At 67.2% G+C, this 55,466-nt stretch carries 61 protein-coding genes, 1 other RNA gene, 1 pseudogene and 1 riboswitch (2 of these 64 running past the window's edge); of the genes and pseudogenes, 29 read left to right on the top strand and 34 right to left on the bottom strand.

What is annotated here, in order from left to right:
• The 3 genes from BMX16_RS03930 to BMX16_RS03920 all read right to left on the bottom strand — a co-directional run.
• A protein-coding gene (locus BMX16_RS03930; protein ID WP_089898997.1) for an 8-oxoguanine deaminase crosses the window boundary here: on the bottom strand, positions 1–8 show its beginning. The gene continues 1,339 nt to the left of window position 1, outside the view; the window shows 8 of its 1,347 coding nt (coding positions 1–8); its start codon is at positions 6–8; its stop codon lies beyond the left edge, outside the window.
• Entirely contained in the window at positions 5–865 is an 861-nt protein-coding gene (locus BMX16_RS03925; protein WP_089898994.1) for an inositol monophosphatase family protein, read from the bottom strand. The genes BMX16_RS03930 and BMX16_RS03925 overlap by 4 nt, the downstream gene beginning before the upstream one ends.
• 197 nt (positions 866–1,062) lie before the next feature.
• A complete protein-coding gene (locus BMX16_RS03920; RefSeq protein ID WP_089898991.1) occupies positions 1,063–1,443 on the bottom strand; it encodes a helix-turn-helix domain-containing protein in 381 nt (126 codons plus the stop codon).
• A gap of 263 nt (positions 1,444–1,706) precedes the next feature.
• Here BMX16_RS03920 and BMX16_RS03915 point away from each other — a divergent pair, with 263 nt between their 5' ends.
• Both BMX16_RS03915 and BMX16_RS03910 read left to right on the top strand, forming a co-directional pair.
• A complete protein-coding gene (locus BMX16_RS03915; protein ID WP_089899227.1) occupies positions 1,707–2,678 on the top strand; it encodes an NADPH:quinone oxidoreductase family protein in 972 nt (323 codons plus the stop codon).
• Between the two features lie 162 nt (positions 2,679–2,840).
• Entirely contained in the window at positions 2,841–3,611 is a 771-nt protein-coding gene (locus tag BMX16_RS03910; protein WP_089898988.1) for a Bax inhibitor-1/YccA family protein, read from the top strand.
• A gap of 311 nt (positions 3,612–3,922) precedes the next feature.
• Here the strand turns inward: BMX16_RS03910 and rpmG are convergent, their stop codons facing one another.
• The 6 genes from rpmG to gatC form a co-directional block, all read right to left on the bottom strand.
• The gene (gene rpmG / locus BMX16_RS03905; protein WP_072857731.1) at positions 3,923–4,090 is read right to left on the bottom strand and encodes a 50S ribosomal protein L33; all 168 of its coding nucleotides are present in this window, start codon (positions 4,088–4,090) and stop codon (positions 3,923–3,925) included.
• Between the two features lie 130 nt (positions 4,091–4,220).
• Positions 4,221–4,646: RNase P RNA component class A (gene rnpB, locus BMX16_RS03900), an RNA gene on the bottom strand.
• A gap of 12 nt (positions 4,647–4,658) precedes the next feature.
• Entirely contained in the window at positions 4,659–5,258 is a 600-nt protein-coding gene (locus BMX16_RS03895) for an N-acetylmuramoyl-L-alanine amidase (protein WP_483869196.1), read from the bottom strand.
• An 83-nt stretch (positions 5,259–5,341) separates the two neighbouring features.
• Positions 5,342–6,037 (bottom strand): hypothetical protein, encoded by a 696-nt coding sequence (locus BMX16_RS03890; RefSeq protein ID WP_342707800.1) that lies wholly within the window; start codon positions 6,035–6,037, stop codon positions 5,342–5,344.
• Positions 6,038–6,083: 46 nt separating this feature from the next.
• A complete protein-coding gene (gatA, locus tag BMX16_RS03885) occupies positions 6,084–7,565 on the bottom strand; it encodes an Asp-tRNA(Asn)/Glu-tRNA(Gln) amidotransferase subunit GatA (protein WP_089899221.1) in 1,482 nt (493 codons plus the stop codon).
• On the bottom strand, positions 7,565–7,852 hold the full coding sequence (gene gatC, locus BMX16_RS03880) for an Asp-tRNA(Asn)/Glu-tRNA(Gln) amidotransferase subunit GatC (RefSeq protein ID WP_089898982.1): 288 nt from the start codon (positions 7,850–7,852) through the stop codon (positions 7,565–7,567). The genes gatA and gatC overlap by 1 nt, the downstream gene beginning before the upstream one ends.
• Positions 7,853–8,041: 189 nt before the next feature.
• Here gatC and lysM point away from each other — a divergent pair, with 189 nt between their 5' ends.
• Both lysM and BMX16_RS03870 read left to right on the top strand, forming a co-directional pair.
• Positions 8,042–8,482 carry a peptidoglycan-binding protein LysM gene (gene lysM, locus BMX16_RS03875; protein WP_089898978.1) on the top strand — a complete coding sequence of 147 codons (441 nt, stop codon included), beginning with the start codon at positions 8,042–8,044 and terminating at the stop codon, positions 8,480–8,482.
• A gap of 86 nt (positions 8,483–8,568) precedes the next feature.
• Entirely contained in the window at positions 8,569–9,252 is a 684-nt protein-coding gene (locus BMX16_RS03870) for a metal-dependent hydrolase (RefSeq protein WP_089898975.1), read from the top strand.
• Positions 9,253–9,256: 4 nt separating this feature from the next.
• On the opposite strand, the gene BMX16_RS03865 is transcribed toward BMX16_RS03870, so the two are convergent.
• Positions 9,257–9,703, bottom strand: a complete 447-nt coding sequence (locus tag BMX16_RS03865; RefSeq protein ID WP_089898973.1) for a nucleoside deaminase — start codon at positions 9,701–9,703, stop codon at positions 9,257–9,259.
• 79 nt (positions 9,704–9,782) lie between these two features.
• Between BMX16_RS03865 and BMX16_RS03860 the strand changes: the two genes are divergently transcribed.
• The 5 genes from BMX16_RS03860 (at position 9,783) to BMX16_RS03840 (ending at position 14,447) form a co-directional block, all read left to right on the top strand.
• Positions 9,783–11,075, top strand: a complete 1,293-nt coding sequence (locus BMX16_RS03860) for a pseudouridine synthase (protein WP_089898969.1) — start codon at positions 9,783–9,785, stop codon at positions 11,073–11,075.
• Between the two features lie 117 nt (positions 11,076–11,192).
• A complete protein-coding gene (locus BMX16_RS03855; protein ID WP_089898964.1) occupies positions 11,193–11,399 on the top strand; it encodes a hypothetical protein in 207 nt (68 codons plus the stop codon).
• Positions 11,399–12,286, top strand: coding sequence for a 5-bromo-4-chloroindolyl phosphate hydrolysis family protein (locus BMX16_RS03850; protein ID WP_089898960.1), 888 nt, complete (start codon positions 11,399–11,401; stop codon positions 12,284–12,286). The genes BMX16_RS03855 and BMX16_RS03850 overlap by 1 nt, the downstream gene beginning before the upstream one ends.
• A gap of 10 nt (positions 12,287–12,296) precedes the next feature.
• Entirely contained in the window at positions 12,297–13,478 is a 1,182-nt protein-coding gene (locus BMX16_RS03845; RefSeq protein ID WP_089898957.1) for a toxic anion resistance protein, read from the top strand.
• On the top strand, positions 13,479–14,447 hold the full coding sequence (locus BMX16_RS03840) for a DUF2927 domain-containing protein (protein ID WP_245731272.1): 969 nt from the start codon (positions 13,479–13,481) through the stop codon (positions 14,445–14,447).
• Here BMX16_RS03840 and BMX16_RS03835 read toward each other — a convergent pair.
• Entirely contained in the window at positions 14,444–15,604 is a 1,161-nt protein-coding gene (locus tag BMX16_RS03835) for an acyltransferase family protein (RefSeq protein ID WP_089898954.1), read from the bottom strand. The two genes, BMX16_RS03840 and BMX16_RS03835, sit on opposite strands and share 4 nt — an antisense overlap.
• Before the next feature lie 113 nt (positions 15,605–15,717).
• Here BMX16_RS03835 and BMX16_RS03830 point away from each other — a divergent pair, with 113 nt between their 5' ends.
• From BMX16_RS03830 to BMX16_RS03805, 6 genes are all read left to right on the top strand, one after another.
• Positions 15,718–16,863 (top strand): SPFH domain-containing protein, encoded by a 1,146-nt coding sequence (locus BMX16_RS03830; protein WP_089898952.1) that lies wholly within the window; start codon positions 15,718–15,720, stop codon positions 16,861–16,863.
• A 75-nt stretch (positions 16,864–16,938) separates the two neighbouring features.
• Positions 16,939–17,424 carry a cytochrome b gene (locus BMX16_RS03825; RefSeq protein ID WP_089898949.1) on the top strand — a complete coding sequence of 162 codons (486 nt, stop codon included), beginning with the start codon at positions 16,939–16,941 and terminating at the stop codon, positions 17,422–17,424.
• Positions 17,425–17,519: 95 nt separating this feature from the next.
• Positions 17,520–18,644, top strand: coding sequence for a TFIIB-type zinc ribbon-containing protein (locus BMX16_RS03820; protein ID WP_089899214.1), 1,125 nt, complete (start codon positions 17,520–17,522; stop codon positions 18,642–18,644).
• A 13-nt stretch (positions 18,645–18,657) separates the two neighbouring features.
• On the top strand, positions 18,658–19,566 hold the full coding sequence (locus BMX16_RS03815; protein ID WP_089898946.1) for a carbohydrate kinase family protein: 909 nt from the start codon (positions 18,658–18,660) through the stop codon (positions 19,564–19,566).
• Positions 19,567–19,636: 70 nt separating this feature from the next.
• The gene (locus BMX16_RS03810) at positions 19,637–20,800 is read left to right on the top strand and encodes an alpha-hydroxy acid oxidase (protein ID WP_089898944.1); all 1,164 of its coding nucleotides are present in this window, start codon (positions 19,637–19,639) and stop codon (positions 20,798–20,800) included.
• Between the two features lie 87 nt (positions 20,801–20,887).
• Positions 20,888–22,753, top strand: coding sequence for an alpha-amylase family glycosyl hydrolase (locus tag BMX16_RS03805; RefSeq protein WP_089898942.1), 1,866 nt, complete (start codon positions 20,888–20,890; stop codon positions 22,751–22,753).
• On the opposite strand, the gene BMX16_RS03800 is transcribed toward BMX16_RS03805, so the two are convergent.
• Positions 22,750–23,373, bottom strand: coding sequence for a YdeI/OmpD-associated family protein (locus BMX16_RS03800; RefSeq protein WP_245731270.1), 624 nt, complete (start codon positions 23,371–23,373; stop codon positions 22,750–22,752). The genes BMX16_RS03805 and BMX16_RS03800 overlap by 4 nt on opposite strands.
• Before the next feature lie 199 nt (positions 23,374–23,572).
• Here BMX16_RS03800 and BMX16_RS03795 point away from each other — a divergent pair, with 199 nt between their 5' ends.
• The 4 genes and pseudogenes from BMX16_RS03795 to BMX16_RS17895 form a co-directional block, all read left to right on the top strand.
• Positions 23,573–24,238 (top strand): 50S ribosomal protein L25/general stress protein Ctc, encoded by a 666-nt coding sequence (locus BMX16_RS03795; protein ID WP_089898939.1) that lies wholly within the window; start codon positions 23,573–23,575, stop codon positions 24,236–24,238.
• A gap of 99 nt (positions 24,239–24,337) precedes the next feature.
• Positions 24,338–25,018, top strand: coding sequence for an aminoacyl-tRNA hydrolase (pth, locus tag BMX16_RS03790; RefSeq protein ID WP_089898936.1), 681 nt, complete (start codon positions 24,338–24,340; stop codon positions 25,016–25,018).
• A gap of 64 nt (positions 25,019–25,082) precedes the next feature.
• Positions 25,083–25,457 carry a DUF2237 family protein gene (locus BMX16_RS03785; RefSeq protein WP_089898933.1) on the top strand — a complete coding sequence of 125 codons (375 nt, stop codon included), beginning with the start codon at positions 25,083–25,085 and terminating at the stop codon, positions 25,455–25,457.
• Positions 25,454–26,068 (top strand): annotated as a pseudogene (locus tag BMX16_RS17895) (DUF4893 domain-containing protein); the annotation flags it as partial. The gene BMX16_RS03785 and the pseudogene BMX16_RS17895, both read left to right, overlap by 4 nt.
• Before the next feature lie 50 nt (positions 26,069–26,118).
• Here BMX16_RS17895 and BMX16_RS03775 read toward each other — a convergent pair.
• The 21 genes from BMX16_RS03775 to miaB form a co-directional block, all read right to left on the bottom strand.
• On the bottom strand, positions 26,119–26,748 hold the full coding sequence (locus tag BMX16_RS03775; protein ID WP_218139814.1) for a helix-turn-helix transcriptional regulator: 630 nt from the start codon (positions 26,746–26,748) through the stop codon (positions 26,119–26,121).
• Complete coding sequence (locus BMX16_RS17545) at positions 26,748–27,356, bottom strand: hypothetical protein (protein ID WP_245731268.1); 609 nt, start codon at positions 27,354–27,356, stop codon at positions 26,748–26,750. The genes BMX16_RS03775 and BMX16_RS17545 overlap by 1 nt, the downstream gene beginning before the upstream one ends.
• Positions 27,304–27,843, bottom strand: a complete 540-nt coding sequence (locus BMX16_RS17540) for a PepSY domain-containing protein (protein WP_177174559.1) — start codon at positions 27,841–27,843, stop codon at positions 27,304–27,306. Before BMX16_RS17540 ends, BMX16_RS17545 begins: the two co-directional genes overlap by 53 nt.
• Positions 27,844–27,981: 138 nt before the next feature.
• Positions 27,982–29,208 carry a tryptophan synthase subunit beta gene (gene trpB / locus BMX16_RS03760; RefSeq protein WP_089898927.1) on the bottom strand — a complete coding sequence of 409 codons (1,227 nt, stop codon included), beginning with the start codon at positions 29,206–29,208 and terminating at the stop codon, positions 27,982–27,984.
• A gap of 97 nt (positions 29,209–29,305) precedes the next feature.
• Positions 29,306–29,947 carry a phosphoribosylanthranilate isomerase gene (locus tag BMX16_RS03755; RefSeq protein WP_089898923.1) on the bottom strand — a complete coding sequence of 214 codons (642 nt, stop codon included), beginning with the start codon at positions 29,945–29,947 and terminating at the stop codon, positions 29,306–29,308.
• Positions 29,948–29,950: 3 nt separating this feature from the next.
• Positions 29,951–30,319, bottom strand: coding sequence for a lipopolysaccharide assembly protein LapA domain-containing protein (locus BMX16_RS03750; protein ID WP_089898918.1), 369 nt, complete (start codon positions 30,317–30,319; stop codon positions 29,951–29,953).
• A 37-nt stretch (positions 30,320–30,356) separates the two neighbouring features.
• Positions 30,357–30,638: an integration host factor subunit beta gene (gene ihfB, locus BMX16_RS03745; protein ID WP_089898915.1), complete on the bottom strand. Its 282-nt coding sequence runs from the start codon at positions 30,636–30,638 to the stop codon at positions 30,357–30,359.
• Between the two features lie 247 nt (positions 30,639–30,885).
• Entirely contained in the window at positions 30,886–32,565 is a 1,680-nt protein-coding gene (gene rpsA / locus BMX16_RS03740) for a 30S ribosomal protein S1 (RefSeq protein WP_089898912.1), read from the bottom strand.
• A 222-nt stretch (positions 32,566–32,787) separates the two neighbouring features.
• Positions 32,788–33,420, bottom strand: a complete 633-nt coding sequence (locus BMX16_RS03735) for a nitroreductase family protein (RefSeq protein WP_089898909.1) — start codon at positions 33,418–33,420, stop codon at positions 32,788–32,790.
• A gap of 93 nt (positions 33,421–33,513) precedes the next feature.
• Positions 33,514–34,038: a glutathione peroxidase gene (locus tag BMX16_RS03730; protein ID WP_089898906.1), complete on the bottom strand. Its 525-nt coding sequence runs from the start codon at positions 34,036–34,038 to the stop codon at positions 33,514–33,516.
• Between the two features lie 177 nt (positions 34,039–34,215).
• Positions 34,216–34,827, bottom strand: a complete 612-nt coding sequence (locus BMX16_RS03725) for a (d)CMP kinase (RefSeq protein ID WP_089898904.1) — start codon at positions 34,825–34,827, stop codon at positions 34,216–34,218.
• Positions 34,824–36,176 carry a 3-phosphoshikimate 1-carboxyvinyltransferase gene (aroA, locus tag BMX16_RS03720; RefSeq protein ID WP_089898901.1) on the bottom strand — a complete coding sequence of 451 codons (1,353 nt, stop codon included), beginning with the start codon at positions 36,174–36,176 and terminating at the stop codon, positions 34,824–34,826. Before aroA ends, BMX16_RS03725 begins: the two co-directional genes overlap by 4 nt.
• Positions 36,177–36,308: 132 nt before the next feature.
• Positions 36,309–37,052 carry a tRNA (guanine(46)-N(7))-methyltransferase TrmB gene (gene trmB, locus BMX16_RS03715; RefSeq protein ID WP_089898897.1) on the bottom strand — a complete coding sequence of 248 codons (744 nt, stop codon included), beginning with the start codon at positions 37,050–37,052 and terminating at the stop codon, positions 36,309–36,311.
• A gap of 130 nt (positions 37,053–37,182) precedes the next feature.
• Positions 37,183–37,947, bottom strand: a complete 765-nt coding sequence (locus BMX16_RS03710; RefSeq protein WP_218139813.1) for a dienelactone hydrolase family protein — start codon at positions 37,945–37,947, stop codon at positions 37,183–37,185.
• 139 nt (positions 37,948–38,086) lie between these two features.
• Positions 38,087–39,268, bottom strand: a complete 1,182-nt coding sequence (gene metK, locus BMX16_RS03705; RefSeq protein WP_089898889.1) for a methionine adenosyltransferase — start codon at positions 39,266–39,268, stop codon at positions 38,087–38,089.
• Between the two features lie 7 nt (positions 39,269–39,275).
• A riboswitch (SAM-SAH riboswitch) is annotated at positions 39,276–39,325 on the bottom strand.
• A 39-nt stretch (positions 39,326–39,364) separates the two neighbouring features.
• Positions 39,365–40,897: an apolipoprotein N-acyltransferase gene (gene lnt, locus BMX16_RS03700; protein ID WP_089898886.1), complete on the bottom strand. Its 1,533-nt coding sequence runs from the start codon at positions 40,895–40,897 to the stop codon at positions 39,365–39,367.
• A 40-nt stretch (positions 40,898–40,937) separates the two neighbouring features.
• Positions 40,938–41,429: an rRNA maturation RNase YbeY gene (gene ybeY, locus BMX16_RS03695; RefSeq protein WP_089898884.1), complete on the bottom strand. Its 492-nt coding sequence runs from the start codon at positions 41,427–41,429 to the stop codon at positions 40,938–40,940.
• 4 nt (positions 41,430–41,433) lie between these two features.
• Positions 41,434–42,447, bottom strand: a complete 1,014-nt coding sequence (locus BMX16_RS03690; RefSeq protein ID WP_089899205.1) for a PhoH family protein — start codon at positions 42,445–42,447, stop codon at positions 41,434–41,436.
• A 182-nt stretch (positions 42,448–42,629) separates the two neighbouring features.
• Complete coding sequence (locus tag BMX16_RS03685; RefSeq protein WP_245731264.1) at positions 42,630–42,953, bottom strand: hypothetical protein; 324 nt, start codon at positions 42,951–42,953, stop codon at positions 42,630–42,632.
• A 10-nt stretch (positions 42,954–42,963) separates the two neighbouring features.
• Entirely contained in the window at positions 42,964–43,533 is a 570-nt protein-coding gene (locus BMX16_RS03680) for an OmpA family protein (protein WP_425434000.1), read from the bottom strand.
• A 178-nt stretch (positions 43,534–43,711) separates the two neighbouring features.
• Positions 43,712–45,037 carry a tRNA (N6-isopentenyl adenosine(37)-C2)-methylthiotransferase MiaB gene (miaB, locus tag BMX16_RS03675; RefSeq protein ID WP_089898873.1) on the bottom strand — a complete coding sequence of 442 codons (1,326 nt, stop codon included), beginning with the start codon at positions 45,035–45,037 and terminating at the stop codon, positions 43,712–43,714.
• A gap of 118 nt (positions 45,038–45,155) precedes the next feature.
• On the opposite strand from miaB, the gene BMX16_RS03670 reads away from it, so the two are divergent.
• A complete protein-coding gene (locus BMX16_RS03670; protein ID WP_089898871.1) occupies positions 45,156–46,019 on the top strand; it encodes a hypothetical protein in 864 nt (287 codons plus the stop codon).
• Positions 46,020–46,035: 16 nt separating this feature from the next.
• Here BMX16_RS03670 and irrA read toward each other — a convergent pair whose 3' ends face one another.
• Positions 46,036–46,470 (bottom strand): iron response transcriptional regulator IrrA, encoded by a 435-nt coding sequence (gene irrA, locus BMX16_RS03665; protein WP_089899202.1) that lies wholly within the window; start codon positions 46,468–46,470, stop codon positions 46,036–46,038.
• 201 nt (positions 46,471–46,671) lie between these two features.
• Between irrA and fabA the strand changes: the two genes are divergently transcribed.
• The 9 genes from fabA to BMX16_RS03620 all read left to right on the top strand — a co-directional run.
• Positions 46,672–47,181 (top strand): bifunctional 3-hydroxydecanoyl-ACP dehydratase/trans-2-decenoyl-ACP isomerase, encoded by a 510-nt coding sequence (gene fabA / locus BMX16_RS03660; RefSeq protein ID WP_089898868.1) that lies wholly within the window; start codon positions 46,672–46,674, stop codon positions 47,179–47,181.
• Between the two features lie 283 nt (positions 47,182–47,464).
• Positions 47,465–48,694: a beta-ketoacyl synthase N-terminal-like domain-containing protein gene (locus BMX16_RS03655; protein ID WP_089898865.1), complete on the top strand. Its 1,230-nt coding sequence runs from the start codon at positions 47,465–47,467 to the stop codon at positions 48,692–48,694.
• 6 nt (positions 48,695–48,700) lie between these two features.
• Positions 48,701–49,486 (top strand): enoyl-ACP reductase FabI, encoded by a 786-nt coding sequence (locus BMX16_RS03650; RefSeq protein ID WP_089898862.1) that lies wholly within the window; start codon positions 48,701–48,703, stop codon positions 49,484–49,486.
• A gap of 389 nt (positions 49,487–49,875) precedes the next feature.
• Positions 49,876–50,553, top strand: coding sequence for a haloacid dehalogenase type II (locus BMX16_RS03645; protein ID WP_089898859.1), 678 nt, complete (start codon positions 49,876–49,878; stop codon positions 50,551–50,553).
• Positions 50,553–51,368, top strand: coding sequence for an alpha/beta fold hydrolase (locus BMX16_RS03640; RefSeq protein WP_089898856.1), 816 nt, complete (start codon positions 50,553–50,555; stop codon positions 51,366–51,368). The genes BMX16_RS03645 and BMX16_RS03640 overlap by 1 nt, the downstream gene beginning before the upstream one ends.
• Positions 51,365–52,342 carry a threonine ammonia-lyase gene (locus BMX16_RS03635; protein ID WP_089898853.1) on the top strand — a complete coding sequence of 326 codons (978 nt, stop codon included), beginning with the start codon at positions 51,365–51,367 and terminating at the stop codon, positions 52,340–52,342. Before BMX16_RS03640 ends, BMX16_RS03635 begins: the two co-directional genes overlap by 4 nt.
• A 59-nt stretch (positions 52,343–52,401) precedes the next feature.
• A complete protein-coding gene (gene pcaD / locus BMX16_RS03630; RefSeq protein ID WP_089898852.1) occupies positions 52,402–53,223 on the top strand; it encodes a 3-oxoadipate enol-lactonase in 822 nt (273 codons plus the stop codon).
• Between the two features lie 2 nt (positions 53,224–53,225).
• On the top strand, positions 53,226–54,425 hold the full coding sequence (locus BMX16_RS03625) for a TCR/Tet family MFS transporter (protein ID WP_089898849.1): 1,200 nt from the start codon (positions 53,226–53,228) through the stop codon (positions 54,423–54,425).
• A 56-nt stretch (positions 54,426–54,481) separates the two neighbouring features.
• Positions 54,482–55,466, top strand: partial view of an alcohol dehydrogenase catalytic domain-containing protein gene (locus tag BMX16_RS03620; protein ID WP_089898846.1) — the 5' portion only. 101 nt of this gene lie beyond the right edge of the window; 985 of the gene's 1,086 nt are visible here — the first part of the coding sequence; its start codon is at positions 54,482–54,484; the stop codon falls past the right edge of the window.

Below are 55,466 nucleotides of genomic sequence, written 5' to 3'. Positions count from 1 at the left end.
TCGGTCACGCCAGCGACGCCTGCAACAGCGCCAGTGCGGCGGCGTGGATGCGTGGGTTGGCGGCGGCGATGACGCGGCCACCCCCATGCGCGGGGCCGCCCTGCCAGTCGGTGACGATGCCGCCCGCCGCCTGCACGACGCAGATCGGCGCGTGCACGTCGTAGGGTTGCAGACCCGCCTCGATCACCAGATCCACCTGCCCTGCCGCCAGCAGCGCATAGGCATAGCAATCCATGCCATAGCGGGTCAGCTGCGCCGCCTGCGACACGGCGCGAAAGGCGCGGCCCTCGGCTTCGGTCCCGACCTCCGGGAAGGTGGTCAGCACGATGGCATCCGACAGGTGGCGCGCGGGCCGTGTCGCGAGTGGGTGCGTGCCGTGCGGTCCGTCGACGCTGGCCTGCCCAAAGCCGCCGACGAATCGCTCACCGATGAAGGGCTGGTCGATCACGCCGAACAGCGGACCGCTCGCATCCGCGACGCTGACCAGCACCCCCCACGTGGGCGTCCCGCACAGATAGCCGCGCGTGCCGTCGATCGGGTCGAGCACCCATGTCAGCCCGCTGGTGCCGGTGGTGGTGCCCATTTCCTCGCCAAGGATGCCGTCGTGCGGGCGTTCCCGCGCGATCACAGCCCGCATCGCGGCCTCTGCGGCGCGGTCGGCGGCGGTGACGGGATCGTAGCGGCCCATGCCGCCCGGGGCCGCCCCCTTGTCATCGGCAGCAAGGCCGGTGCTGCGGAACAGGCGAAGGGTTTCCGGGCGCGCCGCGTCGGCGACCGTGTGTGCGACGCGGATCAGGTCCGCCTTCAGCGTCTCGTCCAAGCCCTGCCCAACCCCGTGATCCGATGACCGACCGGTTCGGCACATCCCGGGGTCCGTCCTAGCAGGGGCCGGGCATCTTGCAAACGGCCCTGCAGCGCAGGGAACCGGCAAACACCGCTGCGGAGCGAGGCTTGCACCCCCCCTGCGGAGCGAGGCTTGCCCCCCGCTGGTCGGAAAGCTTGCAAGAGGCCCTGCTGGGCGGGGCGCGGTCAGGGGCCGCCGTTCCCTCCCGCCGCCGGTCCTCAGGCCGGCGGGTGCGCCGCCGCGCCGTCTGCCCCGGTCGCCATCGCGCGGGCAAGGTCGATCAGGCGCCGGCGCTGGACATCGGGCACCGCCGACAGCGCCCGCAGCAGCAGCATGACCTCCTTGTCTTGCCCGGTGCCGTCCTGTGGCGATGATCCGGCGCCGTCCAGCCCCTCGAAGAAGAAGCCGACCGGCACGCCCAGCGCCTGTGCCACGTCCCACAGCCGCGACGCGCTGACCCGGTTCGCGCCCGTCTCGTATTTCTGGATCTGCTGGAACTTGATGCCGACCGCGTCGGCCAGCTGCTGCTGCGTGATGCCGGTGACCCAGCGGCGCTGCCTGATACGTTGCCCGACGTGAAGGTCCACCGGATGCGGCATACCCTGTTCTTTCCTGTTACGTAGCGTTACCCTGTGCATGGGGGCACCTCAGGAGGTGTCGGCGCGCCTTGCTTCGCGCAAGGTTTGTGTCGCCCAGCCTTACCTTTTCGACAGGATGTTGCGGCACAACTTGGCCAAAAGGCCAAGTGGACGGTGGATTCGCCCAGGTGCCGAGCGGACTTGACTTCACACCCCGTTCGCGGCGCCATGCACGGGTCCCCGATCTCGTCCGAAAGCGACACCCCATGTCTGACGCACACACCATGCAGGCCTTTCAGGTCCACGCCTTCGACGCACCGCCGGCGTTGACCGACGTGCCCGTCCCCCGGCCCGGCCCGGGCGAGGTCGCGCTGCGCATCGCGGCCTGCGGCGTCAACTTTGCCGACATGCTGATGGCGCAGGGCAAGTATCAGGACACCCCTGCCCTGCCCTTCACCCTCGGGATGGAGGTGTGCGGCACCGTCGCGGCGCTGGGTCCGGGCGTCACCGCGCCCGCCATCGGCACCCGCGTCAGCGTGTTCGGCGGTCAGGGTGGCATGGCACAGGTCGCGGTCTATGACGCCGCCCGCTGCCGTCCGGTGCCGGACGCGATGCCCGACACGGTGGCGGCAGGGTTTCAGGTGGCCTATGGCACGTCGCATCTGGCGCTCTCGCACCGCGCCCGCCTGCAACCGGGGGATACGCTGCTGGTGCTGGGGGCCGCCGGCGGCGTCGGCCTGACGGCGGTGGAAATCGGCCACGCGATGGGCGCGCGCGTCATCGCGGTCGCGCGCGGGGCGGACAAGCTGGCGGTGGCCCGGGCGGCCGGGGCCGACCATATGCTGGATTCAGATGCGGGCGACCTGAAGGCGCAGTTGAAGGCCCTGTGCGCCGACATCGGCGGCGTCGATGTGGTCTATGATCCGGTCGGCGGGGATGCCTTCAAGGCGGCCCTGTCGGTCTGCAACCGCGAAGCGCGGGTCGTGATCATCGGATTCGCCAGCGGCGAGGTGCCGCAGATTTTGGCGAACCTGCTGCTGGTCAAGAACATCACCGTCATCGGCTTCTACTGGGGCGGCTATCTGACGTTCGCGCCGCAGGTGCTGTCCGACAGTCTGGCCGAACTGATGGACTGGTATGCACAGGGCCGACTGCGGCCCCATATCGGGGCCGTCCTGCCGCTGGACCGGGCGAATGAGGCGCTGGCACATCTGGCGGACCGGACAGCGACCGGCAAGATCGTCATCGTGCCCTGACGGCGTGGGGTTGGCCAGGTGCTGGCGGAAACGTGAAAACGTGCGCAGACAGGCCGTTTCGCCGCTTTCGCCCTGTTGCGACGGACTTGCAAAAAGGGCGCCGGGCCCCAATATGCACTGCAGGCGCCTGATCGCGGCGCAACATCAACAACGGAGGTCTCGATGGCTGAATATCAAACGATCCGGACCGCGGGCACAATCCGTGGTGCGGCGATCGACGAAGGGCTGCGCGCCCACATGAACAAGGTCTACGGCATCATGTCGATCGGCATGCTGATCACGGCGGCTGCCGCATGGGCCATTTCCGGTCTGGCGATTTCCGACGTGCCGACTGCCGCCCAGATCGGTGCCGACCGCTATCTGACCGACCTTGGCGTGGCGATCTATGCCAGCCCGCTGAAGTGGCTGATCATGTTCGCACCGCTGATCGTGGTGTTCGCGTTCAGCGCGACGATCAACCGGATGTCCGTCGCCACCGCCACCACGGTGTTCTATGCCTTCGCCGCCCTGATGGGCCTGTCGCTGTCGTCGATCTTCCTGATCTACACCGGCATGTCGATCATTCAGGTGTTCCTGACCACCGCCGTCGCGTTCGCGGGTCTGTCGCTGTATGGCTACACGACCAAGCGTGACATCAGCGGCTGGGGCGCCTTCCTGATGATGGGCGTGATCGGCCTGATCGTGGCGTCGATCGTGAACATCTTCCTCGGCTCCGGTGTGGTCCAATTGGCCATCGCGGTGATCGGCGTGCTGATCTTCGCAGGCCTGACCGCCTACGACACGCAGAAGATCAAGACCGACTACATCGCGCACGCCGCACAGGGCGACGCGGAGTGGTTGGGCAAGTCGGCGATCATGGGTGCGCTGAACCTGTACCTCGACTTCATCAACATGTTCATGTTCATGCTGCAGATCTTCGGCAACCGCGAGTAATCCGGTTTCCCTCGCAATTGACGGAAGGCCGGCCCCTCGGGGTCGGCCTTTTTCGTTTGAGGCAAAGATATCGACCTGAAGGCCGAGCGCGCCGCGCGGAAGTATTCCGGGCAAGATGATGGGGTCCGGGGGGAGAGGACAGTGGCCAGTCCGCGGTGCCGTGCTGCCGGGATGATGTGCAGCATGCACCGGCCGACGCCCCTGCGGCGGTGACGTGTCCGGCAACCGGCGCGCGGCGACTGGATGGGCGCAGAATGCAAAAGGCCCCGCGCGAGCAGGGCCTTGGGCGATACGTCAGGTGGCAGGACCAGTTACTTGATCTTGCCTTCCTTGTATTCGACGTGCTTGCGCACGACGGGGTCGTATTTCTTGATGACCATCTTTTCGGTCATGGTGCGCGCGTTCTTCTTGGTGACGTAGAAGTGGCCCGTTCCCGCGCTGGAGTTCAGGCGGATCTTGATGGTGGTTGGCTTCGCCATGTGTCTTCTCCTGTGCGCGGCGCGAAATGGGGTGCGCGCCGGTCATATCTCTTGAAGCCTGCCTTCTAAACGCAGGCGGCCCCGAGTCAACAGCAAAAGGGCTGATCGCCGTCCGGGCGCGGGTTTGGTCATGTGCGGATGGCCTGTAAGCCGGATTCTGTCCCCCGCCCTGCGGCGGTTGGACGATCATTCATCTGAGGCCGCCGTTACCGGCGACCCTCTAGCTGCCAACCCGGGCCTCTCGGGTCGGGCGTCCCTGCCGCGCTTGCCCATCGCTGGGGTCACACAGGCGCGAGGCCCCTATTTGGCATTGCTCCCGGTGGGGCTTGCCGTGCCGCTTCTGTTGCCAGTCGCGCGGTGGGCTCTTACCCCACCGTTTCACCGTGACCCCGAGGGCTGCATCGCTGCCGCATCATGGATGCGATCGGGGCCGTCTCTTCTCTGTGGCGCTGTCCCTGAGGTTACCCCCGCCGGGCGTTACCCGGCACCGTTGCCGTCATGGAGTCCGGACTTTCCTCGAAAGGCTTGCACCCCCCGCGACCGTCCAGCCATCCGCACGGGGGACGCCCTAAGCCCGCGGGGCGGATGCGTCAACGGGAAAGCGTGCTGCAAGGTCGGCGATCAGGACCATGTCGGCGGGCGACAGCGGCCCGGTCGCGCGGGGCCTGAACCGCAGGCGGAACGCGGCCAGCAGCGTGGCGTCGTCCGCATCGGCGGTATAGCCAATGCGCGTCAGGAGCGGGCGGAACGCGGTGGCAGGCGGGGTGACGCCTGCGGGTTGCGGCCAGACCGACAGGCCCAGCCACGCCAACCTGCGCCAGTCGAAGCTGGGTCCGGGGTCGATCTTGCGCCCCGGGGCCATGTCGGAATGGCCGATGACACGCGCAGGCGGGATGGCCCAACGGGCCATGATGCCGGGCAGCAGATGGCACAGGGCATCCATCTGGGCGGCGGCAAAGGGACCTGCGCCCGGATGCGCCAGCTCGATCCCGATGGACCGGCTGTTCACGTCCGTAACGTCGCCCCAGGCCCCTGCGCCGGCGTGCCACGCGCGGGCCGCCTCTGGCACGAGTGACCACACGGTGCCATCCTCGCAGATCAGGTAATGTGCGGACACCTGCCGCGCGGGGTCGCACAACGCGGCACAGGCGGCATCCGCGCTGCGCATGGCGGTATAGTGCAGGACGACCAGATCGGGCCGCGCGCCGTCGCGGCGCGGGCCCTGGTTGGGTGACGGGCGATCCGTGCGGATCAGTTGCCGCCCGCCGCCAGCAGGAACGGCGCCGGGTCCCAGCCGCAGGCGAACCCGTCACCGTCGGGGTCGAGGCCGCGCGGGTCGCGGTCCGGCCCGCCACGGGCGAGGAAATCGCGCTGTGCGGCGTCCGGCGAGGTATAGGTGGCGCAGTTGCGCCTAAACTTGCCCTGCCCCGAGAAGATCGAGCGCGAATACCACTCCTGCCCTTTGCGGTTCGGGGCATCGAGGGCGTATTGCACGATGTTCGGCCCCGTGTCGGCGGGCCGCTGCGGCAACGCGCTGGGCATCACCACCTGCAGGGCGGCGGCCTGTTGCGCGCGGCGCCGGGCGTCACTCTCGATCGTTTCGCGGTTGGACACCGCCTCGAACGACTGCTCGTCCGACAGGCCGGTATTGTTGGACGGGGCGGCTGGTGCGACGGGCAGCGGTTGCTGCTGGGCGATATCCTGCGCCAATCCCACCGGACCGCCGCCAATGCCAAGGGCGGCGAGTTCAGACGCATTCACGACCCCGCTACTGGCCGGCATGCTGGCCAGCGGGGCGGCGGCCACCGGTGCAGGCGGGGCAAAGGTCGTGACGGCTGCGGCGGGGGCCGCCACCTGCGCACGCGCGGCAGCGCCGCTGTCCGGCACGGCGGGTGCGCCGCAGGCGGCAAGGGTCATCAGGCTGAGGACGACAACGGGTCGGATCACGGCAGGGCCCCTTTGGATGGACAGCGGATGGTGGCGCGCAAGCGTCCTACCACCACCGGTCCGGTTTTGCGACGAAACCTGCCGCACGTTCCAGTGAATACGCGACGTTCAGCAGATCGCCTTCCTCCCACGGGCGGCCGATCAGCTGCAGCCCCAGCGGCAGGCCCTGCGCGTCGAGGCCCGCTGGCACGCTGATCCCCGGCAGACCGGCGAGGTTCACAGTCACGGTGAACACGTCGTTGAGGTACATCTTGATCGGGTCCGCATCCGCCATCTCGCCCAGCCCGAATGCGGCGGACGGTGTGGCCGGCGTCAGGATCGCATCGACGCCGTCGGCGAAGACCGTGTCGAAGTCCCGCTTGATCAGCGCGCGGACGCGGCGGGCCCGGTTGTAGTAGGCGTCGTAGAAGCCTGCGGACAGCACGTAGGTGCCGACCATGATGCGGCGCTGCACCTCTGCGCCGAAGCCTTCGGCGCGGGTCTTCTCGTACATCTCGGTGATGCCGTCGCCGGGGGCCAGCGTCGCGCGGTGGCCGAACCGGACACCGTCATAGCGCGCGAGGTTGCTCGACGCCTCGGCGGGGGCGATGACATAGTATGCGGGCAGCGCGTATTGCGTGTGCGGCAGGCTGATGTCGCGGATCTCGGCGCCCGCGTCGCGCAGCATGGCGGTGCCGTCGTCCCACAGCTTGCCGATTTCGGCGGGCATGCCGTCCATGCGGTATTCGCGGGGGATGCCGATGACCTTGCCACGGATGTCGCCGGTCAGCGCCGCCTCGAAATCGGGCACGGGCAGGTCGGCGCTGGTGCTGTCCTTGGGATCGAAGCCTGACATCGCGCGCAGCATGATCGCCGCATCGCGCACGTCACGCGTCATCGGCCCCGCCTGATCGAGGCTGGAGGCGAAGGCGACCACGCCCCAGCGGCTGACGCGGCCATAGGTCGGCTTGATCCCCGTGATGCCGGTAAATGCGGCGGGCTGGCGGATCGACCCGCCCGTGTCGGTGCCGGTGGCCCCAAGGCACAGGCCGGCAGCTACTGCGGCGGCGGACCCGCCGGAGGAGCCACCCGGCGTCAGCTTGCGGTCGTCCACGCGCCACGGGTTCACCGCATCGCCGTAGACCGAGGTTTCGTTGGACGAGCCCATGGCGAATTCATCCATGTTCAGCTTGCCCAGCATCACGGCGCCCGCGTCGAACAGTTGCGTCGTCACGGTGGATTCGTATTCCGGCAAGAACCCTTCGAGGATGCGGCTGGCGGCCTGCGACGGCACGCCCTTGGTGCAGAACAGGTCCTTGATGCCCAAGGGGATCCCGCACAAATCAGGCGCATTGCCTGCCTTCAGGCGCTGATCCGCGGCCTCAGCTTGGCTTTTTGCGATCTCCGGCGTCTTGTGGACGAAGGCATTCAGCGCATCGGCCGCGTCGATGGCGGTCAGATAGGTCTGGGTCAGCTCGGCGCTGGTCAGGTCGCCGCGACGCAGGGCGTCGCGTGCACCGGCGATCGTCAGGTTGGTCGTGTCGGTCATCATTCCACCACCTTCGGCACGGCAAAGAATCCCTCGCGGGCGTCGGGCGCATTGGCCAGCACGGCGGCCTGCCGGTCGCCGTCGGTCACCACGTCGTCGCGGCGGAACAGCCGCTGCGGCGTGACGCTGGTCATCGGCTCCACCCCGTCCACGTCCACCGCGTTCAGCTGCTCGATGAACCCCAGGATCGCGCTGAATTCTGCGGCCAGCGCCGGCAGGGCATCATCCTCGACCCGGATGCGGGCCAGTTTCGCCACGCGGCGGGCGGTTTCCGTGTCGATGGCCATGCACAACTCCGTTCCGATTGCGGGTCCGTTGGGGGTCCGTTGGGCCAAGCGTTTAACGCGACCCCGCGCCCGCCACAACCGCCTGACCACCGATCACGGGTGCATCGGCTTGCCGCACCGCCGCGATGGGCTAACTTCGAGACAGTAACGCATCCGTGATGGACTGCGGCAAAACCAAAGGATCTGTCCATGGGACTGTGGGATTTCGTAAAGAACGCTGGCAAAAAACTGACCGGACAGGACGACGATGGCCTCTCGGCCGAGGCGCTGCAGAAAGAGGTCAGCGATCTGGGTCTGGACGCCAAGGACGTGGACATCGCGGTCGAGGGCGACAAGGTGACGGTCACGTCAAAGGGCAAGGCGCTGACGCAAGAGGCGCGTGAAAAACTGATCCTCGCCGTCGGCAACGTCAACGGCGTCGCCCGTGTCGAAGATGCCGTCGAGACCGAAGCCACCGTCGAGCCTGTGTTCTACACGGTCAAGTCCGGCGACACCCTGTCGGAAATCGCGCAAGCGACCATGGGCAAGGCCAGCGCCTATCAGGCGATCTTCGAGGCGAACAAGCCGATGCTGTCGCACCCGGACAAGATCTATCCGGGCCAGATGCTGCGGATCCCGCAGGACGCCTGAAGCGACACGGCCGGGATGACCCCGGTTCACATTTTGCCGGGGCGGGCCGTGATGGCCCGCCCCGATCATGTCGAGAAAGGGCAAACATGAAGATCATCTGGCTGGGCCACGCCAGCTTCCGCATCGAGATCGAGGACGCCGTGCTGCTGGTCGACCCGTGGCTGGAAGGCAATCCATCCTTTCCCGCAGACAGCCGCGCTGCGGCGATTAAAGGCGCCACCCATATCCTGCTGACCCACGGCCACGGCGACCACACCGCAAGCGCCAAGGCGCTGAGCAGCGAAACCGGTGCGCCGGTCGTCGGCATCCCCGAGGTCTGCGCGCTGGTCGGCGGCGATGATGCCATCGGCTTCAACAAGGGCGGCACGGTCGATCTGAACGGCGCGCAGGTCACGATGGTGAACGCCACCCATTCGTCGTCGATCGGGACGGACGACGGTCCGTGCTATGCCGGTCACGAGGCGGGCTACATGATCGCGGGCGAAGGCCACACGATCTATCTAAGCGGCGACACGGACATCATGGCCGACATGGACTGGATGGGCGATTTGCACAAACCCGACATCGGCATCCTGAGCGCCGGTGGCCATTACACCATGGACATGGCCCGCGCCGCCTATGCCGCGAAACGGTATTTCGATTTCGCAACCGTGATCCCCTGCCACTACAAGACGTTCCCGGCGCTGGCGCAGGATGCACAGGTGCTGATCGACGCACTTCCGGGCGTCGATGTGAAGACGCCCGAAGTTATGGAAACGCTGACGTTCTGAGCGGTCAGCGGCGCTGTGCGAAGAAGTCCCGCAGCAGCGTCGCGGACGCGTCGGCGTCGATGGCGTCATAGACCTGCGGGGCGTGGTGGCACTGGGGATGCGCGAACACCCGTGCGCCCTGCGCCACGCCGCCGGACTTCGGATCGGCGGCCCCGTAATACAGCCGCCCGATCCGGGCATGAGAGATCGCGGCAGCGCACATCGCGCAGGGTTCCAGCGTCACCCACAGATCGCATCCCGTCAGCCGGTCCTGCCCCAACACCGCACAGGCGGCACGGATCGCAAGCACCTCGGCATGGGCTGTGGGGTCGTTGTCGGTGCGGGTGCGGTTGCCCGCTTGGGCGATCACACCCTCCGGCCCCACGACGACGGCACCGACCGGCACCTCGCCACGGGCGGCGGCCAGACGCGCCTGCTCCAGCGCCAGATGCATGTAGCTGCGGAACGTCATGACCCCGTTCTGCCCCTGCCCCGCCGCGGGCACAAGTCCCGCACTGGTCGGGGCGCGTGAAACGGTCTATGGCAAGGGAATGACCGATACCCCCCCAGACGGCGATCGAATCGCCAAGGTGTTGTCGCGCGCGGGCACAGCCTCGCGCCGCGATGCGGAACGCATGATCGCCGAAGGCCGCGTGTCGGTGAACGGCAAGACCATCACCAGCCCCGCGCTTAACGTCACCGCCCGCGACCGGATCGTGGTCGATGGCAAGCCGGTGGGCCAGCCCGAGGCCGCGCGCCTGTGGCTCTATCACAAGCCTGCGGGCCTCGTGACCTCGGCCCGCGACGAAAAGGACCGCGAGACGGTCTTCGACGCGATGCCCGACGACATGCCGCGCGTGATGAGCGTCGGACGCCTCGACATCAACTCCGAAGGGTTGCTGCTGCTGACCAACGACGGCGGCATCAAGCGGCGTCTGGAACTGCCCAGCACCGGCTGGCTGCGCCGCTACCGGGTGCGGATCAACGGGTCCGTGTCGGAAGCGCGGCTGGACGAATTGCGCCGCGGCATCACCGTCGACGGGATCGCGTATCAGCCGATGATGGTCACGTTCGACCGCCAGCAGGGCGCCAACGCCTGGCTGACGATCAGCATCCGCGAAGGCAAGAACCGCGAGATCCGCCGCGCGATGGAGGCGGTGAACACCACCGTCAACCGCCTGATCCGCGTGAGCTACGGCCCCTTTCAGCTCGGCAACCTCGCGCCGGGTGCGGTGGAGGAGGTCAAGGGCCGCGTGCTGCGCGAACAGCTCGGGATGGAGACGCCGGAGGCACCGACCAACCAGAAGGCCCGCCCCCGCAAGCCCCTGTCGCGGAGCGACACTGGCAAAAGTGGGCCGCGGAGCGACACTGCGAAAAGCGCGCCGCGGAGCGACATTGCGAAAAGTGGGCCGCGCAGCGACACTGGCAAAAGCGTGTCGCGGAGCGACTGTGCCAAGGCCGCGCCGCGTGGCGATGGTGCAAGGAGCGGTCCGCGCAGCGAAGCCGCCAAGGCGCCGTTCCGCGCCGCAGCTGCAGGCAAACCCGCGGACCGGGCCGCAGCCCCGCGCGGCGGCAAGCCTGCGGGTGCCGGAAGCAACGCCGACAAGCCCGGTGGCAAGACGTTCGCGACGAAGTCCTTCGGCACGAAACCTGCCGGTTCAAAACCCGCCGGTGCCAAATTCGGCGCGAAACCAGCCGGTGCCAGATCCGGTACGGCCAAAACCGGAACGGACACCGCCTCCGCCGGCAGGTCGTTCGGCGCAAAGCCTGCATCGAAAACCGGTGCCCGCCGCGATGGCCCCGCATCGCCGCGTCCGCCATCCACCCGCAAACCATCGCGCTAGGCGCTGTTTCCCGCGTCAATCGCGGGACCTGCACGCCGCATCCTGCGTTGACCCCTCGCAAATCGGCTGCACGCCGCTTACCTCTGGGGTGCGACAACTGAACGTGAGGCAGCAGGCATGGCACGACTGGTTCTGGTGACGATGATCCTTGGCGCGGTCTGCGTCGCGGCGTTCGGTGCGGCCGTGGCCTTGCGTGGCGCACGGGGTGCGACGACGGGTGCCGCCGCGGATGCGACCCTGCCTGCGACTGTGCGGACCATCTCTTATGCCGTGCTGCTGGTGCTGACCATCGGGGCGAGCCTCGGTTGGTTGGGGGCAAGCTGATGGGGCAGCGATTCGGCGGCAAGTTCAGCCCGCAGGGCAGCACGACCGATGTCCCGCAGGCGGGTCAGCGCAACGCCGTCAGGCCGCAGCGCGATCCCGTGGGGGCGCGGGCAAACCTGATGTTCGTGGCCCCGGCGATCCTGCTGGTGCGGTCACTGGGCGGCGGGCCTGTCGATCTGGCGGCGGGGCTGGCCGGTGCCGTCGCGCTGGCGCTTGGGGCGTGGCTGCTGCGCGGCGGTCTGCGGGCCGAGGCGGCCTATCATCAGCGCGCCGTGGCTAGCCGCCCGGCCCTGCCGCGCAAGATCCTCGCCGCCGTGCTGACGGGCGCGGGCGTGGGGCTGGCGACGGTGACGGGCGATGCGGGTGTCCTCGGTGCCGCGATCTACGGCACCGTGGCGCTGATCGCGCATGTCGCGGCCTTCGGCATCGACCCGCTGGCGCACAAGCGGCTGGCGGGCGTGGATACATTCCAGCAGGACCGCGTCGCCCGCGTCGTGGCCGAGGCGGAGGCGCATCTGGCGACCATCGCCGCCCGCATTTCCGCATTGGCCGACCGTCCCCTGACGATCCGGGTGAATGCCTTTCTCGACACCGCGCGCAGCATGATCCGCACGGTCGAGGAGGACCCCCGCGACCTGACCGGCGCGCGCAAGTTCCTGAGCGTCTATCTGCAAGGGACCGCCGACGCGACGGCCAAGTTCGCCGACCTGACCCAGCGCCGGCCCGACACGGATGCCCGCACCGATTACCTGTCTCTGCTGGACGATCTGGATCAGACATTCGCCGCGCGCAACGCGCGTTTGTTACGCGACGAACGCAGTGATATGGATATCGAAATCAAGGTGCTTCGCGACCGGTTGGCCCGCGACGGCATCACCGACACATAGGAAACCCCTCATGTCAGACACCACCCGCACCCGCGCACAGGCGACGCTCGCCGATGTGGAACGCATGACGGCCGTGGTCCTGCCGGACGCGCCTGCGGACACCCCGTCGCTGGCCGACGCCGACCGCCCGACAAGCGAGGCGATCACGCGTCGCATGGCGGAAATCGACCTGACCGACAGCAATTCGATCATGGCGTTCGGCACGGCGGCGCAGGCGGGATTGCAGCAGATCTCTCAGGACATGCTGTCCGGCGTGCGCAACAAGGACGTGGGGCCTGCGGGCGACAGCCTGCGCAGCATCGTCAGCACGATCCGTGGCTTTTCCACGCAGGAACTGGACCCCAACCGCAAGCAGGGCTGGTTCGACAAGCTTCTGGGCCGCGCCACGCCCCTGTCGAAGTTCGTCGCCCGCTACGAGGACGTGCAGACCCAGATCGACCGCATCACCGACGACCTGCTGGGGCATGAGACCACGCTGATGAAGGACATCGAAAGCCTCGACCGGCTCTATGCCAAGACGCTGGCGTTCTACGACGAACTCGGCCTCTACATCGTCGCCGGTGAAGCCCGTCTGGCCCGCATCGAAGCCGAGGAGATCCCCGCCAAGGAACGCGAGGTCGCGGCCAGCCCGGAGACCGACAGCGTGATGGAGGCGCAGGAGCTGCGCGACCTGCGCACCGCCCGCGACGATCTGGACCGCCGCGTCCACGATCTGAAGCTGACGCGGCAGGTCACGATGCAGTCGCTGCCCTCGATCCGGCTGGTGCAGGAGAACGACAAGAGCCTTGTCGCCAAGATCAACTCCACCCTGCTGAACACCGTGCCGCTGTGGGAAACGCAACTGGCGCAGGCGGTGACCATCCAGCGGTCCGCAGAGGCGGCGGGTGCCGTGCGCGAGGCGACGGACCTGACCAATGACCTGCTGCGCGCCAACGCCAAGAACCTGCGCGATGCCAACACCGCGATCCGCACCGAGGTAGAGCGTGGCGTGTTCGACATCGCCGCCGTGCAGGCCGCCAACACCGACCTGATCGCCACCATCGACGAAAGCCTTGCCATCGCCGACGAAGGCAAGCGCAAGCGCGCGAGCGCCGAAATCGAGCTGCAGAAGATGGAGACCGAGTTGAAGGCCGCCCTGTCCTCTGCACGGTCGCGCACCGGCACCGCCACCACGCCCGCGCGGGGCGCCTAGGTGGCAGGCAGACGATCCCGCACATTCGGCCCCCTGCTGGGGCTGGGGCTGCTTGCGGCCTGCGCCACACCGGTGCCGGTTGCGGCCCCCGTGGCCCCGGTCGCCGTGCCACGGCCGGTGACGGCCGATCCCCCCGCCCCCGTCGCACCCCCCGTCGCAAGTGCGGAAAGCGAGGCGTTGCGCCGCTATTACAGTCGGTTGCAGAACGACCTGCAAAGCCAGGGCCTGCTGCGCACGGACGGCGGCGGGGCCGATACGCCCTTTACCGACACGATGCTGGCCCGCAACTTCATCCGCATCGCGCTGTTCGACGAATACGTCAGCGACGGCGATTTCCTGCGGGCGGAGGCGACGGAATCGACCCTGCGCCGTTGGGACACACCGGTCCGCATGGCGGTGGAATTCGGCCCCTCGGTGCCCGATGCCCAGCGCAGTATCGACCGTGGCATCGTCAGCGCCTATGCGGCGCGGTTGTCGCGCGTGACCGGCCTGCCGATCGCCATGACCGACGGGGCAGAGGCCAATTTCCACGTGCTGTTCCTGTCCGAGGACGACCGCGCCGGTTACGTCGACCGCATCCGGCAGATCGTGCCGGGGATCGGTGGCAGCAGCCTGCGGGCCATCACCAACCTGCCGCGCGATCAGCTGTGCGTGGTCATCGCATTCTCGCAGGGCGGGTCGAGCAGCTATGCCAAGGCAGTCGCGGTGATCCGTGCCGAACACCCCGACCTGCTGAGCACATCCTGCATCCACGAGGAACTGGCGCAGGGACTGGGGCTGGCGAACGACAGCCTGCAGGCCCGCCCCTCGATCTTCAACGACGACGAAGAGTTCGGCCTTCTGACCCGCCACGACGAGTTGCTGCTGAAGATGCTCTACGACCGCCGTTTCCGCACCGGCATGACCGCCGCCGAAGCAACGCCGATTGCCGCCGAAATCGCGGCAGAGCTGATCGGCGGCGGCAGTTAGCCCGCGAAGGCGGTGACGTCGGCGCGGCGGATGGCGAACCGCTTGCCGAGCCTGATGAATGGCCGTTCGACATAGATGTGCCCCACAAAGGCAAAACCGGTCACGACAATCCCGATCAACGGAACGCAAAGCCAGATCACCGGCCCGTCGAGATCGCGCAACCAGCCCAGGTCGGCGAACACCAGCGTCAGCACGAGGCCATGGGTCAGGTAGATGCTATAGCTCAGTTCGCCCAGGATCCGGCTGGACCTTTGGGCGAGGATGCCGAAATAGGTGTTCCCCGCCAGCACCGGCAGAAAGAACGCCGCGAGCAGAAGCGACGGGACGAGGTGGAAGCTCGTCTCGAAGACGTAGATGCATACCCCAAGCGCAACCACGCCGACCAGCGCCGCCTGTTTCGACCGCAGCAGCGGACCGAACAGGCGTGCCAGTTCGACGCTCAGCATGCCCAGAACGAACAGGTTCAGATACAAAAAGGCCATGACATCGAAGACGATCGCAATGATGGCAACCGGGATGTAGATGGCGGACAATGCGACGATCCGCGATGCGCTGCGCGGCAGCAGTCGCTGTGCTGCGACCATCACGGGCAGCCCGAGATAGAAGATCCACTCCCAGTACAACGACCAGGTCACACCTGAAATGACCACGCCGGTGATGGTGCCGTCCATCAGATCAGGCAGGCCAAGGGTCAGCATCCATGTCAGCAGCGACGGCACATCGCCGGGGCCGAACGTTCCGCCCCTGCTCACACCAAGCAAAAGAGCCAGCCCCACGATGACCCACAGCAGCGGAAACAGCCTGAAGATTCGCGAAATGTAGATCTTCTTCCATTCCGATGCGGGAAACCGGCGATCCAGCATCGTATAGAACAATCCGCCGCTGATCAGGAAAAAGATCACGACGGCAGCAGGCCCGATGGCGGCAAACAGCGTGATGCCTGATCCAGCCCAAGGCAATCCGTTGCGATAATCGACCCAGATCGCGAAATGATGCACCAGCACCCCCGCCGCGAGATAACCGCGCAGGCCGTCGATTTCGCCCAGCCGCGCCGTCGCGGAAAGGTCCGGTTGCAACGTGGCCGACCACAGGAATCGGGCGGTCGCGACCATAACGAATAGCGTCAGGACAACGATCCCGCTGTAAAAAATTATCATTGTTGTGGATCCGGTCTATCGATAAAAATATGACGGTGGCACTATTTCCACCGATCTGCGCTGTCAATCTGATCGACGCACGCGCGGTATATTCACTGGCAGGAGCCGCCCCCATGAGCATCTTTGACTTCCTCTCCGGCCAGTTCATCGACGTCATCGCCTGGACCGACGACACCCGCGACACGATGGTCTGGCGGTTCGACCGGCAGGGTCACGAGATCAAGTATGGCGCCAAGCTGACCGTGCGCGAGGGGCAGGCCGCCGTGTTCGTGCACGAAGGGCAGCTAGCGGACGTGTTCAGCCCTGGCCTCTACATGCTCGAGACGAACAACATGCCGATCATGACGTCGCTGCAGCACTGGGACCACGGCTTTCAGAGCCCGTTCAAGTCCGAGATCTATTTCATCAACACCACCCGTTTCACCGACCAGAAATGGGGCACCAAGAACCCGATCATGCTGCGCGACCCGGAGTTCGGACCCCTGCGGCTGCGCGCCTTCGGCAGCTATGCGATCAAGGTCAGCGATCCCGCCGTCTTCATGCGCGAGATCGTGGGCACCGATGGCGAGTTCACGTCGGCCGAAGTCTCGTCCCAGATCCGCAACGTGATCGTGCAGGAGTTCAGCCGCGCGCTGGCTGCGTCCGGTATCCCGGCGCTCGACATGGCGGCGAACACCAAGGAACTGGGCGATCTGGTGGCCAAGGCCATCGACCCCGTGATGACCAGCTACGGCCTGACCATCCCCGAGCTTTACGTCGAGAACATCAGCCTGCCGGACGCCGTGGAAAAGGCGCTGGACGACCGCACCAGCCGCGGCATGGCAGGCAATCTGGACGAGCACATGAAATACAAGGCCGCAGAGGCGATGGCCCAGCCCGGCAGCGCCGCAGGGCAAGCGATGGGTCTGGGCATGGGGGCCGGTCTGGGTGGCAGCCTTGGCATGCAGATGGGCCACATGGCGCAGGCGGGACCGTGGGGTCAGACCGGCGGCCCGGCCGCACCGCAGGCGGCCCACCCCGCCGCAGCGCCCCCGCCCCCGCCCCCGCCTCCTGCGACCGATCAGCTGTGGCACATCGCCAAGGCAGGCGAGGTGACCGGCCCGTTTTCCCGCGCGGCGATGGGGCGGATGGTGACGGATGGCAGTCTGGCACGCGACAGCATGGTATGGACCGATGGTCAGGACGGCTGGAAAACGGCGATGGACACCGCGCTTGCGCAACTTTTCACCGTCACGCCGCCGCCACCGCCGCCCGCCTGAGTATTTGCGTGCGGCACGGATGCCGATGTGTACGGTGAGGGCTGGAGTTCCTCTTGTTGCGCAAAGGTTGCCGTCATGGTTGCATCGTCCCGTTATTCCCGCCTGCAGATCGGTTTGCACTGGCTGATCGCCGTCCTCATCCTGGCCACGTGGTGGCTGGGCGACGGCATGGGCCGTGCCCTGCGCGACCGGGCCGAAGCCGGTGAGACGGGCATCACCGGCGACACATGGCACGTGTGGCTGGGGGGCGCCGTCCTGCTGCTGGTGATCGTGCGGCTGATCCTGCGCCTGCGCACCGGCGTGCCCGACCCGCTGGCGGGTACCCCTGCCCCGCTGCAGTTGGCGGGCACATGGGGGCACCGCGCGCTCTATCTGCTGATGATCGTGGCCCCGACGATGGGGGCGCTGGCATGGTATGCCGGCCTGCGGCAGCTGGGCGACCCGCATGTGCTGGTCGCCAACACGCTGATGATCCTTGCACTCGGTTATGCGGTGATGGGCCTTTACCACCACTACATCCGCAAGGATGGCACACTGACGCGCATGACGCGCGGAACCTGACGACCGCGTCGCGGCGCTGGCCCGTCAAGGCGCTGGACCCGTCGACAGGGCCGCGCTAGGCCTGTCGCAGCAGCGTTTCCATGCCCGAGGGGCCGATGACCACCGATCAGACCGACACCGCCCCCCCGCGGCCCGACACCGACACCCACCGCTTTCCCTGTGGCGCCTGCGGGTCCGATCTGCGGTTCGACCCGACCCAGCGCGCGCTGATCTGCGACCACTGCGGCAACGTCGAGGGCATGGGGGCCGGTGCCGGCCCCTTCGCCATGATTTCCGAGCTGGATTTCCAGCAGGCCCTGAACGCCACCCTGCCACAGGCCGAGATCGAGGAAACGCGGGTCCAGTCCTGTCCCAACTGCGGCGCGCAGTTCGAACTGGCGAACGACACACACGCCGACGCCTGCCCGTTCTGCGCCACGCCCGTGGTCACCGACACCGGCACCCACCGCCACATCAAGCCGCGCGGATTGCTGCCCTTCGCCCTTGATCAGGCCCGCGCGAAGGACGCGATGACCGACTGGCTGGGCGGGCTGTGGTTCGCCCCCAACGGGCTGACCGAATACGCCCGCAAGGGGCGCAGCATGGACGGCATCTACGTCCCCTACTGGACCTTCGATGCGCAGACCGAGAGCCGCTATCAGGGCCAGCGCGGCACGCATTACTACACCAGCCGCACCGTCATGCAGGACGGTAAACCGCGCACGGTGCAGCAGCGGCACACCCGCTGGTCCGCCGCCTCGGGTCGGGTCGCGCGGTTCTTCGACGATGTGCTCGTCCTCGCCTCCACCAGCCTGCCCAAGCAATATACCGACGGGCTGGAGCCGTGGGACCTGTCGGAGCTGAAGCCCTACCAGCCCGAATACCTCGCAGGGTTCCGCGCCGAAGGGTATCAGGTGCCCATCGAAGAGGGGTTCGGCCAGGCCCGCGCCTATATGGACCGGATGATCCTGCGCGACGTGCAGTTCGACATCGGCGGCGACGAGCAGCGCGTCACCGACGTGCAGACCCAGATCAGCGCCGTCACCTTCAAGCACATCCTGCTGCCCGTGTGGCTGGCCGCCTATAAATACAACGGCCAGACCTATCGCTTCGTCGTCAACGGTCGCACCGGGCGGGTGCAGGGCGAGCGGCCCTATTCCAAGTGGAAGATCGCATTCGCCGTGCTCCTTGGGCTGGTGATTGCGCTAACGGTCGGCTATTTCTATGCCATGAGCCGTTAAGGGAGTTGCGCGCATGATCATCTGCTGTGGCGAGGCGCTGATCGACATGCTGCCCCGCACCACCCCCGCGAACGAGAGCGCCTTCGCCCCCTATGCGGGCGGTGCGGTGTTCAACACGGCCATCGCCTTGGGCCGTCTGGGCACGCCTGTGCAGTTCATCTCCGGCCTGTCGTCCGATCTGTTCGGCGACGTGCTGCGCGACGTGCTGGCCCAGTCCCATGTCGACACCACACCCTGCCATGTCAGCGACCGGCCCACCACGCTGGCCTTCGTGCGGCTGACCGACGGCCACGCCAGCTACGCCTTCTATGACGAAAACACCGCCGGTCGCATGCTGACGCCCGCCGATCTGCCCGCTGTCTCAGCGGACGCGCTGTTCTTCGGCGGAATCAGCCTCGTGGTGGAACCGTGCGGCGAGGCCTACAAGGCGCTGATGCTGCGCGAGGCGCCGCAGCGGTTGACCATGATCGACCCCAACATCCGGCCCGGCTTCATCACCGATGAGGCAGCCTACCGCGACCGGCTGGCCGCCATGCTGGCCGTCGCGGACATCGTCAAGATCTCGGACGAGGATCTGTCGTGGCTGACCGGGGGCTGCGATCCCACCGCCCTGCTGGGTGACAGCGCGACACAGGTCGTGCTGCTGACGCGCGGCGCGGACGGCGTCACCGTGGCCACCCGGCACAGCCGGTTCGACGTCGGTGCCACCCGTGCAACCGTGGTGGACACGGTAGGCGCCGGCGACACGTTCAACGCGGGATTCCTTGCTGGTCTGGATCAGGCGGGTCTGCTGACCAAGGCGGGCGTCACGGCGGCGACCGACGATCAGTTGCGCGCCGCGGCCAGCCTTGGCGCGCGCGCCGCCGCGATCACCGTGGCCCGCGCCGGGGCCAATCCGCCATGGGCGCACGAACTGGGCTGAACGGCGCGACCATTGCAAGCCCTCGGGCGACCGGGCAATGTCGCCCCACGCCAGCCGCACAAGGACCGCCATGCCCGTCATCACGACCATCGACGACCTGAAGCAGATGCACCGCCGCCGCGCGCCGAAGATGTTCTTCGACTACTGCGAAAGTGGCAGCTGGACCGAACAGACCTTCCGCGAGAATACGTCCGACTTCGACAAGCTGCGCCTGCGCCAGCGCATTGCCGTGGACATGTCGGACCGCACCCTGCGCAGCACGATGATCGGTCAGGACGTGACGATGCCCGTGGCCCTGGCCCCCGTGGGCATGACCGGGATGCAGTGCGCGGATGGAGAGATCAAGGCCGCCCGCGCGGCCCGCGATTTCGGCGTGCCTTACACCCTGTCCACCATGTCGATCTGCTCGATCGAGGATGTGGCACGGGCGACCAAGGCGCCGTTCTGGTTCCAGCTCTACGTGATGCGGGACGCGGAGTTCGTGGACAACATCATCCGGCGCGCCAAACATGCGGGCTGCGATGCGCTGGTGCTGACGCTGGATCTGCAACTGCTGGGCCAACGGCACAAGGACCTGCGCAACGGCCTGTCCGCCCCGCCCAAGCTGACGCCCCGAACAGTCCTGAACCTCGCCACCAAATGGCGCTGGGGGCTGGAGATGCTGCAGACGAAAAACCGCAGCTTCGGCAACATCGTGGGCCATGCCAGATCAGCCAGCGACATGAGCTCCCTGTCCTCCTGGACCGCGGAACAGTTCGAACCCAAGCTCGACTGGGACATGGTCGCACGGCTGAAGGAGAAATGGGGCGGTCGCCTGATCCTGAAAGGCATCCTCGACCCGGAGGATGCGGTCCGCGCCGCCGATCTGGGCTGCGATGCCATCGTGGTGTCCAACCACGGTGGGCGGCAGCTGGACGGGGCGCTGTCGGCGATCCGCATGCTGCCCGCCATCGTCGCCGCCGTCGGCGACCGGGTCGAGGTGCTGATGGATTCAGGCATCCGCTCCGGTCAGGACATCCTCAAGGCGCGGGCATTGGGGGCGCACGGCGTGATGATCGGACGCGCCTACATCTATGGCCTCGGCGCGATGGGTCAGGCGGGCGTCACCAAGGCCCTTCAGATCCTTTACAAGGAGATGGACCTGACCATGGCCCTGTGCGGCAAACGCGATGTGGCCGACGTGGACCGCGACATCCTGCTGATCCCAAAGGACTTTTCCGGCGACTGGCAGTAACGCCCACCCGTCATCTTGCCGCAGATACTCCCCCGCGGGAGGCGTCCCTGATCACCCCACGCGCAGCCGTCCAGAATGAGCACCGCCATGTCCGATCCCATCACCGATACCGACCTGTTCGACCTGCGCTGGGACCGGGGCCGCCGCGATCTGGCCGGTCCCATCGCGCGGCTCTATGCCCGCCACATGGACCCTGCGGATTTCCTCTCGCGGTTGAAAGCGGTGTTGCAGCGGCATTGGGCGGACAGGCCCGCGGACCTGAAACGTCTGGACCTGCGGCGCGATCTGGACCCGGACTGGTTCCTGTCCGAACGCATGGTCGCCTATGTGTTCTACATCGACAACTTCGCGGGCACGCTGGCCGCGCTACCGGACCGCATCCCCTATCTGCAGTCGCTGGGCGTGACCTATGCCCACATGATGCCCTGCCTGATGCCGCGACCGGGTGCGAACGACGGCGGCTATGCGGTGATGGACTACACCCGGATCGACCCGCGCCTTGGCGACATGGACGATTTCCGCGCCGCCTGTGCGGCGTTCCGGGCGGCGGGGATCAGCCCGGTCATCGACCTCGTGCTGAACCACACCGCACAGGAACATGACTGGGCGCAGCGCGCGCAGGCGGGCGATCGGTTCTATCAGGCCTTCTATCGCCTGTTCGACGACGACACCCTGCCCCGCCAGTATGAAAAAACGCTGGTCGAGATCTTTCCCGCACAGGCGCCCGGCAACTTCACCTACGACCCCGCGATGCAGAAATGGGTCTGGACGACCTTCAACACGTATCAGTGGGACCTGAACTGGGAAAACCCGCATGTCTTCCTCGCCATGCTGGACACGGTGCTGCAGCTGGCAAATCAGGGGGTGGAGTGTTTCCGCCTCGACGCAGTCGCGTTCATGTGGAAACGCATGGGGACCGGCTGCCAGAATCTGCCAGAAGTGCATGACCTTTTGCAACTTCTGACGCAGGCGACCCGCATCGCAGCCCCCGCCGTCATCCACAAGGCCGAGGCCATCGTGGGCCCCTCGGATCTTGTCCCCTACCTCGGCACCGGGACGCATGCGGGCAAGGTGAGCCAACTGGCTTACCATAACAACCTGATGGTGCAGTTCTGGTCCACGCTGGCCTCCGGCGATACCCGGCTGATGAATCACGTGCTGAAATCGCACTTTCCGGAAACGTTCCGCCGCGCGTCGTTCGCGCCCTACCTGCGCTGCCACGACGACATCGGCTGGGCCATCACGCCAGAGGATACCGCCCACATCCCGCATATGGAGGCGAAGGATCACCGCAACTACTTGTCCGATTTCTACAACGGCAGCTTTCCGGGGTCGTGGGCGCGTGGCGCGGATTTTCAGGTGAACGAGGAAACCGGCGACCGCCGCACCAACGGCAGCCTCGCCAGCCTTGCGGGGCTGGAACAGGCGGTGGAGGCGGGTGACCCCGCCTTGATCGATGCGGCCATCGCCCGCATCCGGCTGGGCCATGCGCTGATCGCATCCTATGGCGGCATCCCCCTGATCTACATGGGGGACGAGGTCGGCCTGACCAACGACCACAGCTATCTGGCGGACCCCGCGCGTGCCGACGACGGGCGCTGGATGCAGCGGCCCGCGATGGACTGGGGCCGCGCCGTGGCGACCACCGGCCCCGCCGCGCGTATCCGCGCCGATCTGGTGCACATCATGGCTGTGCGCAAATCCGTGCCGCAACTGGCGGGCGACGTGCCGACACGCGTCTGCCCGACCGACAACACGGCGCTGTTCGTCTGGCAGCGCCTTGGCGACGACCGGACGCTGACGGGTGTGGCGAACTTCACCGACCAGCCGCAGACCCTGTCGGCGGACGGGCTGCTGACCGACGATCCGGTCGATCTGCTGACGAACAGCCCGGCCCCCCTCGCGGACGGCAGCCTGACGGTTCCGCCCTATGGTTGCCTCTGGCTACGCTAGCGGTCGTGCAGGCCCCGCCCGGCGATGATGCGGTCGCGGGCGTTTGCGATGCGGGCCACCTGTGTGTCCGCCCCCTTGGCCCCGGACACATGCAGCGCCCAGCCCCGCTGGCGACCAGGCGTCAGTGCGGCAAAGGCGGCGGCAAGCGCCGGGTCGCCGTCCAGCGCCATCACCAATGCGTCCGGCAGATCGGGCGCCTCGGCCACGCGCGGTGCAGGGCGACGGCCCGCCGCCGCGTGATCCATCAGCTCGGCCAACACCGCACGGATCGTGTCGGCGTGTCGTGCCACATCTACAGCATTGATGAGCCGCAGGGTATCCGCGCTGCGGCTGTTCGGCCCGGCGGGCTGCAGAAGGGGACAAGGCTGTGACAGCAGATCGACGTCCATGAGTGACAGATGGAACGCCCCCCGCGTGGCCCCGATCAACGCGATGTTGCGGCCGGCATGGGCATAGCAGGGGTGCCCCCACTTCAGCGTCTCGTCCAGTCCCGCCGCCCTGCACAGATCGCGCAGCGCCGCGATGCCGTCACGCCAGATCATCGCCGCGCAATCGGGGGTCCCAAACCGCGCGCAGCGCCCGCATCCGGCTGTGAAGTAATCCTCGACCCGGCCGATCACCGCCGCTCTCCTGCTGCCACCGCCGCAGCCTCGGCCAGCGCAGGGGACCGATCAAGGCCCTTTCTGGCGGTATGCGCCCCGAAAACCGCCAAACGCCGGCTGTTCCCCCTTTCCTAACCGTCACGCCAGCCCTATAGGGGCGACTTCATCGGACCGCACACCCTTGGAGGGCGGTCACAACATCAACTGGAGATACCCAATGGCTGACAAGATCCCTGATCTGCACGCCGAGGTCCGCGCGGGGACAGGCAAGGGGGCCGCCCGCACAGCTCGTCGTAACGGAATGGTACCCGGAGTCGTCTATGGTGGCGGGGCCGATCCGGTCGCGCTGCAGCTCGACTTCAACAAACTGCTGACGCGCCTGCGCAAGGGCCGCTTCATGTCCACGCTGTTCAACCTGAAGGTCGAAGGCCATGACGACGTCCGCGTCATCTGCCGCGGCGTCCAGCGCCACGTGGTCAAGGACCTGCCGACGCACATCGACCTGCTGCGCCTGAAGCGGACAAGCCGCGTCAACATCTTCATCCCCGTCGAGTTCATCAACGAGGACGAATGCAAGGCGCTGAAGACCGGTGGTGCCATCCTGACCGTCGTGCGCAACGAAGTCGAGATGAACGTGCTGGCCGGTGACATCCCAGACCACATCACCGTCGATCTGACGGGCCGTACGATGGGCGACGTGATCCACATCAGCGACGTGACGCTGCCCAACGGCGCCACTCCGGTGATCGCGGACCGCGATTTCGTCATCGCCAACATCGCCGCACCCAAGGTGCTGGCCGCCGACGATGAAGACGACGAGGCCGCCGAGGTCGAAGCGGACGCCGTGCCGACCACGGACGACGCCGAAGGCGACAAGGCGTAAGCCATTGCGACAAGACGACCGGAACGGGGCCCTGCGGGGCCCCTTTTCACGTCCGCCGGTCCCCTTTCGCCGGGCGGCCCGACCGGGTATGGAGGGGACATGAAACTTCTCGTTGGCCTTGGCAATCCCGGCGCGCAATATGCGGGCCACCGTCACAACATCGGCTTCATGGCGCTGGACCGGATCGCGGGCGATCACGGCTTTGCCCCGTGGCGGGCCAAGTTCCAGGGCGAAGTGTCCGAAGGGCGGCTGGGACCCGACAAGGTGCTGTTGCTGAAACCCGGCACCTTCATGAACGAATCGGGGCGTGCCGTCCAGGCCGCCTGCGCCTTTCACAAGATCGCGCCCGCCGACGTGATCGTGTTCCACGATGAAATCGACCTTGCCCCCGCCAAGGTGCGGGTCAAGACCGGCGGCGGTCATGCGGGGCACAACGGGTTGCGATCGATCCATGCGCATATCGGCGCGGATTACGACCGGGTGCGGCTGGGCGTGGGGCATCCGGGGCACAAGGACCGGGTGCCGGGCTATGTGCTGCACGACTTCGCCAAGGCCGATCAGGACTGGCTGGACGACCTGTTGCGCGGCCTGTCCGACGGGGTGGCGGCGCTTATGGCGGGGCAGCCGGACAGGTTCCTGAATGCCATTGCCCTGCGGGTGGCTCCGCCGCGATCCTCGACCGGCAAGGCGGCCGCGACGCCTGCTGCCTCCCTGCCCGCAGCGCCGGACGTGCCCGACACGCGGGGCCCGCTGGAGCGGTTGAAGGACCGCTTTCGCTGACGGCACACATCGGCTGCGACGACCCCGCCCTTTCCACCGGCACCGCGCGGGGTTAGGATGAGACATGGAAAAAGATCCCTCCTTCAATGTCCTCGGCAGCACGCTTGCCACCTGTTCGACCGCGCCCATGACCGGCTATTTCCGCAACGGGGTCTGCGATACCTGCGCGCAGGATCGCGGCAGCCACACGGTCTGCGCGGTGATGACGGCCGAATTCCTCGCATTCTCGAAATACGTCGGCAACGACCTGTCCACGCCGCAGCCCGACTATGGATTTCCGGGCTTGAAGCCCGGCGACGGGTGGTGCCTGTGCGCGGGCCGCTTCATGCAGGCCCACGACGAAGGCTGCGCGCCGTTGGTCAACCTGCACGCCACCCATGTCCGCGCGCTGGAGATCGTGCCCATCGACATCCTGCGCCGCTACGCGGTGCCGGAGTGAGGCGAGCGACGCTGGCCGCGACGGCCCTTTTGGTCGTCGCCTGCACAGCGTCCGCACAGGACGCAGCTTCCGTTACCACGCCAGCCACCGATCCACCGCGTGCCGCCACCGGACCGATCCGCGCCGCCGATGCACCGCGTCTGGCCGGGGTTGAGGCGACGGTAGGTCGCGCGTTGCTGCGCGCCATGGCGGGCGGCACACGCGGCGACGTGGATCTGCTGCAGGACGCGCTGGCGGGCACGCCGGTGTCGCCGATCCAGACCAGTCTGCCCGGCGACTGGACCTGCCGCACGCTGAAACTGGGGGGCCTGACGGATCTGACGGTCTATGCGCCGTTCGCCTGCACGATCACGGCAGACGGCACCGGGTTCGTGATCGACAAAACGACCGGATCGCAACGGTTGACGGGCCGCATCGACCTGATCGAGGGTGCGATGATCCTGACGGCGACAGGCTTTGTCGCCGATGCGACACCCCTGCCCTATGCCGAGCTTCCGCCGGAAAACGAGAGCGACGGCACCCTGTGGCCCATCGTCGGCGTCGTAACGCAGGCGGAGCCTGACCACGTCCGCATCCTGATGCCACAGCCGCTGCTGGAATCCGACCTCGACATCCTCGATCTGCGGCGTGTCGCTGACGATCAGTCGCGCGGTGCAACAGGTCAGGCAGCGCCGCTGGAGGGTGGTGCGGCGACAGTCGACGGCACACCGGATGCCGCGACCGCAGCCGACACACCGGTCCCGTCGGCAAGCGACGGGACGTCCGACACCACCGGGGCCACCACGCCAGCCGACTGAGCGGCAGTCGGCAGCACCATCAGATCGTCGAGGAACAGGCTGAGCAACTGCCCACGCCCGCTGACCCCCGCCTTGCGGTAGATCGCGTTGCTCTGCGCCTTGACGGTGCCTTCGCTCACGCCGCGCAGGGCGGCGATCTCTGCCCCCGACAGACCCTTGATCGCGAACAGGGCCACATCACGTTCCGCGGGCGTCAGTTGCCATTCGTCGAACCGGGCGTAGAGCCCCGCCATGAATGCGCCCGACGCGCGTTGCAGACGGCTTTCCATCAGGTCGGACCGCGCCAGCGTGCGGCGCAACACGACGATGCCGACGATCACCCCCAGCAGCAGGCCAAAGGCGGCACCCAGTTCGATGAGCTCGCTGACCTGCCAACTGATCGGGGCAAGGCCCAGGACCGACATCAGGATGTTTGCCACGAAAAACACTGCGCACAGGATCTGAACGGCCACGACGACCATCACGCCCATGCGGCTGCGATCCGGCCTGCGCATCAGTCGTCGTCTCCGTCGTCATCGTCGTCGTCATCGTCGTCATCGTCGTCGTCGTCATCGTCGTCGTCGTCATCGTCATCGCCGCCAGACGCCCCGCTGCCGCCCCCTGAACCGGAGCCGGAACCCGAACCCGAACCGGAGCCGGAGCCAGAACCCGAACCGGACGACCGACGGGGGCCGTCGTCATCGTCGTTGCCCGGGACCATGACACGCGGGGCGGCAAAATCGTCGCTGCCGATCTCGTCCCAATAGTCGCGCAGGATCTCTCCCGTCGTGGGGTTGAAGACCAGTTCACGGTCCAGTTCCGCGCTGCGGGCCCGCACGACGACGCGCCCCAGCAGCGTGCGGCTGACCTCGATCTGGCCGAAGCCCTGGTCGCGCAACTGCGCGATGATCGATTCCTGCACGGATTGCGCAGAGGCTGCGGCGGGCATCAGCAGCAGGAAGGCCAGAATCAGGCGCAAGGCGGACATCGTCATCCCTTTGAAAAGCGGCCTCCCGTCCACAAGACGGGAGGCCAACGGCACGCTTGGCATCGTCGTCGATGGCAGCGTATCAGTCGTCGTCGCCGTCGTCGTCATCGTTGTCGTCGTCATCGTCGCGATCATCGTCGCGGTCGTCGTCATCGTCGTCGCGATCATCGTCGCGGTCGTCGTCACGGTCGTCGTCGCGGTCGTCGTCATCGTCGCGATCATCATCGCGGTCGTCGTCCCGGTCGTCGTCGCGGTCGTCGTCCCGGTCATCATCGCGATCATCGTCGCGGTCGTCATCGTCATCGTCGAGGTCACGGCCGCCACGGAAGAAGTCGCGATCGCTGGTGTCGCGCTCGATCCCCGGACGTGTATCGTCATCGGCACCGACCGCAGAGGTCTCGGACTTCAGCACGGCACCGGTGCGGGCATCGTAGATCACTTCCAGTTCGCGGTTGCCACGGATGGCTTCCACCTTGACCTGGTTGGGGCCGGTGTCGACTTCGATCCGGCTGTAACCCTCGGCGGTCAGCTGGCTGATGACCTGATCGGCGATGGACTGGGCCGACGCGGCCGTGACGGTCAGACCGGCCATGACGGTGGTTGCAAGGAACAGGTGCTTCATCGGGTATCCTTTCGTGATGCCACCGACCCTGTGCCGGCTGCTGCGGCATGAATTGCACCCAGACAGCCAGCCTGTCTGTCGACCAGAGGTTGAAATGCCCCGCCGTCAAACCTGCGATACAGGCGTCTAAACCTTGGTTTAGATCTTCATATCGAAGCCGAGGTGCTTGGCCACGGTGAAGATGTCCTTGTCACCACGCCCGCACATGTTCATCACCAGCAGGTGATCTGCAGGCAGCGTCGGCGCGATCTTCATCACGTGGGCCAGCGCGTGGGACGGTTCCAGCGCGGGAATGATTCCCTCCAGCGCGCAGCACAACTGGAACGCCTCCAGCGCCTCGACGTCGGTGATGCTGACGTATTGCGCCCGCCCGATGTCGTGCAGCCACGCATGTTCCGGCCCGATCCCCGGATAGTCGAGGCCGGCGCTGATGCTGAACCCTTCGAGGATCTGGCCGTCGTCGTCCTGCAGCAGATAGGTGCGGTTGCCGTGCAGCACGCCGGGACGCCCGCCGGTCAATGACGCACAATGCTCCATCTTCTCGTTCACGCCCTTGCCGCCCGCCTCGACCCCGATGATGTTCACGGTCTTGTCGTCGAGGAACGGGTGGAACAGGCCCATCGCGTTCGATCCGCCACCGATGGCGGCGATCAGCGTGTCGGGCAGACGACCTTCGGCGGCCTGCATCTGTTCGCGGACCTCCTTGCCGATGATCGACTGGAAATCGCGGACCATCGCGGGATAAGGGTGCGGACCCGCCACGGTGCCGATGCAATAGAAGGTGTCGCGCACGTTCGTCACCCAGTCGCGAAGGGCGTCGTTCATCGCATCCTTCAGCGTGCCGCGACCCGAGGTGACGGGAATCACCTCTGCCCCCAGCAGGCGCATGCGGAACACGTTGGGGGCCTGACGTTCGACGTCGTGCGCACCCATGTAGACGACGCATTGCAGGCCGAACTTGGCACAGACGGTGGCGGTCGCCACGCCGTGCTGCCCGGCACCGGTTTCCGCGATGATGCGGCTCTTGCCCATGCGACGGGCGAGGATGATCTGCCCAAGCACGTTGTTGATCTTGTGCGCGCCGGTGTGGTTCAGCTCGTCGCGCTTCATGTAGACCTTGGCGCCGCCCAGATGGTCGGTCAGCCGTTCGGCGAAGTAAAGCGGACTGGGACGGCCGACGTAATGCGTCCACAGGTCATGCATCTCGGCCCAGAAGCTGTCGTCGGTCTTGGCCTTCTCGTACTCCGCCTCGAGGCTGAGGATCAGCGGCATCAGCGTCTCGGACACGAAGCGCCCGCCGTAGTCGCCGAAGCGGCCCTTGTCGTCGGGACCGTTCATGAAGCTGTTGAAAAGATCGTCAGGCATGGCGGTTTCCCTACTTTGGTGTGGCGACAGACCTACTCCTGCAGGCGTGCGGGGTAAAGCGGTCAGCGTGCCACAAGGCGGCTGCGGTCAACCTGTGTCAGGCGCTGCGAACCGCGGCGCAGAAATCGGCGATCAGCGTGGCATCCTTGACGCCCTGCGCGGATTCCACGCCGGACGACACATCGACCCCCGGCGCACCGGTCAGCCGGATCGCCTCTGCCACGTTGTCGGGGCGCAGGCCCCCGGCCAGCATCCACGGCACCGGCCACGTCCGCCCCACCAGCAACCGCCAGTCAAAGGACAGCCCGTTGCCGCCCGGAAGGTCGCCGTCCGCGGGCGGCTTCGCATCGACCAGAACCGCATCCGATACCGCCATGTAGGCGGAAAGGGCATCCAGATCGGCGACGGATGCGATCCCAACCGCCTTCATCACGGGCACACCATGCGCCGCACGGATGGCGGCGACCCGCGCTGTCGATTCGTGCCCGTGCAATTGCAGCAGATCGACTGGCACCGCCTGCAGCAAGGCGGTCAGATCATCATCAGTCGGATCAACGGTCAGCGCGACACGGCGAATGCCCGGCGGCGCTGCTGCGGCCACAGCGGCTGCTGCGGCGAATGACAGGTGGCGCGGTGATTTGGGAAAGAATACCAGCCCGATGTCGGTGGCGCCGTTGACGGCCGCCGCCCGCGCATCGTCGGGCGTGCGCAGGCCGCAGATCTTGATGCGGATGGACAAGGCTCAGGCGATCTGGCGCTTGGGTGCATCCAGCAGCGCGATGATGTCGTCGCCGGTCTTGGGACTGGCACTGACGGCACGCAACTCGGCGATCTCGCGGCGCAGGCTGGCGATTTCCTTGGCACGGGCGCGGTTTTCGGCGCGTTCGGGGTATTCGCGGATCCATTCCCAGATCAGGCCCAGCAACAGGCCCATGCCGATGGCAAAGAAGATCACGATGAACAGCGGCAGCGTCACCTGCGGCGAAATGCCGAACAGATCCGCAAACGCCTGCGGCATCGCCTGCAGCGTAACCGGGTCGCGGTTCACGAGGCCGATGACAACGAGAACGAGGGCAAACGCGCCCCAGAACAGATACTTGAGTGTTTTCACGACGGCAGGTGTCCTTGTTGTTGGCAGCAGACCCGGATCACGCGCCGTTCAGACGGTCGCGCAGCAGTTTGCCGGTCTTGAAGAACGGCACATGCTTCTCCTCGACCTCAACCGCCTCACCGGTGCGCGGGTTCCGTCCGACGCGCCCGTCGCGCTTCTTGACGGAAAACGCGCCGAAACCGCGCAGTTCGACGCGCTCGCCCCGCACCAATGCACCGGTGATCTCGTCAAAGATGGTCGCCACGATCCGCTCCACGTCACGCTGGAACAGGTGCGGGTTATCTTCGGCGATCTTCTGGATCAGTTCGGAACGAATCATCGGCGACCCCGCAGGCTGTCTCGGCACATGGCCCATCGGCGCGACTATAGGGGGTAACTGCGGATCACGAAATAGCGTGTTTGTGCAGGCCCTGCCGAAAGATACCGCGCTTTCCTGTGGATAGGTCGGAACCAATCGGCCCGGCCAGCGTGCCGCAAGGAGTTGACAGGCCCGTCCCCGCGCCGATGAAAAAGCCCCGCCGGATCGCTCCGGCGGGGCCAAGGTCGGTCACAGACGACGTCAGGGATCAGTTGTCGCCCTTCAGCGCCGCACCCAGGATGTCGCCAAGCGATGCACCCGAGTCGGACGAGCCGTACTGGTCGATCGCTTCTTTCTCTTCGGCGATCTCGCGGGCCTTGATCGACAGACCCAGCTTGCGGGTCTTGCTGTCGATGTTGGTCACGCGCACGTCGACCTTGTCGCCCACGCCGAAACGCTCGGGGCGCTGTTCGGCCCGGTCGCGCGACAGATCAGAGCGGCGGATGAAGGACTTCATGCCCTCATATTCCACTTCGATGCCGCCATCCTCGATCTTGGTCACTTCGACAGTGATGATCGAACCGCGCTTCACGCCACCGATGGCATCAGCGAAGGGATCGGAATCCAGCGCCTTGATCGAGAGCGAGATGCGCTCCTTCTCGACATCCACTTCGGAGACCTTGGCCTTGACCATGTCGCCCTTGCGGAAGTCGCCGATCACGTCCTCGCCACGGCCATCCCAGGTCAGGTCCGACAGGTGGACCATGCCGTCGATGTCGCCGTCGAGGCCGATGAACAGACCGAATTCGGTGATGTTCTTCACTTCGCCTTCGACTTCGGTACCCTCGGGGTGCGTTTCGGCAAACACTTCCCACGGATTGCGCTGCGTCTGCTTCAGGCCGAGCGACACGCGACGCTTGGCGCTGTCGATCTCCAGCACCATCACTTCGACTTCCTGAGAGGTCGAGACGATCTTGCCGGGGTGGACGTTCTTCTTGGTCCAGGACATCTCGGAGACGTGAACCAGACCTTCGACGCCCGGCTCCAGCTCCACGAATGCGCCGTAGTCCGTGATGTTGGTCACGCGGCCCGTGTGGGTGGATTCGAGGCTGTACTTCTGTTCCACGGCATCCCACGGATCGGCCTGCAGCTGCTTCATGCCAAGGCTGATGCGGTGGGTTTCCTTGTTGATCTTGATGACCTGCACCTTGATCGTCTCGCCGATGGACAGGATCTCGCTCGGGTGGTTGACCCGGCGCCAGGCCATGTCGGTGACGTGCAGCAGACCATCGACGCCACCCAGATCGACGAAGGCGCCGTATTCGGTGATGTTCTTGACCACGCCGTCGATGTCCTGACCTTCGGTCAGGTTACCGATGACTTCGGCACGCTGTTCGGCACGGGATTCTTCCAGGATCGCGCGGCGCGAGACCACGATGTTGCCCCGGCGACGGTCCATCTTGAGGATCTGGAACGGCTGCTTCAGGCCCATCAGCGGGCCGGCATCGCGCACCGGGCGCACATCGACCTGAGAGCCGGGCAGGAACGCCACGGCGCCGCCCAGATCCACGGTGAAGCCACCCTTCACGCGGCCGAAGATCGCGCCATCGACACGGTCCTCGTCGGCATAGGCCTTCTCCAGACGGTCCCACGCTTCTTCGCGGCGGGCCATTTCACGCGAAATGACGGCTTCGCCACGGGCGTTTTCCACCTGACGCAGGAACACTTCGACTTCGTCACCGACCTTGATGTTCGGTTCTTCGCCGGGTTCTGCAAATTCCTTGAGGTCGATGCGGCCTTCCATCTTGTAGCCGACGTCGATGATCGCCTGACCGGCCTCGATCGCGATGACGCGACCTTTGACGACCGAGCCCTCTGCGGGCGTATCGATCTCGAAGCTCTCGTTCAGAAGGGCTTCGAATTCTTCCATGCTTGTGTTGCTTGCCATGTGGCGCTGATTTCCTAATCTTGCGTTTTATACGGGCCGTGCGGTTGTCTCCGCCGGTCTTTGAATTGCGGTTTGGCCGAACGTCCGAGCCGCACATAAAACAACAGGGCCGGTATGATACCGACCCTGCTCGAGTCTCATGCGCGCACCTGTCTCGATGCTTCAGCCCCCGCGTTATAGTCCAACGGGCCGCGGATCGCAAGCCTTGGCGCGCGCGGGCCGTCAGTCGATGCGGGTGAACAGCTGCGACGGATCGCGGCGCACCTTGACCTGACCGGCCAGCCAGTCGCCTTCGGACGCACGGTAGCCCAGCGGCATGACGACGACAGACTTCAGACCCTTGTCCGCCAGACCGAGGACCGCATCGACCTGTGCGGGATCGAACCCTTCCATCGGAGTGGCATCGACCTTTTGCTCGGCTGCGGCAACGAGCGCCACACCCAGTGCGATATAGACCTGACGGGCGGCGTGCTCGAAATCCTCGGCGGGCGTCTGGCCCAGCAGACGGTCCTTGAGACCCTGATAGTATTCCTTGACCTGATCGGTGACGCCACCGCGGGCCGCACCGGTCTCGTCCCGGACCATGTCGACGCGCGCTTCGGTATAGTTGTCCCATGCCGCAAAGACGAGGACATGGCTGCCGTCGGTCAGTTGGCTCTGGCCATAGGCGGCGGCGGTCAGCTTGGCGCGCGTGTCGGCGTCGGTCACGACGAACACTTCGAACGGCTGCAGACCGCTCGATGTCGGGGCCAGACGCAGCGCGTCGAGGATGGCCGCGACCTTGCCTTCGGGCACGGGCTGGGCGGGGTCCATCTTTTTCGTGGCATAACGCCAGTTCAGGTCGTCGATCAGCATGGGGTGTATCCTCGGCGGGTTAAACTGGTTCGGATATAACTGGTGGCAGCGCAGCCGCGAGGGGGGTTCGGCGCACATGCCCTGTGCAATGGGTCAGTCCAGCAGGGGCGTCACCGCATCGGTGATCTGCCGACCCATCGGATCGGCAGGCGATCCCCATGTGCCGACCACAGCCCCCTGCCCGTCCAGCAGGATCTTGTTGAAGTTCCAGCCCGGCTCGAACCCCGTCTCGGCCCTGACGCGCCGGTAGAACGGGTGCGCCTCGGCCCCCGTCACGGGCGTGATGTCGGTCATCGGCAGGTCGATGCCATACTGCAGCTCGCAGTAATCCTTCACCTCTGCCCCGGTCGCCAGTTCCTGATTGAAGTCGTCCGAGGGGACGGCAAGCACCATAAGACCCTCGTCCTTGTAGGTGTCGTAAAGGGTCTGCAGGGCCGTCAATTGCGGCGCATAGGCACACAGCGATGCGGTGTTGACCACCAGCACCGGCTGCCCCGCCCAGTCGTCCAGCGACAGCGTGCCGCCGTCGATGGAGGCGAAGGTGGTGGCATTGGGTGGCGCGGTCTGCGCTGTCGCAGGCGCGGCGAGGGTGAGGGCGAGGAGGACGAGGTAGCGCATGGGCAGGCTCCTGCGGGGTATGCCGAAGATAGGGTGTGCAGGCGGCGCGGCGACAGGCATCCGCGTGGCAGGGTGCCGCAGGGGCCAAGGTGACACGTGGCAAGACCGGGGGTTTCACACCCCCGGACCCCCGTGGGATATTTTCAACCAGAAGAAGGGGACGGCCGGGGCTGCGCCTCAGGCCGGGCGGCGCGCCTCGACCACGGCGATGGCACGGGACAGCGCCTGCGCGGGGGTCAGGTCGGTCGTGTCGATCAGCGTGGCGTCGGAGGCGGTCACCAGCGGGGCAGTGCTGCGGTCGGCGTCGCGGCGGTCGCGGGCGATGACCTCTGCCAGGATCACGGCGGGGTCGGCGGGTTGGCCTGCGTCCAGCAGCTCGCGCATGCGGCGGTCGGCGCGAACCTCGGCGCTGGCGGTGACGAAAAGCTTCACCTCGGCCTGCGGGCAGATCACCGTGCCGATGTCGCGGCCATCGAGGACGGCCCCCTGCCCCGCACGGGCGAAATCCTGCTGGAACGCCACGAGGGCTACGCGCACGGCGGGCAGGACGGCGACCTGACTGGCGGCCTCTGCGACCGTCTGCGTGCGCAGGATGGTGGGATCGAGGTCGGCGGGATCGAGGCTGCGGGCGGCGGCGGCTGGTTCGTCGCCCGCCAGCATCCGCGCGCCCACGGCGCGGTAGAGCAGCCCGGTGTCGAGATAGGCATACCCGTAATGCGCGGCGAGTGCGCGCGCGAGGGTGCCCTTGCCGGCGGCGGCCGGGCCGTCGATGGCGATGGTAAAGCTCATGCCGGCGACGGGCCGATGTTGGCACCGAGCGCGGTCATCAGCGGGCCGAAGATCGGGAAGGACGTGGTGATCGGGCTGCCGTCGTCGACCTGCATCGGTCCTTGCGTGGCCAGCCCCATCACCATGAACGCCATCGCGATCCGGTGGTCGAGGCGGCTGGCCACCGTGGCGCCGCCCGGCACGTTGCCGCTGCCCAAGCCCGTGACGCGCCACCAGTCGTCGCCTTCGTCCACCGTGACGCCTGCGGCGCGCAGACCCTGTGCCATGGCGTCGATGCGGTCGCTTTCCTTGACCCGCAACTCCTTCACGCCCTGCATGTCGGTGACGCCGCTGGCAAAGGCCGCGACGACGGACAGCACCGGGTATTCGTCGATCATGCTGGCGGCGCGGGCCGGTGGCACGCTGATGCCCTGCATATCAGGCGAATAGCGCGCCCGCAGGTCGGCGACAGGTTCGCCGCCTTCCTCGCGCATGTTCTCGAACCTCAGATCTGCGCCCATCTCCTGCAAGGTGGTGAACAGGCCCGCACGGGTGGGGTTCAGGCCAATGCCCGGCACCAGCACGTCGGAGCCCGGCACGATCAGCGCGGCACAGACCGGAAACGCCGCGCTGGACGGGTCGCGCGGCACGGCGATGCTCTGGGCCTGCAGCTCTGGCCGCCCGCGCAGGGTGATGACGCGCCCCTCGTCGGTCTGCTCGACGCTGATGTCGGCGCCGAAACCCGCCAGCATCCGTTCCGTATGGTCGCGGGTCGCCTCGCGTTCGATCACCACCGTCTCGCCGTGAGCGTTGAGGCCTGCCAGCAGCACGGCGGATTTCACCTGCGCGGACGGCACGGGCACGGTGTAGCGCACGGGCAGCGGGTCGTCCGCCCCTCGAATCGTCATCGGCAGACGGCCACCGGCGCGGCCCACGGCGCGGGTGCCGAACAGCGCCAGCGGGTCGGTGACGCGGCCCATCGGGCGGCCGCACAGGCTGGCGTCGCCGGTGAAGGTCGCGGTAATCCCCGTCGTCGCCATCGCCCCCATGATCAGCCGCACGCCGGTCCCGGAATTGCCACAGTCGATCACGCCCGCGGGTTCGGCGAAACCGCCCACGCCCACGCCCTGCACGCTCCACGTGCCGCCGCCGTGGTCGGTCACGGTCGCACCGAAGGCGCGCATCGCGCGGGCGGTGTCGAGCACGTCGTCGCCCAGCAGAAGGCCGGTGATCCGCGTCTCTCCGACGCTGAGCGCACCAAGGATCAGCGCGCGGTGCGAGATCGACTTGTCGCCGGGCACGCAGGCTTCGCCTTTCAGCGGGCCAGAGGCGCGGGCGGTCATCGGAACGGGGGTGCCATGGGCGGACATGCGGGCTTCCTTCGTGCTGGTCACGCAGCCTTAGCCCAGCGCAGGACCCGGTGCCAGAGGGGTGGCATCAAGGAACGGCGGGCGAGACGTCCTGACCGCTGTCGCGGGCGACAGCGCCGGACCCGTCCCGGATCAGCCGGGCTTGCGGAAGGTCAGGTAATGGGGATACCGCCCCTCGCGCAGGGCCTTTTGTTCATAGCGGGTGCGCACCCAGTCGTCCCACGGCTCAGCCATGCCGGTGGGCAACGGCGTTTCCAGCACAAAGCCCGCCTTCGGCACTTCGGCCAGCGTCTGGCGCACGTAATCGGGGATGTCGGTGGCGACGCGAAACTCCGCCCCCGGTGCCAGCACGCGGAACAGCGGTATCAGGTGTTCCTGCGTGACGAAGCGGCGACGGTGGTGCCGGTTCTTGAACCACGGGTCGGGATAGTTCAGGAACGCCTTGTGCACGCAACCATCCGGCAGCACGTCGAACAGATCGCGCGCGTCGCCCGGATGCACCGCGAGGTTCGCGACACCTGCGCGCCGGATCTTGCCCAGCAGCATCGCCACACCGTTGATGAAGGGCTCGCAGCCGACGATGCCGACCTCGGGATAGCGCTGCGCCATGCCGATCAGGTGTTCGCCGCCGCCGAACCCGATCTCGAGCCAGACCGGCTTGCCGCCAAAGATCGCCGCTGGGTCGAGGGCTTTGCGGTCCGGGTTCACGTCCCAGCCGACCGGGCCGGGCGACAGGGCGTCCAGATCGTTCTCCAGATAGTCCTGCTGGCTGGCGCGGATCGTCTTGCCGCGGAAGCGGCCATAGAAATTGCGCCACGGCGCGCCGGAGGGATGGCGGTCGTCGGTGTCGGCGGTCTGGTCGGGATCATCCTGCATGGCGGCGCTTTAGCGCCTCGTGTCCGCGGTCGCAACCCGGCGGCACCTTTGCGGCAATGCCGCACCGGCGGCACCACAACCGGCGTGCGGTCTGGGCGGCACTCCGTTCAGGATGCCGCCGAGGCCGTCGTCAGAACGTGTCTGACAGGAACGTCTGCAGCCCGGCCCAGGATGCCTGATCCGCGTTCAGATCGTAGTCGTCGGAGCCATAGACGGTAAAGCTGTGCAGCGCACCGCCATAGACCTGCGCGTTCGCGGTCTTGCCGGCCTCGGCCAGCCCGCTCATCAGTGCGCCAAAAGCGGTCATGTCTGACACCGGATCGGCGCTGCCGTGGAACACCATGACGGGGGCCGCGACACCGCTGTAATCCTGCCCTTCGGGCAGGTCGAGGCCGCCGTGAAAGCTGACGAACCCGTCCAGTTCGGCCCCGGCACGGGCGGCTTCCAGCGCCGCGGCACCGCCGAAGCAATAGCCCATCATCACCATGTTCTCGGTGGCGCCGGTGATGTTCGCGGCCTCGGCGATCGATCCCATCAGCCGTTCGCGGAACAGGTCGCGGTCCTGATACAGGGCACCGGACAGCGCCTGATACTCCTCCATCCCCTGCGGGTCGGCGTCGGCACCATAGACGTCGATGGCAAAGGCGGTATAGCCGAGTGCGGCCAGCATGTCGGCGCGGCGTTCCTCGTATTCGGTCATGCCGTCCCAGTCGTGCACGATCAGCACGGTGCCGCGCGGCGTTTCCAGATCGGTGTTGGTGGCGACGTAGCCTTCGAACGTGGTGTCGTCCACGGTGTAGGAATGGTATTCCCCCACGATTTCGGCGCTGGCGGCGGTGGCCAGCAGACCGGCGAGGGTGACGGGGATGGCGGCAAGCGTCAGGGCGGTGCGCATGGGCGTCATGTCCTTGATGTGATGAGTGAAGTCCACAGATAGCGCCCGGCCGCACCGGGACCACCGCAGGGTCCGTGCAGACGTGGACAGGGGGGCGCGACAGCCTGTCACGCCCCCCCTGTCCATGGTGTTCGACCGATCAGACGGCGCGGGTCAGCGCATCGGTCAGGTCCGTGCGTTCCCAGCTGAATCCGCCGTCGTCCATCGGCGCACGGCCGAAGTGGCCATAGGCCGCCGTGCGCGCATAGATCGGACGGTTCAGGCCCAGATGGGTGCGGATGCCCTGTGGCGTCAGGTCCATGGTCGCGCGGATCGCCCGTTCCACGGCAGCCTCGTCGACCTGACCGGTGTCGTGCAGATCGACATAGACCGACAGGGGCTGGGCGATGCCGATGGCATAGGACAGCTGCAACGTGCACTTGTCCGCCATGCCGGAGGCCACGATGTTCTTGGCCAGATACCGCGCCGCATAGGCGGCAGACCGGTCCACCTTGGTCGGATCCTTGCCCGAAAACGCGCCGCCGCCGTGGGGCGCCGCACCGCCATAGGTGTCCACGATGATCTTGCGCCCGGTCAGGCCCGCATCGCCGTCGGGTCCACCGATGACGAAGGTGCCCGTGGGGTTCACCCACCACGCGGTGTCGTTGGTGATGAACCCTTCCGGCAGGACCTCGCGGATGTAGGGTTCCACGATGGCGCGGATGTCGGCGCTGGTCTGGCGTTCGTCGCTGTGCTGGGTGGACAGCACGATGGACGTGACCTCGACGGGCTTGCCGTCCACATAGCGCAGGCTGATCTGGCTTTTCGCATCCGGGCGCAGCGTGGGCTGCTCGCCCGATTTACGGACCTCGGCCAGACGCCGCAGGATGGCGTGGGCATACTGGATGGGTGCCGGCATCAGCTCCGGCGTCTCGCGCGTGGCGAAACCGAACATGATCCCCTGATCGCCCGCACCCTCTGGCTTGTCGCCGCTGGCATCGACGCCCTGCTTGATATGCGCGGACTGCTCGTGCAGCAGGTTCGTGATCTCGCAGGTGGCGTGGTGGAACTTGTCCTGTTCGTAGCCGATGTCGGCGATCGCGGCGCGGGCGATGCTGTCGACCTTTGCCAGAAGCTCTTGCGTGGCGGCTTCGGTCCCGAGGCCGACTTCGCCGCCGATCACCACGCGGTTGGTGGTGGCAAAGGTTTCGCAGGCGACGCGCGCCTCCGGTTCTTCGGCCAGAAAGGCGTCGAGGATGCTGTCGGAAATGCGGTCGCAGACCTTGTCAGGGTGCCCCTCCGACACGGATTCAGAGGTGAAGATGTAGTCTTGGCGTGCCATGGGGACGTGCTCCGGTATGTACAATCCCGCCACGTCAGGAAGCCGTTGTGGCGGGTCAGCCGCGTGGTTACGCAGGCCGCCCCGCATGGTCAATGGCTAACGCCGCCACCGCCGCCGCGCAGCAAGCGCCGCAAGACCGGTCAGCACCAGCGCCAGCACCGGCCAGTCGCCCCACCTGACGTAGGCCGTGGGCCCAAGCGCTGCAGGCAGCGCCGCATCGACGTACCCCGCCTGATCCAGCGGGATCATCGCGCGGATGCGGCCATGGGCGTCGATCATCGCGCTGATGCCAGTGTTGGCCGACCGCACCATCGGCAGTCCCTGTTCGATCGACCGCAACCGCGCCTGCATCAGGTGCTGCGCGGGCCCGGCGCCCTTGCCGAACCACGCGTCGTTGGTGATCATCATCAGCAGACGCGGGCGTTCGGGGGTCGCGATTTCCTCTGCGAAAATCCCTTCATAGCAGATCAGCGCGCGGGCAGCCCCGATGCCCGGCAGATCGATCAGCGGTTGCGGCACCGGCCCCTTGGCGAACCCGCCGCCCTGCGACGTGGCCAGCCCCTGCACGCCAAGGCGCAACAGCACCTCGCCAAAGGGGACGTATTCGCCGAAGGGCACCAGATGCGCCTTGTCATAGGTCTGGGTGACCTGCCCCCCCGCCCCCACCACGACGAGGGAGTTGTAATAAAGGCCATCCTGACTGCGGTTCACCCCGGTGACCAGCGGCACGCCAGCCGCCGCTGCGGCGATCTGCCCCAGTTCGGGCTGCGCATAGTCCAGCAGCACCGGCACGGCGGTTTCCGGCCAGACGATGGCGGCGGGGCGCGGCGCGGCCTGCGAATAGGCGATCATGCGCTGGAAAAAGATCAGGTTCTGCGCCGGGTCCCATTTCTGGTCCTGCGGCGCATTGGGCTGCACGATGCGGATCACCGGGGCTGCGGGGTCACCCGGCACCGGCGGCGGCACCAGCAACGGGGCCATGCCCACGGCAGCGATCAGCGGAACAAAGCCCGCCCAGCGCCGCCCGGCCGCCATGACCAGCCCCGCCGCCACCGTCAGCACCAGCAGCGTCAGCAGATGCGGCCCGCCATGGGCCGCAAGCTGCGCCCACGGCGTCGGGATCAGGACGTGCCCGATGAGGCCCCATGGAAACCCGGTGAACAGATAGCCGCGCAACGCCTCGGCCAGCGTCAGCGACAGGACCAGCGCCATTAGCCGCGCGGTCCCCGGCGCGGGTGTCAGCCAGCGGGCCAGCAGTGTGCCCGCGACCCAGAACAGCGTCTCTCGCAATGCCATCAGGCTGACCGCCAGGGGTGCGGCCCAGCCCCATGTCGCGGCATCGATCAGGAACGGCTCGATCAACCAGCGCAGGGTGAAGCCGAAATATCCCAATCCCACAAACAGCGCGGCGAACCCCGCGGCGCGCAGTCCCGGTGCGCCTGCCAGCACGGCCAGCACCACGCCCCAGGCGGGGACGGCGACGATCCACCAGTCCAGCGGGGCCATGCCCAGTGCCACGAGGATGCCCAGCAGCACCAGAGCCGCCGCGCGCGGCCATCGTCCCAGACGCCACAACCGATCCGTCGGCAGAGCCCGGTGGCGGTCCAAATCCTGCGGGGTGCGTGTCATGGCGGTGCGGTCCCGTGCTGTGGCCACGGCGCGGCGACCGTCAGGCGCGGTATGGATCGTCCAGACCCATCTGCGCAAGTATCCGCGTCTCCAGCCCCTCCATCAGGGTGGCGTCGCTGTCATCCTCGTGATCGAAGCCCAGCAGGTGCAGGGTCGCGTGGACGATCAGATGCGTAACGTGATCCGCCAGCGGCTTGTCCGCCGCCAGCGCCTCTGCCGCGCAGGTGTCATAGGCGATGGCGATGTCGCCCAGTTCGGGATCGTCCGCATCCGGCGGGTCCGGCATGTCGCCCGCCACCTCAGCCCCACGCTCGTCGGACGGCCATGACAGCACGTTGGTGGCCGTCGGCTTGTCGCGGAAATCGGCATTCAGCACGGTGATGCGGGCGTCGTCGCAGCCAAGCAGACTGATCTCCCACTCATCCGGGTCCAGATCCAGCGCGCGCAGGGCGGCGTCGCTGGCCGTCACCGCCAGCGCCTCCAGCCCCAGCGCATCCCAGCGCGGGTCCTCTGTCAGGCAATCGACGGTCATGGCCCTACGCCTGCTTTTCCGCGTCCGCCTCATAGGCTTCGATGATGCGCGCGACCAGCGGGTGACGCACCACGTCCTTGGAGGTGAAGTAGCTGAAGTTGATCTTGGGGATGTTCTTCAGCAGACGCTCCGCCTCCCACAGACCGGACGTTACGCCGCGCGGCAGGTCGATCTGGGTGCGGTCGCCGGTGATCGCCATGCGCGACCCTTCGCCCAGACGGGTCAGGAACATCTTCATCTGCATGGTCGTGGCGTTCTGCGCCTCGTCCAGCACGACGGCGGCCCCGGCCAGCGTCCGACCCCGCATGAAGGCGAGCGGGGCGATCTCGATCCGCTTCTCCTCGATCAGCTTCTGCACCTGTTTGGAGGGGAAGAAATCGTTCAGCGCGTCATAGAGCGGCTGCATGTAGGGGTCGATCTTGTCCTTCATGTCGCCGGGCAGATAGCCCAGCTTTTCGCCCGCCTCGACGGCGGGGCGCGACAGGATGATCCGGTCCACGTTGCCGCTGATGAAATGGTTCACCGCGACGGCCACGGCGAGGTAGGTCTTGCCCGTCCCCGCAGGCCCGATGCCGAAACACAGCTCGTTCTCGAACAATGCGCGCACGTACGCCTTTTGTGCGTCGGTGCGCGGTTCCACCAGCTTCTTGCGGGTCTTGATCTCGACCCGGTCGGCCAGCTCGCCCTTGAACAGTTCGCGCTGATCGCCGGGTGTCAGCGACAGGTCCGGGTGGGCGCGCAGTTCGCGGTCGATGTCGCCAGGTTCCAACGTCTTGCCGGACTCAAGCCGCTCGTAAAGCGACTTGAGGATGTCCAGCGCGTCCTTGCGGGCACCCTCCGGGCCCACGACCTCGAGCCGGTTGCCGCGCCGCAGGACCTGAACGCCCATCGCACTCTCGATCGCGGTCAGGTTGCGGTCGTAGGGGCCGCACAGGTCGATCAGCAGAAAGTTGTCGGGAAACTCCAGCACCGATTCGGATACGGTTTCGGCGGTCGGGGTCAGGGCACCAATGGACAAGCGGATCTCCGGGATCAAAGGGCTATGGGTTCAACGTGGCGCTGCGGGGGTGCAAAGACAAGCCCGCAGGTTCACATGACCGGCATGATCTGCGACCCGATGCACCGGTGCCCGGCAAACGGGCGGCACGCAAAAGGCCACGGACGCAGGGTCCGTGGCCTTTGTGATGCATGGCGCAGCGATCAGCGGAAGTTTGCGGCCCTGACCGGATCGGGAATGGACGATCCGGCCTTGAACGGGCCGACAGCAGTGTTCGGCGGGGCTACGCCGGAGCAGACAGGGCGTCCATCGGGGGTCATCCGCTCCGACATGTAACCTTCGATGCCGTCGTCGATGATCCAATGGTCGCAGCCGTTCGGATCGACCCAGATGCCAGCGACCAGCGTCGACAGGCTGTGCGAATTGATGCCGCGATCAAAGCCCTTGTTGGGACCCACGGCCTGATCCGCGCAGGCCGACAGCGCCAGGCCAGCGACCAGAAGTCCCGCAATTTTCAATGTGTTCACGGTCATGCTCCTAGCGCACGCAATAGATTTCGACGCGGCGGTTCTGCTGCATCCCGGCGGCTGTGTTGTTGTCGGCAATCGGTGTCCGCTCGCCGAACCCCTTGACATCCACGATCCGCTTGCCGGTCGCCTGCGCGATGTTGGCCACGGCAAAGGCCCGGTTGTTGGACAGGCTGATGTTGTATTCGTCGGACGCCCGGCTGTCGGTGTGACCATAGATCATGAAGCCGAACGCATTGGCCGTGTTGAAAAAATTCTGCAGCGTCACCCGACCGGCGGGGCTGATGTCGTAGCGGTCGGTGGCGAACAGCGTGTCGGTCGGGATCACGCCGCAGATCTCGGACCGGTGGCACACCGGGCGACCGTCGCGCGTGCGGTGCGGCGACATAAAGCCTTCGGCCCCATCGTCGAGCGCCCAATGTTCGCAGCCGTCCGGGTCGATCCAGATCGCGGGTTCATAGATCTCGCCCCGCGCCGATTGCTGGGCTGTGGCACTCGTGCCGGCGATGGCGGTCAGCGCGAGCAATCCCGCCAGTGCGGTCTTCGCGATACGGGACGGGCTGGAAACCACGACGGACACCTCTTGATTGGACTGGCACACCAGCAGCGGTATGCTTTGGCGGGCATAACACATTATGTTCACCATGTTGGCAAGTATTGGCCGATGATTTGGTGAAAAACCGGCGTTTTGACGCCGCCGGTTGGACAATGCCGGATTGCCGTGCGGATTGAATGACAACCGCGAACGGATCAGCCGCTCAACCCGCCAGCACACCGCCCAGCGAGTTCGGTCCGGAGGTGGTGATTCTGACCGGGCGCACCTGACCGATCACATCCGCCGGGGCGTCCGCATAGACGGCATGCAGATAGTCGGACTTGCCGATCATCTGCCCCGCGATGCGGCCCGGCTTCTCGAACAGCACGCCCACGGTGCGACCCACCATGGACTGCTGCACCGCCCGCTGCTGCTGCGTCAGCAGGGCCTGCAGCCGTGCCAGACGGTCGGCCATCACCTCCTCGGGCAGTTGCGGTTTTTCGGCCGCAGGCGTGCCGGGGCGGGTGGAATACTTAAACGAATAGGCCTGCCCGAAGGCGACTTCGCGGATCAGGTCCAGCGTCGCCTCGAAATCCGCCTCGGTCTCTCCCGGAAAGCCCACGATGAAATCGGACGACAGCATCAGATCGGGCCGGGACGCCTTGATCCGCTCGACCAACCGCAGATAGTGGTCGGCAGTATGCTTGCGGTTCATCGCCTTGAGGATGCGGTCGGACCCGGACTGCACCGGCAGGTGCAGATAGGGCATCAGCTTGTCGCAGTCGCCATGCGCCGAGATCAGGGCCGCGTCCATGTCGTTGGGGTGGCTGGTGGTATATCGGATGCGCTGCAACCCGTCGATCGCGGCCAGATCGCGCACCAGCCCCGCCAGCCCGCCCGGATGCCCGTGATAGGCATTCACGTTCTGCCCCAGCAGTGTCAGCTCGGCGACACCGGCAGCGACCAGATCGCGCGCCTCCGTCAGCACCTTGGCGGCCGGGCGGCTGACCTCTGCCCCGCGGGTATAGGGGACCACGCAAAAGGCGCAGAACTTGTCGCAGCCTTCCTGCACCGTCAGAAAGGCTGCCGGCGCACGGCGGGCCTTGGGGCGGGCCTTCAGCGTGTCGAACTTGTCATCCGCCGGAAAATCGGTGTCGAGCGCCTTGGCGCCGCCCCGCACGGCGCGGTCCATGGCGGGCAGGCGGTGATAGCTTTGCGGTCCGACCACCAGATCGACCACGGGGGCGCGGCGCATGATCTCCTCGCCCTCGGCCTGTGCCACGCATCCGGCGATGCCGATCTTCAGGTCGGGGTTCGCATCCTTCAGGACCCGCAGGCGGCCCAGTTCGGAATAGACCTTTTCAGCGGCCTTTTCGCGGATGTGGCAGGTGTTCAGCAGGATCATGTCCGCGTCGTCGGGCCTGTCGGTCGTGACGTATCCTTCGCTACCCAGCGCCTCGGCCATGCGCTCTGAATCGTACACGTTCATCTGGCACCCGTAGGTCTTGATGAACAGCTTGCGTGGCTGGGACGGGGATGACGCTGACATGGGTGTTACCTGACGGGCGGGGGACGCGGACCCGCCGTGCATATCGCCGCCGGGCCGGGCTTGCAATGCAAGGCGATTTCGCCGACCGTTGCCTGCGCCGCAGACGGACCCAGCCCCCATGATCCATACCAGCCTCAACGCCTTTCTGACCCAAGGGCGCGATGTCCTGTCCAAGGGCCCGATCGCCCTGATCCTGATGGAAGACGCGGTCGAGGTGGACAGCACCCTGCGCCACCACATCGACGCTGGCTTTCGCGTCGTGGTGGCTGTCGGCGCGGCACAGATCGCCGTGGACCACGCGCTGGAGGAGCACATCATCCGCGTGCACCACGACATGCTGTCGCCGGATGCGCTGACGACGGTGGTCAACGGCGTGATCGACGCAGCACCGGGGCAATGGATCTTCTACGGCTACAATACCGAATACCTGTTCTATCCCTTCTGCGAGACGCGCACCGTGGGAGAGATGCTGGCCTTCTCGACCGAGGAGCGGCGCGACAGTCTTCTGACCTATGTCGTCGATCTGTATGCGGGCGACCTGTCCGCCCATCCGACGGCGGTCAGCCGCCCGGACGCCCATCTGGACAGGTCGGGTTATTACGCCTTGGCGCGCAAGGATCGGGACGGCGAATTCTGCGAACGGCAGCTGGATTTCTTCGGGGGGTTGCGCTGGCGGTTCGAGGAACACGTGCCCGCCCCGCGCAGGCGCATCGACCGGGTGTCGCTGTTCCGGGCGCGGCCCGGGCTGCGCCTGACTGCGTCGCACACCTTCAACGACCCGGAATACAACACCTATGCCTGTCCGTGGCACAACAGTCTGACGGCGGCCCTATGTTCGTTCCGCACCGCCAAGGCGCTGCGCCGCAATGCCGGATCGGCACCCCATATCCACAGTTTTCGCTGGCACAATTCGGAACCGTTCCGGTGGGAATCGCGTCAGTTGCTTGATCTGGGCCTGATGGAGCCCGGTCAGTGGTTCTGACGCGGCGCGGCCTGCCTCAGCAGCGGCGCAGACGGATCACGACATCGACCGCGACCACTTCTGCCCCTGCGGGCGCCTGCGGCAGGCGACGGATTTCCAGCGCCTCGCGCGGGGCATCCGTCAATTCGGCTGTATCTTCCCAATAGAAATGTGGGTGATCGCCCATGTCGGTATCGAAATAGCTTTTCGCGCCGTCCACCGTGATTTCCCGCAACACCCCGGCGGCACAGAACGCGCGCAGGGTGTTGTAGACCGTCGCAAGTGACACGCGTCCGTCGCACCCGGCGGCGGCGGCGAACAGACCCTCTGCGGTGGCATGGCGATCGGCCCCGTCGCCCACCAGCAGTGCGGCCAGCGTCACGCGCTGGCGCGTCGGGCGCAGACCGGCCGTTGCCAGCCACGCGCTCGCCCTGTCGGTCGTCATGTCGGTCAAAGTCGCGAATTCGCTCATACGGGATGTATATGGCGTGGAAAGCAGCCAGATCAACGCCTTTCGCCGCGACGTGGTATCGCGGCGGCGCGGGTTGCCGGACTTGCCAGCGTTCTGCACAGGGTGCTAACACGCCCGGACGCCACGACGCCCGTCACGATACCCGTCACGACACCTGTCCGGACGGCCCACAACGTCAGGCCCTGCGCCGAAAGGATCGACATGACCCAGTTCCCGACCACCTTCGACAAGGACGCCCTGTTGGCCTGCGCCCGTGGCGAGCTCTTCGGTCCGGGCAACGCGCAGCTGCCCGCACCGCCGATGCTGATGATGGACCGGATCACCGACATCTCTGGCGACCGCGGCGCGCATGGCAAGGGTCACGTCGTGGCCGAGTTCGACATCACGCCGGACCTGTGGTTCTTCGACTGTCACTTTCCGGGCAACCCGATCATGCCTGGCTGCCTCGGCCTCGACGGGTTGTGGCAGCTGACGGGCTTCAACCTCGGCTGGCGGGGCTGGCAGGGGCGCGGCTATGCGTTGGGTGTGGGCGAGGTGAAACTGACCGGCATGGTCCGCCCGGACCGCAGGCGGCTGACCTACAAGATCGACTTCACCAAGGCGATCCAGACCCGCCGCCTGACGATGGGCGTCGCCGACGGCATCGTCGAGGCGGACGGCGACGTGATCTATCAGGTCAACGACATGAAGGTGGCACTCAGCGAGAGCTGACCGCACCACCCGGCCCTCACGTTCCGCTCTCGAAATCAAGCGCCGGCGGCAGCATCCGCAGCCCAGACAATACGACGGCCCCTGCCCCCGCCGCGCGGGTCGCCCGCTTCGCCATCCGGCTCCGCTCCTCGCGTTTTTGCAATTACTCCGGGGGGAGTCCGCTGGCGGACGGGGGGCTGGCCCCCGTGCATCGCGTGCGGCACGGCACGATGCCTGCGGCATTGTGGTTGCGGCCCGTGACCCGAGTGGCCTAAACAGGCCGGGTCATCTGAGGAGAGCGCCCATGCGACGCGTCGTCATCACCGGCCTGGGGATCGTGTCCCCGATCGGCAACACAGCAACCGAGGTCATGGCTGCACTGAAGGCCGGAACCAGCGGCATCGAGGCTTCGCCCGAGATGGCCGAACACGGCTTTCGCAGCCGTGTCGCGGGCACGATCAAACTGGACGTGGCCGACCACGTGGACAAGCGCACCCTGCGTTTCATGGGGCCAGGCGCCGCCTACGCCCATATCGCGATGCAGCAGGCCATCGCCGACGCGGGGTTGAGTGACGCACAGGTCGTCAACCCAATGACCGGCGTGATCGCAGGCTCCGGCGGGCCGTCCACATCCGCGATGTTCGCAGCCCACCAGTCGGTGCTGGCGACGGGTGCCACCAAACGGATCGGGCCGTTCGCGGTGCCCAAGACGATGGCTTCCACCGTCAGCGCCAACCTTGCGACGGCGTTCCACATCAAGGGCATGAACTTTTCCATCACCTCCGCCTGCTCCACGTCGCTGCACTGCATCGGCATGGCGGCACAGCAGGTCGCACTGGGCACGCAGGACATCATGTTCGCGGGTGGCGGCGAGGAGCTGGACTGGACGCTGTCGTGCCTCTTCGACGCGATGGGCGCGATGAGCAGCAAGTACAACGACACGCCGACGAAAGCCTCGCGCGCGTTCGACGCGGGCCGCGACGGGTTCGTGATCGCGGGCGGCGGCGGCATCGTCGTGCTGGAAACGCTGGAGGCGGCGCAGGCGCGTGGCGCCAGGATCTATGCAGAAGTCACCGGTTTCGCCGCGACGTCCGACGGGGCCGACATGGTGGCGCCGTCCGGCGAAGGCGGCGAACGGGCGATGCGGCTGGCCCTGCAGACCCTGCCCGAGGGCCGCAAGATCAGCTACATCAACGCGCACGGCACCAGCACCCCCGTCGGCGACGTGGGCGAGGTCGAGGCGGTCCGCCGCGTCTTCGGCCGGGGCAGCACCCCACCCATCAGCTCGACCAAGTCGATGACCGGCCACAGCCAAGGCGCGACAGGCGTGCAGGAGGCGGTCTATTGCCTGCTGATGCTGCAGGACGACTTCATCGCCCCCTCGATCAACGTCGAAACGCTGGACCCCGCCCTCGATCCGGCCGAGATTGCCACCACGCGGGTCGACGACGCCGGGCTGGACACGATCATGACCAATTCGTTCGGGTTCGGCGGCACCAACGGGTCGATGCTGCTGTCGCGCTTCAGGGAGTAAAGAGTGATGATCGGATTGCAGGGGAAACGCGGCCTCGTCATGGGGGTCGCGAACGAACGGTCCATCGCCTGGGGCATCGCCAAGGCCATGTCGGAGGCCGGGGCCGAACTGGCCTTCACCTATCAGGGCGAAGCGTTCGGCAAGCGGCTGGCGCCTCTGGCGGCCAGCGTCGGGTCGGACATCATGATCGACGTGGACGTGACCGACGATGCCAGCATGGATGCGGCGTTCGCCTCGTTGAAGGACCGCTGGGGCACCATCGACTTCGTCGTCCATGCCATCGCCTTTGCGGACAAGTCCGAACTGGCGGGGCGGTTCAGCAACACCAGCCGCGCCAACTTCCAGACCGCGCTGACCATCTCGTGCTATTCGCTGATCGACGTGGCGCGGCGCGCCGCAGAGCTGATGCCGGATGGCGGCACGATCCTGACCCTCACCTATCAGGGCAGCAACCGCGTCACGCCGTTCTACAACGTGATGGGCGTGGCCAAGGCCGCGCTGGAAAGCGCCGTGCGCTATCTGGCCAACGACCTTGGCCCGCAGGGCATCCGCGTGAACGCGATCAGCCCCGGCCCGATGAAGACGCTGGCAGGCTCTGCCATCACCGGCGCGCGCCGCACCTTCCGCCACACGGAAATGAACACCCCCGCGCGGTCCAATGCCACGCTGGAGGCAGTGGGCGGCACGGCGGTCTACCTCGCGTCCGACGCGGGCGCCTATACCAACGGCGAGATCATCCGCGTGGACGGCGGATTCCATGTGCTGGGCATGCCGCAGGCCGACAACCTCTGACCCTTGTGTGCGGTGGCCGGTGTCGCTGGGGGGCCAGCCCCCCGTCCGCTGCGCGGCCACCCCCCGGGATATTTTTGACCAGAAGAACGGGGGACCCGGGCGCGGCGTTCGCTGTGACGACGGGGCGATGTCTGTGGGGGCGGGTGTGGTCCACGCCAAGGCGGCACGGGCGGTCGGTGCGGCGCCTCGCCTGATGGTGCGATGTGTATGCTGCGCGGTGAGCGTTTTCTGGAATGTGGCGTGCGGCCGGTACGGCGCGCGGGTGGACGCGTCATCACGTCTTGAGGGCGGCGGTGACGCAGCCGGAGGCGACCGTGCCGGGGCCACCTGCCCTTTCCCCCACCCCGCACCCGTGCCACTGTTCGCCCGACCGCACGAAGGGAGCCGCCATGGCCATCACCACCTGCATCTTCGACGCCTACGGCACCCTGTTCGACGTGAACTCCGCCGCCCGGCGCGTGGCGGCTGAGCCGGGACAGGACCGGCTGGCCGCGGTCTGGCCGCAGCTTGCCAGCGACTGGCGGCGCAAGCAGCTGGAATACAGCTGGCTGCGCACCATCGCCGACCGGCACTGCGATTTCTGGCAGGTGACGCAGGACGCCCTCGACTGGGCGATGGCGGTGGCGGGGCTGGACGATCCGGCGCTGCGGCCCCGCCTGCTGGCGCTGTACTGGGAGATCGAGGCCTATCCGGAGGTGCCCGCCATGCTGCGCGCGCTGAAGGCGAAGGGGATGAACACCGCGATCCTGTCCAATGGCGCACCGGACATGCTGCGTGCTGCCGTGACGCTGGCGGGTTTGACCGACCTGCTGGACGACGTCCTGTCGGTCGAGACGGTGCAGATGTTCAAGCCGCACGAGCGGGTCTATGACCTTGTGGGCGACCGGTTCCATTGCAGGCGGGATGCGGTGCTGTTCGCCTCGTCCAATGGCTGGGACGCGGCAGGGGCGGCGGGTTACGGGTTCCGCACCGTCTGGGTGAACCGTGACGGCGCGCCGATGGACCGCCTCTATGCCACGCCGCAGCATGTGATGCCCGACCTGTCACCCGTGCCGGAGCTGATCTGATGCCTGATTTCATCGCCTCCGACGGCACGCGCCTGCACTACGACGACACGGGCACCGGCCTGCCCGTGCTGGCGCTGGCGGGCCTGACGCGCAACGGCGCGGATTTCGACCATGTGGCGCCGCATCTGGCCTGCCGTCTGATCCGCCTCGATTATCGCGGGCGGGGGCGGTCGGACTGGGCGGATCCAGCGACCTATACAGTGCCTGTCGAGGCGCAGGATGCGCTGGCGCTGCTGGATCATCTGGGGCTGGACCGCGTGGCGATCCTCGGCACGTCGCGCGGGGGGCTGATCGGCATGATGCTGGCCGCGACCGCCCACGACCGTCTGTCGGGGCTGGCGCTGAACGACATCGGCCCGGTGATCGACCCGCACGGACTGGCGGTCATCACGGGCTATGTGGGTCGCAACCCGGCGCAGAAGACCCATGCGGATGCGGCAGCGTTCCGCGCCGCGCACTGGGCCGCATTCAAGGGTGTCCCGATGGACCGCTGGCTGGCCGAGGTGGCGCAGCATTACGACCAGACGGCGGAGGGGCTGGTGATCCGCTACGACCCGGCACTGGCGCAGACGCTGGGCGACGGCAAGACCGGGATGCCGGACCTGTGGCCGATCTATGATGCGACCGCGGGCCTGCCGCTGGCAGCGATCCGGGGGGCGAACAGCGACCTGCTGTCGGTCGCCACGTGGGAGGAGATGCAGCGCCGCCGTCCCGACGGGATCTTCACCACGGTGCCCGACCGGGGGCATGTCCCGTTCCTCGACGAGCCCGCGGCGCTGGACGCCCTGCACCGCTGGCTGGGGCAGATGGCATGAACATCGACATGATCCGCGCGGCGGCGCTGCGGGCACGAGGGCACGTCCGCCAGACGCCGCTGCTGAGCTCGCCCGCCCTCGACGCGCTGGCGGGGCGGCGGGTGCTGGTCAAGGCGGAGTGTCTGCAGCACACCGGCAGCTTCAAGTTCCGGGGCGGCTGGGCGGCGGTGTCGGCGCTGACGGACGCGCAGCGCGGGGCGGGCGTCATCGCCTACTCCTCCGGCAACCACGCGCAGGGGGTGGCACTGGCGGCGCGGACGCTGGGTGCGCCTGCGGTCATCGTGATGCCCGCCAACGCGCCCGCCGTGAAGATCGCGAACACCCGCGCGCTGGGGGCCGAGGTGATCCTTTACGACCGCGCGACCGAGGACCGCGACGCCATCGGGCAGGCGCAGGCGCAGGCGCGCGGGCTGACGCTGATCAAGCCCTATGACGAGCCGGAGGTGATCGCGGGCCAAGGCACCTGCGGTCTGGAGATCGCCGCGCAGGCGGCGGAGGAGGGTATCACGCAGGCCGACGTCCTGATCTGCTGCGGCGGCGGCGGGCTGACCGGCGGCATCGCCCTCGCGCTGCAGGACGGCGCACCGGGTCTGCGGGCGCGGCCGTGCGAGCCTGCGGGCTTCGACGACGTGACGCGGTCGCTGGCAGCGGGCACGATCCAGCGCAATGCGCAGGCGGAAGGGTCGATCTGCGACGCCATCGTGACGCCGCAGCCGGGCGATCTGACGTTTCCGATCATGCGCGACCGGTGCGGGCCGGGGATCGTGGTCACGGACGACGACTGCCTGCGGGCGATGGCGCTGGCGTTCCATCACCTGCGGATCGTGGTCGAACCGGGCGGCGCGGTGGCCCTTGCGGCGGCGCTGTTCCACCCGCACACCGTGCAGGGCGATGCGGTGATCGCCGTCGCCACGGGCGGCAACGTGGACCCCGCCCTGTTCGCACGGGTCATCGGCACATATCCCGGCCTGTGAACGGGCATTTGCGGGCACCGCGCGGCCCCGCTATCACGGACCGCAAGAGGAGAGCCGCCATGACCGAGCACCGCATCACCCGTGACGGGATCACGCTGCACGCCCGCGTCGACGGCCCTGCCGATCGTGCGACGCCCACGGTCGTCTTCGCCAATTCGCTGGGCACCACGCTGCACCTGTGGGACCCGGTCATGGACCTGCTGCCTGCGGGCATCCGCTACGTCCGCTGGGACACGCGGGGGCATGGGCAATCGGATGCGCCGATTGGGCCCTACAGCATGGGCCAGCTCATCGCCGATGCCGAGGCGGTCTGCGACCAGCTGGCAGTGCGCAATGCCGTCTATGTCGGCCTCAGCGTCGGCGGCATGATCGCGCAGGGGCTGGCGGTCAAGCGGATGGACATCGTGCGGGCACTGGTGCTGTCGAACACCGCCGCCCGCATCGGCAATCCGACGCTGTGGGCCGACCGCATCGCCGCAATCGAGGCGCATGGCATCGCGTCCCTGTCCGACACGGTCATGCAGCGCTGGTTCGGGCGCGACTTCTACGGCACGCCTGCCATGAATCATTGGCAACGGATGCTCGAGGATACGCCCCGGCAGGGCTATACCGGCGTCTGCGCCGCCATCGCCGGCACCGATTTCATGACGCCGACCAGCGGGCTGCGCCTGCCGACGCTGGGTATCGCGGGGTCGGAAGATGGCTCCACCCCGCCCGATCTGGTGCGGGAAACCCTATATCTGATCCCGGGGGCCAGCTTTCACATCATCCGCCGGGCAGGCCACCTGCCCTGCGTCGAACAGCCGGACGCCTATGCCCGCATCCTGACCGATTTCCTGATCCGGACCGGAACGGTCGCGGATGCGACGGCGGCTGACTGACCATGCCGCTGCCCGTCGTCTTTATCCTGATCACCGTGATGATCGACGCCATGGGGATCGGTCTGATCCTGCCGGTGATGCCGGACCTCATCCAGTCGGTCGAGGGGGGCACACTGGCCAATGCGGCGGTGTGGGGCGGCGTGCTGGCGACGGTCTTTGCAGTCATGCAGTTCCTCTGCGGGCCGACCGTAGGCGCGATCTCGGACCGCTGGGGCCGCCGCCCGGTGCTGCTGGTGGCGCTGACGGTGATGGCGCTGGATTATCTGATGATGGCCGTGGCGCACACCATCTGGCTTCTGGTGCTGGGCCGGGTGATCGGCGGCATCACGGCGGCGACCCAGGGCACCGCGACCGCCTACATGGCGGACATATCGAAGCCAGAGGAGAAAGCCGCCAATTTCGGCCTGATCGGCGCGGCCTTCGGCGTCGGCTTCGTGGTGGGGCCGCTGATCGGCGGCGCGCTGGGGGTCTGGGGCGAACGTGCGCCGTTCTATGCGGCGGCGGCGCTGGCGGCGCTCAACGTGGCCTTCGGTTACTTCGTGCTGCCGGAAACCGTGACGGACCGCATCCGGCGCCCCTTCCAGTGGCGGCGCGCCAATCCGCTGGGCGCGCTGCGCCACATCGGGGCGCTGCCGGGGCTGGGGCGGCTGCTCGCCGTCGTCTTCATCTATTCCATCGCCTTCGTGGTCTATCCGTCGGTCTGGGCGTTCTACGGTCAGGCGCAGTTCGGCTGGGGGCCGGGGACCATCGGGCTGTCGCTGGCAGTCTTCGGCATCGGCATCGCGGTGGTGCAGGGTCTGCTGATCAAGCCGATCATCGCCCGGTTGGGAGAGAGGCGGACGGTGATCCTCGGCCTGTCGATCGACGTGGCGGCGTTTGTCATGCTGGCCTTCGTGCAGCAGGGTTGGCTGGCGCTGGTGCTGACGCCGCTGACGGCACTGGGGTCCATCGCGGGACCTGCCCTGCAGGGGATCATGTCGCGCACCGCCGCCGACGACCAGCAGGGCGAATTGCAGGGCGTGCTGACCAGCGTGAACGCGGTCGCCACGATCATAGCACCCCTTCTGATGACGCAGACGTTCTGGCTGTTCACCACCGACCGCGCAGGCATCCACCTGCCGGGTGCGCCGTTCCTGCTGGCTGCCATGCTGGTGACGGGCAGCATCGTGGTGTTCGCGACGATGCGGATGGCGAAACGCTAGGGGTTGCGGCTGGCCCTGCCCCGCCGCACCCTGCGGAAAAACATCGGGACCAGTTCATGACCACCCAGATCAAGGCGGCCGTCAGCCACGCCCACGGCACCCCCCTGCGGATCGAGACCGTCACCCTGCGCGCACCCCTGTCCGGCGAGGTCGAGGTGACCTTGCGCGCCTGCGCCGTCTGCCATTCCGACATCTCCTATGCCGACGGGGCGTGGGGCGGGCGGTTGCCGGTGGTCTATGGCCACGAGGCGGCGGGGCATGTCAGCGCCGCCGGAGACGGCGTGCGCGGCATGAGCGTGGGCGATCCGGTCGTGGTCACGCTGATCCGCGCCTGCGGGTCCTGCGTCACCTGTGCCACCGGGCGCCCCGTCCTGTGCACCACGCCAGCCCCCCATCCCGGCCCGCTGACCGCCAGCGACGGCAGCGCAATTGCACAGGGCCTCGACGTGGGCGGTTTCGCGGAACGGGTGGTCGTGATGGCGACGCAGGTCGTGCGCTTGCCAGCAGGCATGGATCTGGTCGCAGCTTCGCTGCTGGCCTGCGGCGTCATCACCGGCGTGGGCGCGGTGGTGAACACCGCGGGTCTGCGCGCCGGGCAGGACGTGGTGGTGATCGGCGCGGGCGGCGTCGGGCTGAACGCGATCCAGGGCGCGCGCATCGCAGGCGCGCGCCGCATCGTCGCCGTCGACATGACCGAGGAGAAGCTGGCCATCGCCCGCAACTTTGGCGCCACCGACGGCGTGCTGGCAACCGATGAGCGTCCGTGGCGCGCGGCAAAGGCGGCGATGGGCCGCGGCGCGGATGCGGTGATCGTCACCGTGGGCGCGGTGGCAGCGTACGAGAGCGCGGCGCAATACCTCGGCATGGGGGGCCGCGTCGTGATGGTCGGCATGCCGCATTCCGGGGCCATGGCGGCGATCGAGCCGGTGAAGGTCGCGGCATCGGGTCAGGCATTGATCGGGTCCAAGATGGGCGACGTGGTGATCGCGCGCGACATCCCGTGGCTGGTGGACCTGCACGCGCAAGGCCGGTTAAGGCTGG

Origin of the sequence: Loktanella fryxellensis, from assembly GCF_900110065.1 — a bacterium.
Taxonomy (GTDB): Bacteria; Pseudomonadota; Alphaproteobacteria; order Rhodobacterales; family Rhodobacteraceae; genus Loktanella; species Loktanella fryxellensis.
This window is presented reverse-complemented; position numbering and strand designations above follow the sequence as displayed.

Coding starts and splice junctions, on each gene's coding strand:
- BMX16_RS03925 (WP_089898994.1), bottom strand. CDS start 865: ATGTGCCGAACCGGTCGGTCATCGGATCACGGGGTTGGGCAGGGCTTG.
- BMX16_RS03920 (WP_089898991.1), bottom strand. CDS start 1,443: ATGCCGCATCCGGTGGACCTTCACGTCGGGCAACGTATCAGGCAGCGC.
- BMX16_RS03915 (WP_089899227.1), top strand. CDS start 1,707: ATGCAGGCCTTTCAGGTCCACGCCTTCGACGCACCGCCGGCGTTGACC.
- BMX16_RS03910 (WP_089898988.1), top strand. CDS start 2,841: ATGGCTGAATATCAAACGATCCGGACCGCGGGCACAATCCGTGGTGCG.
- rpmG (WP_072857731.1), bottom strand. CDS start 4,090: ATGGCGAAGCCAACCACCATCAAGATCCGCCTGAACTCCAGCGCGGGA.
- BMX16_RS03895 (WP_483869196.1), bottom strand. CDS start 5,258: ATGCGCAGCGCGGATGCCGCCTGTGCCGCGTTGTGCGACCCCGCGCGG.
- gatA (WP_089899221.1), bottom strand. CDS start 7,565: ATGACCGACACGACCAACCTGACGATCGCCGGTGCACGCGACGCCCTG.
- gatC (WP_089898982.1), bottom strand. CDS start 7,852: ATGGCCATCGACACGGAAACCGCCCGCCGCGTGGCGAAACTGGCCCGC.
- lysM (WP_089898978.1), top strand. CDS start 8,042: ATGGGACTGTGGGATTTCGTAAAGAACGCTGGCAAAAAACTGACCGGA.
- BMX16_RS03870 (WP_089898975.1), top strand. CDS start 8,569: ATGAAGATCATCTGGCTGGGCCACGCCAGCTTCCGCATCGAGATCGAG.
- BMX16_RS03865 (WP_089898973.1), bottom strand. CDS start 9,703: ATGACGTTCCGCAGCTACATGCATCTGGCGCTGGAGCAGGCGCGTCTG.
- BMX16_RS03860 (WP_089898969.1), top strand. CDS start 9,783: ATGACCGATACCCCCCCAGACGGCGATCGAATCGCCAAGGTGTTGTCG.
- BMX16_RS03855 (WP_089898964.1), top strand. CDS start 11,193: ATGGCACGACTGGTTCTGGTGACGATGATCCTTGGCGCGGTCTGCGTC.
- BMX16_RS03850 (WP_089898960.1), top strand. CDS start 11,399: ATGGGGCAGCGATTCGGCGGCAAGTTCAGCCCGCAGGGCAGCACGACC.
- BMX16_RS03845 (WP_089898957.1), top strand. CDS start 12,297: ATGTCAGACACCACCCGCACCCGCGCACAGGCGACGCTCGCCGATGTG.
- BMX16_RS03835 (WP_089898954.1), bottom strand. CDS start 15,604: ATGATAATTTTTTACAGCGGGATCGTTGTCCTGACGCTATTCGTTATG.
- BMX16_RS03830 (WP_089898952.1), top strand. CDS start 15,718: ATGAGCATCTTTGACTTCCTCTCCGGCCAGTTCATCGACGTCATCGCC.
- BMX16_RS03825 (WP_089898949.1), top strand. CDS start 16,939: ATGGTTGCATCGTCCCGTTATTCCCGCCTGCAGATCGGTTTGCACTGG.
- BMX16_RS03820 (WP_089899214.1), top strand. CDS start 17,520: ATGACCACCGATCAGACCGACACCGCCCCCCCGCGGCCCGACACCGAC.
- BMX16_RS03815 (WP_089898946.1), top strand. CDS start 18,658: ATGATCATCTGCTGTGGCGAGGCGCTGATCGACATGCTGCCCCGCACC.
- BMX16_RS03810 (WP_089898944.1), top strand. CDS start 19,637: ATGCCCGTCATCACGACCATCGACGACCTGAAGCAGATGCACCGCCGC.
- BMX16_RS03805 (WP_089898942.1), top strand. CDS start 20,888: ATGTCCGATCCCATCACCGATACCGACCTGTTCGACCTGCGCTGGGAC.
- BMX16_RS03795 (WP_089898939.1), top strand. CDS start 23,573: ATGGCTGACAAGATCCCTGATCTGCACGCCGAGGTCCGCGCGGGGACA.
- pth (WP_089898936.1), top strand. CDS start 24,338: ATGAAACTTCTCGTTGGCCTTGGCAATCCCGGCGCGCAATATGCGGGC.
- BMX16_RS03785 (WP_089898933.1), top strand. CDS start 25,083: ATGGAAAAAGATCCCTCCTTCAATGTCCTCGGCAGCACGCTTGCCACC.
- BMX16_RS03775 (WP_218139814.1), bottom strand. CDS start 26,748: ATGCGCAGGCCGGATCGCAGCCGCATGGGCGTGATGGTCGTCGTGGCC.
- BMX16_RS17545 (WP_245731268.1), bottom strand. CDS start 27,356: ATGATCGCGACGATGACGACGACAACGATGACGACGACGGCGACGACG.
- BMX16_RS17540 (WP_177174559.1), bottom strand. CDS start 27,843: ATGAAGCACCTGTTCCTTGCAACCACCGTCATGGCCGGTCTGACCGTC.
- trpB (WP_089898927.1), bottom strand. CDS start 29,208: ATGCCTGACGATCTTTTCAACAGCTTCATGAACGGTCCCGACGACAAG.
- ihfB (WP_089898915.1), bottom strand. CDS start 30,638: ATGATTCGTTCCGAACTGATCCAGAAGATCGCCGAAGATAACCCGCAC.
- rpsA (WP_089898912.1), bottom strand. CDS start 32,565: ATGGCAAGCAACACAAGCATGGAAGAATTCGAAGCCCTTCTGAACGAG.
- BMX16_RS03735 (WP_089898909.1), bottom strand. CDS start 33,420: ATGCTGATCGACGACCTGAACTGGCGTTATGCCACGAAAAAGATGGAC.
- BMX16_RS03730 (WP_089898906.1), bottom strand. CDS start 34,038: ATGCGCTACCTCGTCCTCCTCGCCCTCACCCTCGCCGCGCCTGCGACA.
- BMX16_RS03725 (WP_089898904.1), bottom strand. CDS start 34,827: ATGAGCTTTACCATCGCCATCGACGGCCCGGCCGCCGCCGGCAAGGGC.
- aroA (WP_089898901.1), bottom strand. CDS start 36,176: ATGTCCGCCCATGGCACCCCCGTTCCGATGACCGCCCGCGCCTCTGGC.
- trmB (WP_089898897.1), bottom strand. CDS start 37,052: ATGCAGGATGATCCCGACCAGACCGCCGACACCGACGACCGCCATCCC.
- BMX16_RS03710 (WP_218139813.1), bottom strand. CDS start 37,947: ATGCGCACCGCCCTGACGCTTGCCGCCATCCCCGTCACCCTCGCCGGT.
- metK (WP_089898889.1), bottom strand. CDS start 39,268: ATGGCACGCCAAGACTACATCTTCACCTCTGAATCCGTGTCGGAGGGG.
- lnt (WP_089898886.1), bottom strand. CDS start 40,897: ATGACACGCACCCCGCAGGATTTGGACCGCCACCGGGCTCTGCCGACG.
- ybeY (WP_089898884.1), bottom strand. CDS start 41,429: ATGACCGTCGATTGCCTGACAGAGGACCCGCGCTGGGATGCGCTGGGG.
- miaB (WP_089898873.1), bottom strand. CDS start 45,037: ATGTCAGCGTCATCCCCGTCCCAGCCACGCAAGCTGTTCATCAAGACC.
- BMX16_RS03670 (WP_089898871.1), top strand. CDS start 45,156: ATGATCCATACCAGCCTCAACGCCTTTCTGACCCAAGGGCGCGATGTC.
- irrA (WP_089899202.1), bottom strand. CDS start 46,470: ATGAGCGAATTCGCGACTTTGACCGACATGACGACCGACAGGGCGAGC.
- fabA (WP_089898868.1), top strand. CDS start 46,672: ATGACCCAGTTCCCGACCACCTTCGACAAGGACGCCCTGTTGGCCTGC.
- BMX16_RS03655 (WP_089898865.1), top strand. CDS start 47,465: ATGCGACGCGTCGTCATCACCGGCCTGGGGATCGTGTCCCCGATCGGC.
- BMX16_RS03650 (WP_089898862.1), top strand. CDS start 48,701: ATGATCGGATTGCAGGGGAAACGCGGCCTCGTCATGGGGGTCGCGAAC.
- BMX16_RS03645 (WP_089898859.1), top strand. CDS start 49,876: ATGGCCATCACCACCTGCATCTTCGACGCCTACGGCACCCTGTTCGAC.
- BMX16_RS03640 (WP_089898856.1), top strand. CDS start 50,553: ATGCCTGATTTCATCGCCTCCGACGGCACGCGCCTGCACTACGACGAC.
- BMX16_RS03635 (WP_089898853.1), top strand. CDS start 51,365: ATGAACATCGACATGATCCGCGCGGCGGCGCTGCGGGCACGAGGGCAC.
- pcaD (WP_089898852.1), top strand. CDS start 52,402: ATGACCGAGCACCGCATCACCCGTGACGGGATCACGCTGCACGCCCGC.
- BMX16_RS03625 (WP_089898849.1), top strand. CDS start 53,226: ATGCCGCTGCCCGTCGTCTTTATCCTGATCACCGTGATGATCGACGCC.